The organism is Nonomuraea sp. B1E8, from assembly GCF_039871515.1.
GTDB lineage: Bacteria > Actinomycetota > Actinomycetes > Streptosporangiales > Streptosporangiaceae > Nonomuraea.
In genome coordinates this window covers 169,371-227,041 of the sequence record NZ_JBDPLS010000012.1, presented here as the reverse complement: position 1 = coordinate 227,041, position 57,671 = coordinate 169,371, and the positions used below count along the sequence as shown (strand labels likewise).

The window sequence follows — 57,671 nt, the reverse complement described above, 5'->3', positions numbered from 1 at the left end:
CCCCAAGCGCCGGTTCCGGGTGCTCATGCTGTTCTTCCTGGCCGGGACGTTCATCCCCGGCCAGGTGCTGGTCATCCCCGTCGTGTACGTGCTCAAGACCCTCGGCCTCATGGGCACGATCCGCGGGTTCGTGCTGTTCGAGACCACGCTCACGCTGCCCTTCTCGATCTTCCTGTACGCCGGCTACATCGCCACCATCCCCGCCGTGCTCGACCAGGCGGCGGCCGTCGACGGGGCGGGGCGGCTGCGCACGTTCTGGCAGATCGTCTTCCCGCTGATGCGGCCCGCGGTCGCCACGATGGTCATCCTCAACACCTTCTCGGTGTGGAACGACTTCGTGAACCCGCAGATCATCCTGGGCCCCGGCAGCGGCCTCTACACGGTGACCACGGGCGTCTACGCCGCCGTCAGCCAGTACTCCACCGACTACACCGTCGTCTTCCCGACGCTGCTGCTGGCCATCGCCCCGCTCCTCGTCTTCTTCGTCTTCATGCAACGGCACATCATCAGCGGCCTCACCGCCGGGGCCACGAAAGGTTGAAGATGCGCACAGTGCCCTCGCCGTCCGAGCCCCCAGAACCCGAGTCCTCCGAGCTCTCCGTGCCCTCCGTCACCGCGACCGTCCCGCTCGGCACGCCGCCCGCCTGGGCGGTGCTGGAGCGCCGCCTGTTCGACACGCTCGACGAGGCCTGGCGGGCCTTCGCCGCCCGCTACTGCGGGCCCGACGGGCGGCTCATCTACCACGGGCCGGCCGCCGACCGGGACGGCGCCGACGACTTCTACGAGGCGTTCTTCAACTGGCCGACGCTCTACCAGCTGGGCGGCGCGGACGACCTGCTGGACGCCGCCAAGCACCACTGGGAGGGCGTCACCACGCAGCTCACGGAGCTCGGCTACCTGGTGGACGAGTTCGAGCGCGGCTATGACTGGTTCCACCAGGGCGAGTCGCTGCTGCTGTTCTACGGCATCTGCGCCGCGGACCCGAACGACGAACGTTTCCGCGAGCGCGCCCGCCGCTTCGCCGACCTCTACCTCCCGGGCTCGGCCAACTACGACGCCGAGCGCGACATCATCCGCGCCCCGCACAACGGCGCCGGCGGCCCCCGCTACGGCCTGCAGTGGGAGTGGGCCTCCTACCACACCGACCTGGTCAGCATGCGGCCGTTCGGCCTGCCGCTGCGCGACCTGCCGGGCATCACGCGGTGGGAGGACCTGGCCGACCCGTACAACGCCGCCCGCATGGGCGCGGCGATGAGCGAGCGCATCGGCCGCGGCGACGTGGCCGTCAACCTGGCCGCGACGAGCCTGGCCGTCAACGCCTGGCTGTACGACGGCGACGAGCGTTACCGCGACTGGGCGCTGCGCTACATCGGCGCCTGGCAGCGCAGGGCGGAGGCCAACGGCGGGATCCTGCCCGACAACGTCGGCCCGTCCGGCGTCGTCGGCGAGCTGCACGGCGGTCGCTGGTACGGCGGCAACTACGGCTGGCAGTGGCCGCACGGCATCTACAGCGTGGGCGCCGCCGCCGCGATCGCCGCGGTCAACGCCCATCTGCTGACCGGCGACGACGCCGCGCTCGCCATCGGCCGCGACCCTCTGGAGGCCGTGTACGGCCACGCCGTCCAGGCGAGCGTCACCGAGACGGACATGAGCATCAGCGACCGCTGGCTGGCCGAGCTCGGCGACGAGGCGGGCAAGCCCACCATGCTGGTGCCCAACCGGCACGACGACCAGGGCTGGTTCGACTTCCAGCCGCCCCAGCTGGGCCTGCCGGTCTGGCTATGGCACGCGAGCCAGTCCGGCGGCGACGCCGACCGGCTCGACCGGCTGCGGGCCGGCTCCGGCTACGACTGGACGGCCGTGCGCCCGTTCCGCAACAAGGAGGAGGCCGGGCACGAGGCGCCCTGGCTGGAGTTCCTGCGCGGCGCCAACCCCGGCTTCCCCGAGGCCATGTTGTCGGCGGCGCTCGGCCAGGTGCAGCGGCGCATGGCGCTCATCGACGCCGACACCGCGGACCTGTCCACCATCCACGTGCACCACTGGCAGCGGCTCAACCCGGTCGTCACGGAGGCGTTGCTGCAGCTGGCCACCGGGACCCCGCAGGTGCTCTACAACGGCGGGCTGCTGCCCGCCCGGCTCGCCTACTTCGACGCCGACCGCCGCCGTCCCGGCCTGCCTCCGGACGTGGCCGCGCTGGTCGACTCCGTACGCCCCGGCTCCACCGGCGTCGAGCTGGTCAACCTCGGCGTCGCCCGCACCCGCAGGGTCGTGGTCCAGGCGGGCGCGTTCGGCGAGCACCGGATCGACCGCGCGGTGATCACCCGGTCCGGCGGCGACGGCTACCCGGGCGACCCGCGCGCCTACACGCCTCCCCCGATCACCGAGACCGGGCAGGAGGTGGCGGTGGGCGGTCCGCGCCTGCTCGTGGAGCTGCCGCCCGGCCGCCGCATCCGGCTCGACCTGCACACGACCGCGCGCGCCCGCACGCCGTCGCACCAGCACTACTGAGGAGTTTCATGGACGACGCCATCTGGGATCTGCCTGTTCGCGGGGAACTGCCCGCCGAACCCGATCCCGCCCTCGTGGAGGGGCTGTCCCGGATCAGCGCCGCCACCGCCTGCGCCAAGCTGCACGCGCAGGGCATCCGGCGCACCTTCGTCGAGGGACCGCGTCCCATCGCCCAAGGACAGAAGATCGCCGGCCGGGTGCGCACGCTGCAGTTCATGCCGCAGCGCGAGGACATCGCCTCCGGGCTCGGCCAGGAGTACGTCGAGCGGCACACCGCCCTGTGGGCCGTGCTCGAGGAGATCCGGCCCGGTGACGTGCTGGTCGTGCAGGCGTACGGCAGCGCCTACACCGGGTGCTTCGGCGACATGCTGGTCCGCTACTTCAAGCGCAAGGGCGGCGCGGGCATCGTCGTCGACGGCCGGATCAGGGACCTGCCCAGGGTGGGCGGCCTCGGCCTGCCGATCTGGTCGACGGGCGCCACCCCCCACTACGCCTCGCAGGCGGAGCTGTTCCCGTGGGCGTACGACGTGCCGGTGGCCGTCGGCGGGACGCTGGCGCTGCCCGGCGACCTGTGCGTGGCCGACGACGACGGCGCGGTGATCGTGCCGCGCCGTCGCGCCCAGCAGGTGCTGGAGGCGGCGGCCGACCACGAGCAGTGGGAGCTCTACAGCCGCGCCCGCATCGAGGAGGGCGGGGCGCTTTCCGACTACTACCCACTCACCCCCGAAACCCGCGCCGAGTACGAGCGGTGGCGGAACATCAAGGAGAGCCAGTGATCCTCAGGTCTGTCGGCGCGATCGTCTTACTCATCGGCGGGTTGACCGCACCCACTCCCGGCCCGACCCCCGGCCCTTCGGCGGCGGGCAAGCCCACCTGTGACTACTACGTCTCCCCCTCGGGCAGCGACCGGGGCGACGGCAGCGACAAGAACCCGTGGAAGTCGATCGAGCAGGCCCGCGACGCCCTGCGGGCCGACAAGAAGCCCCAGAAGTGCGACATCGTGGTCAACGTCAAGGCCGGCGACTACGTCGTCGAGAAGACCATCGAGTTCACCGAGGCCGACTCGGGCGAGAACGGCCACACGATCACCTACCGCAGCGCGGACGGGCCGGGTAAGGCCCGCCTGCTCGGCGCCAAGCCGCTCACGGGCTGGCAGAAGTACAAGGACAACATCTACAAGACCAAGATCGACCGGAACTTCTACACGCTGTTCGAGGACGGCAAGCGCGCCACCACCGCCCGCCACCCGAACAGGACGAGCGACGACCTGTGGTCCCCCTACCTGTTCTCCATCCTCGGCGAGCCGGAGAAGGAGGCGGTGCGCCAGTGGCTGTACTTCAAGCCGGAGGACGTGCCGCAGGAGTGGGACGCGGACTTCGACCAGAACGCCCAGGTCGTGGTCTGGTCAGGCGGCTCGTGGAGCTGGTTCACCGACACCGTGCCGCTGGGCGGCGCCGACTTCCGCAAGAACTTCTTCACGCTCGACCACTGGGCCCGCTACTCGTTCGTCAACAGCCGCAGCGGCTCGCGCTACTTCCTGCAGAACACGCTGCGCTTCCTCGACCAGCCGGGTGAGTACTACTTCGACTTCGCCAAGGGCGAGGTCTACTACTGGCCGCGCGGCTCGATCGACAAGGTCATGGCGCCGACGGTGAAGACGATCCTGCAGATCGCGGGCAGCACCCCCGAGCAGCGGGTGCACGACCTCGCCTTCGACGGGCTGGCGCTGCAGTACAGCGACTTCGTGGACTGGTATCGCGCGGGCTGGATCAGCGAGGGTGACTCGGGTTACGTGCACAAGTATCCGGTCTACGACCGGCAGATCGAGATGCCGCGCAACCGGTTCGGCATGATCACGGTGACGAACTCGCGGGACATCGACCTGACCAGGCTGCGCCTGTCGGACAGCGGCTTCATGGGCGTCTACATGTTGTTCGCCAACGAGCGGGTCAGGGTGTCGGACAGCCTGCTGGAGAACATCGGCGCCGACGGGATCAAGGTCGAGGGCGGCTATCCCGGCGAGGGCGACATCTCAGGCCATCACACGATCACCAACAACTACATCCACCACGTCGGCGAGCTCGTCCCCGGCGACGCGGCCGGCATCGAGCTGCTGAGCACGGGCAACAACGAGATCAGCCACATCAACGTCCGGCACAGCGCCCGCTACGGCATCAGCCTGGAGGTCCGCCCCGAGATCAAGGACGAGGACAACTACGCCCGCAACAACCGCTTCTCCTACATCCGCATCGACGAGGCGGGGCTGGACAGCGGTGACATGGGCGCCTTCTACACCTACGGCGTCAGCAACACCGAGCCGCACGAGATCGACAACCACGTCTCGCAGATGGTGATCGGCGACGTCATCAACGACCCGGCCGGCGCGATGCCGGACAGCGGCACCCGGGGCGTGCACATGGACGCCGGCGGCTGCGGCTTCTCCTTCGCCGACATCGAGGTCGGCGAGGTCAGCGACGACAAGTACCAGAGCTACCAGTGCAACGAGGTCACCAACGCCAACTGGGCGGACGGCTTCGACGCCTCGAAGATGGAGTACGACAAGATCGGCGTGACCAGCGCCTTCCCGTACCCCGTCCCGAGTTAGACGGCGCCCGCGGGCGGGCGACCGATCCCCCGCCCGCGGGCGCTTCCACCCCGCCCTCCGGCCCGCTGGAGCACCCCCCATGAACGATCTGACGCGCCGCGGCTTCCTCTTCCTGAGCACCGCCACGGCCACGCTCGCCCTCTCCGGAACGCCCGCCGCCGGTGCTCCGGGGAGGATCTGGTCCTCTCGCCCGGCCCGGTCCGCGCGGCCCATGGTGCGCTGGTGGTGGCCCGACGCCCACGTCGATCCCGCCGAGATCAGGAGGGAGGTCGACCAGCTCGCCGCCGCCGGGTTCGGCGGCGCGGAGATCGCGGCGGTGCACCACAGCATCAGCGACAAGTCCGTGCTCGACCCCGTCCGCCGCGGCTGGGGCACCCCCGCCTGGAACGCCGCCGTCGAGGCCGCGCTCGACCAGGCGGCCAGACGCGGCATCCGCATCGACCTGACCATCGGCCCGTCCTGGCCGGCCGCGGTGCCGTCCATCACCCCGGACAGCCCGGCCGCGGTCAAGGAGCTCGCCCACGGCTCGGTCACGGTCGCCGCGGGCGCCACGTACGCGGGCGCCGCGCCGCCACCGGCCGTGCCGCCCGGCGAGGGCGTCACCGAGCGGAAACTGCTGCTCGTCCAGGCGGCCAGGATCGAGCCCGCCCACTCCACCGGCGACGAGACCGGCCTCGACCCCGCCTCCGTGCGGGAGGTGCCGGTGACCGGCGAGAACGTCACCTGGACCGCGCCCGCCGACGGCGAGTGGGTGCTGATCTCCTACTGGGAGCGCGGCTCCGGCCAGCGCCCCGAGTCCAGCCCGCACACCGCGCCCGAGGCGTACGTGGTCGACCACTTCAGCGCGGCGGGCACCCAGGCGGTCATCGACTTCTGGGAGTCGGAGCTGCTCACGCCCGCCACGCGCCGGCTGCTGAAGAGGGCGGGCGGCGCGCTGTTCGAGGACTCCATCGAGATCGAGACGGACGCGCTGCCGTGGACGCCGGGGCTGCTGGAGGAGTTCGGGCGGCGGCGGGGCCACCCGCTCGCGCCCCTGCTGCCGGTGGTGCTGCTGGCGGAGGAGGACCCGGTCTTCGCGTACGAGGCCGCCATGACCCGGCACGCCCGTAAGGACTACTGGGACACGATCTCCGAGCTGTTCAACGAGCACCACTTCGCCGGGCTGCGCGACTGGGCCCACTCGCTCGGGCTGAAGCTGCGCGCGCAGCCGTACGGGCTGCGGACCGACGCCATCGCGGCGGCGGCCGTGCTGGACATTCCCGAGGGCGAGTCGCTCGGGTTCAAGAACCTCGACGACTACCGCTGCCTGGCCGGCGGCCGGGACCTGGCGGGGCACGAGCTGCTGTCCAGCGAGGCGGGCGCGTACGCGGGCGGCGCCTACACCACGACGTGGACGACGCTGCTCACCACCATGGGGGGCGCGTACGCGGCGGGGCTCAACCAGACGGTGCTGCACGGGTTCTCCTACGCGAGCGCGCCGGGGGCGGCCTGGCCGGGGTTCGCCGCGTTCACGCCGTACGGCGGGACGGCCGGCTATGCCGAGTCGTGGGGGCCGCGCCAGCCGACCTGGCACCACGTATCCGATATTTCTGGCTATTTCGCCCGCATCCACGAGGTCCTGCGGGAGGGCGTCCCGCGCGCCGACGTCGCCGTGCTGCGGCAGACCGGCTACACCAAGACCGGCATCGGCGCCTCCTGGTTCACCCGCGACGGCATCCCCACCGGCTGGACCCACCAGTTCGTCAGCGGCCCCCTCCTCGACCTGCCCGCCGCCCGCGTCTCCGGCGGCCGGCTCGCGCCGTCGGGGCCCGCCTACAAGGCGCTGTTCGTCGAGGGCGACAAGTTCTACGCGGGCGAGCCCACGATGACCGTGCCGGTGGCCGGGCGGCTGCTGGAGTACGCGCGGGCCGGGCTGCCCATCGTGCTGCTCGGCGCGTGGGAGTCGGCCTCGGTGCCGGGCCTGCCCGGGGACGGCGAGAACGAGCGGCTCCGCGACCTCGTCGCCGCGCTGCTGGCCGAGCCCACGGTGCGGATGGTCGCCGGCCAGGCGGACGTCCCCGGCGCGCTCGCCTCCCTCGGCGTGCGGCCCGACGTGCGGTACGCCACCCCCAGCACGCTGCTCACCCTCCGGCGGGCAGCCGGGGAGATCGACTACTACTACCTGTGCAACGGCAAGCACGTCGAGAACCCCAAACCGCCGGTCGCCCCGATCGACCACGACGTCACGCTGGCCCGCGCGGACCGCCACGGAGTCCCGTACCTGCTGGACCCGTGGACCGGGCGGGCCGAGCGGATCGCGCTGTACACGGAGGAGCCCGACGGGATCCGCCTGCGCGTCGCCCTCCGGCCCGGGCAGGCCCGGATCGTCGCGATCGCGCGGGCCGGGCTGTTCGGCGACCGTACGGGCCGGCTCCCCCACGCCACCGCCACCGACGCGGACCGCGCCCTCTACTCCGGCGGCGACCTCGCCATCCGGGCCGCCACGGCAGGCACCTACACCACCGCCCTCTCCACCGGCCGCACCGTCACCACGGCCGTCGGCGAGGTCCCCCCGCCCGTGGAGCTGTCGTCGTGGCGGCTCAGGGTCGAGGACTGGCAGCCCGGCGCCACGCCGACGCAGACGTCGAAAGTCGTCCACGAGCTGGACCTGGACGCGCTCGTTCCCTGGGCTGAGCTCCCCGGACTGGCCGACGTGTCGGGCATCGGGACCTACACCACCACGGTCGACCTGGACGGCCCGGCGTACCTGGAGCTGGGCGAGGTGACCGACACGTGCCGGGTGCGCGTCAACGGCCGCCGTCTCGACGCCGTCGACCAGCTCCACCCGATCGTGGACCTCGGCCCGCACGTCCGGCGCGGCCCCAACACCATCGAGGTCGAGGTCGCCACCCCGCTCGGCAACCGGCTCAGGGTCGCGGACCCGGACGTCTACGGCGGGCTGCGCCGGCAACCGTACGGGCTGAAGGGACCGGTCCGGCTGGTGCCGTACGGGGAGGCGCGGGTGCGCCCCTGAACCTGCCCCTCCGGAATGTTGAACTGGACTTTTTAGAATCATACTTCTACATTGTTCGGATGGACATCGCCAAGCCTTCAGAGATCTTCGACCGCGAGGCGGAGTGGGCCGAACTGGTCGAGTTCATCCGCGATGACTCTCCATACCCGACGCTCGGCGTGGTGTCGGGGAGACGGCGTCAGGGCAAGACGCTGCTCCTCGGCTCCATCGCCGATGCGGCAGGAGGCATCTACATCGAAGGCACGGAGGCGGTCGCCGCCGAGCACTTCCACCTGATCGGCGAGCAACTGGCTGCCCGCCTCGGCAGCCCCGTCCCGCTCCACTTCACGTCCTGGCGTGCGGTCATCGAAGCGATCCTCGACCTGGAGACCACGTCACCGCTTCCGGTGGTGATCGACGAGTTCCCCTACCTGGTGAAGGTCTCCCCCGAGCTGCCGTCCGTCCTCCAAGCGGCCCTGGACCTGCGGCGGCGCAAGGGAGGATCGCCGATCCGGCTGATCCTGTGCGGCTCCGCCCTCACGTTCATGGGCGGGCTGCTCGCCGGCAACGCGCCGCTGCGCGGCAGGGCGGGCCTGGAGCTGGTCGTCCCCACTCTGGACTACCGGCTGGCCGCTGATTTCTGGCAGATCAGCGACCCCCGGCTCGCTCTCCTCACTCACGCCGTGGTGGGCGGCACACCCGCGTACCGTCGCGAATACGTCCGCGACGACACGCCGCGGACGCTGGACGACTTCGACGAATGGGTCAAGCGCGCGGTGCTGAACCCCGCCCGGCCGCTCTTCCGCGAGGCACGTTATCTCCTCGCCGAAGAGCCGGACCTGCGCGACGCCGCCCTCTACCACTCGGTCCTGGCGGCGGTGGCGGAGGGGAACGCCTCGCGCGGGGGCATCGCCAACTACATCGGCCGCAAGTCCACGGAGATCAGCCACCCGCTCGCCGTGCTGGAGGACGCCGGCCTGCTGGCCAAGTCTCCGGACATGTTGCGTGCGGCCCGCCCGCTCTACCGGATCACCGAGCCGCTGATCACCTTCTACCACGCGGTGATGCGCCCGGCCTGGCGGGAGCTCGAACGCCGACGAGCCGACCAGGTGTGGAGGCGCAGCCGCGATCGATTCCTGAGCGGGGTGGTGGGGCCGCACTTCGAAGAGGTCTGCCGCACCTGGGCTGCGGACTTCGCGGGCGCGGAAGCCTTCGGCGGCGTCCCGGCGGAGATCGGTCACGGCGTCGTCAACGACCCGGAACGCCGGACCAGCCACGAGGTGGACGTGGTGGTCCTGGGCGAGCCGGACGGCGGGCCTCGCAAGGTGCTCTCCCTGGGCGAGGTCAAATGGGGGGATACCATGTGCGAAGGACACGTCGAACGGCTCCGCCGCGTACGCGACCTGCTCGCGGGCCGGGGATATGACACGCGATCGACCCGGCTGGCCTGCTACAGCGCCGCCGGGTTCACCGCGGATCTGCTCGCGGCGGAAGGCGGCGACCTCATGCTCGTCACGCCGGAGCGACTCTATTCCTGAGGCTACTCCTCAACGTCGACGCTACCGAGCGCCCCCTCCGAGCAACTCGTTCCACAGCCGTCTCGCCTCCGCAATGTGCACCCATGGGCTCTCGCTGACCCGATCACCACTGGCCGTCCTGTCCGTCCTGCGGATGTGGCCCAAGCCGCCCGCCACGCACAGTTCGTACGACGTCATCAGACACGCGCACGTGTGGTCCCGGACTCGGATGGAACCACATCTGGCCACTGGATCGGACCAGTCGATGACGACGTGCCCCTCCGCTGCGGGCTTCGGGTGCGAACTGTGAAATTCGTCCATGCTCATACCGCCTTCCAGACCGGCCGCGATGTCGGCCTCCGGACAGGAATTGCCACTTGGAGCGGTGCATACAGGGTTGAGCGCCCGCCTGCACCGGCACCAGCGGCGCGGAGAAGAAGTCGTAAGACCATGCGGTGTCCAGCCTCGCTCACTGTACTGCCATATTAAAAATGCAGCAAGGTTCAGTCGTCGGCCTTGATCGCCGGCCTTACTGGCGTACGAGTATGGTGATGAAGTAGGACGAGTCGATCGGAGGGCGTAGAACGTGCGTCCATCAGGTTGGGCCAACACCTCGGCCCCTTATATCCGGCCTCGCCACGACGGCCCCGACGCCTGGGCCGACGAAGCCGCCCAGCGGGGACATGTGGGCACGAACGAACTGCGCGAAGTCAGCGAGATCCCAACGCCCCCAGACATTGCCCGCGACCTGAGCATCGAGGGTGAACAACACGTGGTGGTCCGGCGCCGCACGGTCTTGCTGGACGGGGCTCCGGTCGAACTCGCCGACTCCTACTATCCGGTCTCGATCGCTCGCGGTACACCTCTTGCGCAACCGAGGAAGATCCGTGGCGGTGCGGTGCGACTGCTCGCTGAACTCGGCTACAGGATGCGCAAAGTCGAGGAAACGGTGAGCGCCCGGCCGGCCACGGCGACCGAGCGGAACCTGCTGCACCTCGATGAGACCGACTGGGTTCTGGTGCTTCGCCGCGTCATCCGGGACGACGCCGGAACCCCGTTCGAGAGCACCGTGATGGCTATGATCGCCAGCGGCCGCGAACTACGGTACGAACACGAGGAAGGCTGAACGTGGTGAAACGGGTTGACAGCCGACCTCGGCATCAGCAGGTGGCCGCAGACCTGCGCGCCCACATCATGTCCGGCCTTCTTCCCGCGGGCGCGCAACTGCCCTCAACGCAGCAACTTGCGGAGCAGTACGGATGCGCACCTGCCACTATCCAGGGGGCGATCAAGCTACTGAAAGACGAGCGCTTTCTGGAGGGGCAGCCCGGCAAGGGCGTCTTCGTACGGCAGCGGCAGCCCTTCGCTGTCACGGCCACCGCGTATAAAACTCCCGCGCCGGGCGGCTACAGCTACGACCTGCTGCATGTGCGTGAGGTCGAGCCACCAGCCGACGTCGCGCACGCGCTCGATCTCACCGAAGGTGAGCGGTGTGTAGAGCGCCACCGTGTCCTGCTGCACGCCGGCGATCCGATCGAACTCTCGTGGTCGTACTATCCCCTCGCCATCGCTCAAGGGACACCCCTCGCCCGACAAGCAAGGATCAAAGGCGGCGCCCCCAAGGCGCTCGCCGACCTGGGTTTCCCTGAGCGGACCTTTGAGGATCGAATCTCCGTCCGACAACCGCGTACCGAAGAGGTCGTGTTGCTCGACCTACCGTCAGACGTGCCGGTGATCAAGCAGTTTCGTGTGATCCGCAGTGACGATGAGCGCCCAGTAGAAGCGTCAATTCTGATCAAGGGGGGCCATCTGTTCGAGGTGCTCTATCGGCAGCAGGCCAGGCCCGAGTCCGGCGAACGATAGCGAGAAGACGGCAGCGGTCATCCCTCACCTGAGGATCTGCCCCCGCATGCGCAACCAGTCATGGTGAACTGCGTGCAGCACACAACCGTGGACAATCGCCGAAGAAGGCGATCTTCATCGCGAAGCCTCCCCTGGTCTCCCGGAACAGGTTGGATCAGGCACGTTACCGAAGAACCGGCCCTTCGTGACGGGGTGGGCCGGCGCCGGCGTCCGCGTCGGTCGAGGAGACCGACGCGAACCCGGTCAGCTTCGGCCGCTCGATGGTCTCCTCCACCGTGAGCCGCGGGGCGGGCAACGGCCGGGGATGGTCAGGGCGTGACGCCGTAGAGAACGCGTTTTCCTCTGTTGTCGCCCTCGCCAGGATATTCGGTGACCGACCACAGCAGTACGGGTTGGCCGTTGGTTGCCGATCGCTGCCAGTAGAGGTCCTGTACGCCCTTCCCGGCGAAATGCGGTGTGGGCGTCTGCCCGGGAACGGCCTGGTACCGCCGGCCCAGGCTGGTCGGGTTGTTGCTTCTGGTGAACTGGTAGACGTTTCTCCAGGAGACCCCGCCCTGCATGGAATTGTGCACCTGGGTGTAGGCCTCGACCGCCTGCGCCCTGTTGCCGGAGAACTGCAGGCAGCCGCGGACGCAGGCAGCGGAGTCGGGCCGCATGTTCCAGCGTGCCACCCTGCCCACGGTGCAGCGGGCGGAGGTGGCCGGGCACCATTCACCGGTGAGAATCGTCGGCGGGTTCGTGCTGCGGTCCAGGCCGACGTAGGTGTAGCACGGCGGGACTGCCTCGGCGCGGCACTTCTCCTCCTGGCTGGCCTGCGACCGCCACACGCCGATCAGCGGCAGGATGAACCGGTAGCCGCCCGTGTAGTAGATGCCGTTGCTCTCGCGGCCGATCCGGTTGTCGTTGGTGGTGTTGGCGTTCGGCCGGCCCCGCATGTCGAGCAGATTGTGCATGTCGAAGACGTAGATGCCGGTGTCGTCGTCCGTGGCGAGCAGATATTGTTTGTACCAGACCAGGCCGCCGGCGTGGATGTGCATATTGCCGTAGGTGACGTTGTTTCCGGTTCTCCGCGGCTCGACCAGGAGTGCGTGGTCATATCTGTACGGCGCGTCCTCGCCCAGGAGCGTGATGCGGGCGGCGTTGTTCTTTTCCGCACTGGTCGTGTAATGCCACGACAGGGCGAAGGCGCGAGTTCCGTCGACGGTGCCCTGAGGATGGGAATCCCAGGTGCCGCTGATGCCCTGCGTCACCCAGCGCGGCTCGTTCAGATTGTTGCGGACTGTGGCGTCCTCGCGTTCCAGGCAGAACCAGTTCTGGGTGACCACTCTGGCCGAATTCCTGCTCAAGGCGCCGGCGTTCTGATTCGCCTGAGGGCAGTTGCGGGTGGCGCGCTTGGTGGCGGCGGCCAGGAATTCGGCCGGATTGGTGTACTCGGCGGCGCCGAATCCGAGGGCGCCGCGCAGATCGCGGACGAGGTCCGTGTACGGCGTACCGCTGGCGTCACTGTTGTCCCAGGTGAGCACGTAGTCATTGGCGTTGGGCAGCTTCCGCATCGGCTCCGGATAGGGCTGCGCGGCGGCCTGACCGGTGAGGGAGGTGACGGCGAGGAACGCGGCGAGCGTTCCCAGCATCAGGGAACGGAACGAACGTGCCATCGGTTATTCACCTCCCCGGCGAACCCGGTTTCCGGCGGGCCCGCCGGCAGTGGGGCAGAGGACGGCAGCCGCGCGCGCAGCGGCCGGCGGAATGGCGGATCGGTGATGCAACATTGTTGTCCCGGTCTACAGAATGGATTGGAATCGGCCACGAACACGTCAGCGACGCACGACCGGCTTCCCGTGCGCACTGCTGACCCCGGCGCGTCCGTTTTGACGCCAAATTCCGGATAAGTGAGCAAACGCCGGTCACCTGCGGACGACATGCCCGAGCATTGCGTCGATCCTCTGAATACCGTGACCGACCAGTGCATACCCCGCGCCCCGCGGATCGCATCGCACCGCCCATCAGCAGAAGGCAAAGAATATACCGTTCGCTTCCCGCCACTCCTCTTCTTTTCCGGAGGGGAACCGCCGATACCCACGAAGGTGAGCAAGCGATGACCCGCCCGATGTTGTCGTTCCGTTGACCGTTCCCGGTCCTGGGTGCGGGGCCGTGGGATCCTGTCCACCCCGAAGGGTGCAGGATGGGACAGGTGGAAGACGACGGTGCCGCAGGAACGCGCCGCGGCTCGCGAAGTCGCATCCTGATCGCAGCGGCGGCCGGGATGGCGGTCCTTGCCGTGCTGGCCGTCGCAGCTCTCGACCGCGGCACCGACGCCCGCCGCGATGACCGTGCGATGACCAGCGCCCAACCTTCCGGGGCCCACGCCGCCACACCGCAGGCATCTCCCCGGGCGTCCGAAGCGAGTCCCATGCCGACGTGGGAGGGGCCGACCGTCCCGCCGATCGACGAGAGCCTGGCGCGGGGCTCGGCGTCGGCGCCGGTCACCATCGTGGAGTTCGGCGACTTCAAGTGCACCGAGTGCGGCAAGTTCGCGCGCCGCATCGAACCCGAGCTGCGTCGCCGCTACATCGACACCGGGATCGTACGTTTGTACTGGCGCGACTTCCCCGCCCAGGGCAAAGGGTCCGAGCGAGCGGCCATCGCGGCCCGCGCCGCCGACCGGCAGAACGCGTTCTGGCGCTTCCACCATGCCCTGTACGCCGATCAGCCCGCCGGCTTCAGCGATGATCGGCTGCGTGCCGTTGCCGCCCGGATCGGCCTGGATGTGGCCCGCTTCGAGGCCGACCGGCGTGACCCGGAGCTGCGGCGGGCGGTGGAGCAGGACTTCGCCTTCGCCGCCGGGCTCGGCCTGCCCGGCACCCCCGCCTTCTTGATCAATGGAGAGCTCTTCTTCGGCGCGCAACCGCTGCCGAAGTTCGTCGAGGCGATCGAAAAAGCCCGCCATGAGTGAGGTCGGGTACGCCGCCGCTTTCCTGGGCGGGCTGTTCGCCCTGGTCAGCCCGTGCGGCGCGGTGCTTCTTCCGGCGTTCTTCGCCTACGCCTTCCCCGGCCGCGGCGCGCTGATCGGCCGCACGCTGCTGTTCTACCTGGGCCTGTGCGCCGTCCTGATACCGCTCGGCATGGGATCGGCTCTGGCCAGCAGTCTGCTCTACGGTCACCAGGACCTGGTGATCACCGTGGCCGGGGTGGTGTTGATCGTTCTCGGGGTGCTGCAGGTGCTCGGCCAGGGCTGGACGATCGGGCCGCTGGAACGTCTGCGTGGCCGGGTCCGTGGCGACTCGCCGGCGGCGGTGCTGGCCCTCGGCGCCACCTCCGGGCTGGCCGGATTCTGCGCGGGCCCCGTCCTCGGCGCGGTGCTCACCGTTGCCGCCTCGTCCGGCGACGCGCTGCGCGGGGGCGTCCTGCTGGCCGTGTACGCCGCCGGGATGGCGGCGCCGCTGCTGCTCATGGCCGCCCTGTGGCGGCGCTACGACCTGTCCCACCGCTCCTGGTTGCGCGGCCGCGGAATCCGTCTGGGCAGGCTGCGACTGCACAGCACCACGCTGTTGTCCGGACTGACCTTCGTCGCCCTCGGCGTCCTCTTCCTCGCCTTCGACGGCACCCGCGGCCTGACCCTGCCCATCGCGGAGGGCTGGCAGGAGCGCCTGCAAGAGTTCGCGAGCGCAGCCCAGGGCCATCTGCCCGACCTGCCGCTGCTGTCGGCTGCCGCGTTCGCTCTCCTCGTGGTGACCGCCTGGCGGCTGGCCAAGGCCAGAAAGTGATCACCCGGTAGCCGTTCCCGACCAGGCCGGGAAGGCGTCGAACTCCTGCTGGTCACGCCCTAGCGCCTCGGCTCCCGAGGGTCTTCCGCACGACTCGGCGCCACGCCGATCGCCGCGACCTCCGACGCCCTGGATCCGGGCACACGGACAGTGCTTCCGGCCTTGACCGGGCCTGCCAAGGCGTATACATATCTATTCACAGCCAATTAAACATTCGCTCTTGAGAGGTGCAGGTGAAAGCAACCATCACGGTGCTCGCGACCGCGGCGGCGCTCGTCTTATGCCCGGTGACCGCACAGGCCGAGGCGGGTGACGAGCCGCGCTTCTCGGTGCCCGGGCGGGGCGGCGAGACCTGCGTCGACGCGCCCCTGACCATCACGTTCCCCGAGCCGCCGGCCCTGGGCACGACCGGCGCGATCGAGGTGCGCCGCGCAGACGGCACGCTCGCCGACCGCATCGAGGCCGCCACCGCCAGGACCGACAGGAAGAACGTCGGCAGCGCGATCTCCGACACCGGACTGCCGCACGACTTCTCGTACGAATCGATCATGATCGAGGGGCGCCGGGCCGACGTCTACCTGCACCACCGGTTGGAGTACGGGCAGGAGTACTACGTCACCGTCGACCAGGGCGTGTTCGCGGGCTTCGACGGCATGCGGGACCCCCGGGCCTGGCGGTTCACGACGACCGGGCGCGAGCCCAAGCCGGGCCGGTTGACGGTGTCGGCCAAGGGCACCGGCGACTTCTGCACCGTGCAGGGCGCCATCGACGCGGTGCCGACCGGCAACACGACCCCGGTGACGATCGACGTGCGGCCCGGCGTCTACACCGAGATCGTCTACGTCCGCGAGGACCGCCCGCACATCACCGTCAAGGGCGCGGGCGCGAAGCGCACCGTCATCCGTTATCCCAACAACGACCTGCGCAACGGCGACAAGGCGCTGAGGGACGGCGGCCCCGAGGACGTGTGCCCGCGCCGCGTGCTGGAGACCTCCGACCTGCACAACTGCTGGCGGGCCTCGTTCGGGGTGGACGCGTCCGACTTCCGGATGAGCGACGTCACCGTGCACAACACGACGCCGGACGGCGGCTCGCAGGCGGAGGCGTTCCGGGGCAACAACGAGCGCATCGCGCTCGAACGCGTGCACCTGCGCAGCTTCCAGGACACGCTGCGCCTGCAGGGCAAGGGCTTCGTGACCGACAGCCACATCAGCGGCGACACCGACTTCGTCTGGGGCACCGGCACGGTGTTCATCCAGGACACGGTGCTGGAGTCGACGGACCGCGGCTACATCTCGCAGAGCCGCAACGACGAGACCCGTCCGGGCACGGTGTTCGTCAGGACCAAGCTGACACGGGCGCCCGGCGTGCCGGACGGCTCGGTCGCGCTGAGCCGCAGCGCGGTGTGGCGGTTCACGCACAGCCAGGTCGTGTACATCGACACCGAGATGGACAGCCACATCGATCCGGCCGGCTGGCAGATCGACCCGAACGACTGCGCGCAGGCCCAGCAGACGTCCTTCTGGGAGTACGGCAGCACCGACCTGTCCGGCCGCGCGATCGACACCTCGCAGCGGCTGGCCTGCTCGCGCCAGCTCACGGACGCCGAGGCGAAGCAGTGGAGCGCCCCGGCGTTCGTCCTGGGCGGCTGGGATCCGGAGCGGGGTCACCGCGGAGAGCACGGGAGCCGATCTGATGCACACGAGTGACGAGACGGGCCCCGACGCGGCCGGCCCTGTGAGTAGCGTGGCGAGCCGGCGCGGCGTGCTGGGCGGGATCCTGGGCGGGCTCGGCGCGGCCGTCGTCGCGGGCACGGCGGCGCCGGCCTCGGCGGCCACGACACAGTCCGCGACCCAGAGCGCGGCCCAGGCCACGACGGGGACGGCCGCGGCGGCCAAGCAGCCGCCGCGCCCGGTGGCGCCGGTGAACCAGGAGATCGCGGCCAGGTTCGGCCCCGAGTACAGGACGCTGCCCGAGGCCGTGGCGGGCGTCGACATCGAGCCGCTGATCGGCATCCACTCGGCCGCCGACATCGCGGCCAGGCGCACGGCCATGGCGGACTACATCTGGAAGGGCGCGGGCCTGCCCACGTCACTGCCGGAGGTGGAGGAGGGCGTCGACGCGCCCGACTTCGCCTCGCTGACCGGCGTGCGCAGGATCGACCTGCTGACGGTCCCGCTGCGCTACCGCGTCTCGGCCAAGGTGTACGACCTCCTGCCGAGCAAGGGCTGGAACCGGCGGCTGGCCCTCTACCACAACGGGCACGGCGAGCCGTTCGACACCATGCTCCGCACCGTCCAGGCGCTGCTGGACCGGGGCTACCGGGTGATGGCGTACGCGATGCCGTTCCACCACTGGAACGCCCAGCAGATCGCCGACCCGGACGACCCGGACACGCTGCTGCCCGGCCCTTCGCACCGGGAGCTCCCGCCGTGGGAGCGGCCCGGGTTCTCGACGCTGACGTTCTTCCTCGAACCGCTCACGGTGACCCTGAACTACGCGATGGCGACGTACCGGCCGGCCTCCGTGGAGATGGTCGGCCTGTCGGGCGGCGGCTGGACGACCACGGTCTACTCCGCGCTCGACCCGCGGGTGACGCGCAGTTATCCGGTGGCCGGGTCGCTGCCGTTCTTCCTGCGCCCGGCCTCGCCCAAGCCGAGCCCGACGATCGGCGACTTCGAGCAGACCAAGGCGGCGCTGCCGGGCTTCTACGCCGCCGAGTCCGACGACTTCCTCGACATGTACGTGCTGGCCTCGATCGGGCGGGGGCGCGGGCAACTGCAGATCCTCAACCGGTTCGACGACTGCTGCTTCAACGGGGTCGGGCACCGCGCCTACCACGCCCCGGTGCGCGACCGGGTGGCGCTGCTCGCGGGCGGGCGACCCGAGGAGGGGCGGTGGGACATCCTCGAGGACGCCACGCACGAGGACCACACCATCTCGCCGCACGCGCTGTCCGTGATCCTCTGGGATCTTGACACCTCAAATATCACAACCTAATATCGGAATATAGATACATTACTGAATAAATATTCAGGCGGAGGATTGCGTGGCGGTCAGGACTTTTTCCCACCGGCGCCGGGTGATCGTGAACACCGATGCCAAAAATGAGGCGGACGACCAATTCGCGATCGTGCACGCCCTGCTCTCCCCGAGCCTCGACATTCGAGGTCTGGTGCCCGCGCATTTCGGCAACAGACGCACCCGGTCGAGCCTTGAGGAAAGCCGGGAGGAGATCGAGCTGCTGCTGCGGCTGATGAAGCTCGACGGCCAGGTGCCGGTGGCCGACGGCGTGCCGTACGCGCTGCCCGACGTCGGCACCCCGGTCAGGACGCCGGGCGTCGAGCTGATCATCTCCGAGGCCATGCGCGACGTGGCCGAGCCGCTCTTCGTGGCGTTCCTCGGCCCGCTCACCGACATGGCCTCGGCCCTGCTCCTGGAGCCGCGCATCGCCGAGCGGGACGTGACCGTGATCTGGATCGGCGGCGGCGGTTACGACGGCAGAGGGGGCGACCCGGGACGCCCCGAGTTCAACCTGTCCAACGACATCGTGGCGGCCAACATCGTGTTCTCGTCGGAGCTGCGGGTCTGGCAGATCCCCGCGCCGACGTACCGGATGATGGCGGTCGGCTACGCCGAGCTGGACGAGAAGGTCGCGCCGTACGGCGAGATCGGCGACTACCTCGTGCGCCAGCTCGTCGAGTGGAACGAGAGCCAGCACGGCGGGTCGATCGAGTTCCGCGTGCTGGGCGACTCCCCCGCGATCGGGCTGATGCTGCACCCGGCCTGCGGGACCTGGGTGGAGCGGCCCGCGCCGAACTTCCGCCACGACGGCTCGTACGACTTCTCCGTCGCGAACCGGCCGATCCGCACCTACGACTCGATCGACGCACGGTTCATCCACGAGGACTTCTTCGCCAAACTGCGGGCCTTCGCGCAGAGGAGGGTGTGACATGAGCGCGCTGACGTTCGGCGCCGGAATATGGGCGTTCGGGCAGATCGTCGACCGGTACGCGACCGACGGCTACGGACCGTCGAGGACGATGACCGAGATGCTCGACCTGGCGGCGTCCGTGGACGGGCTGGAGTGCCTCGACATCAACGTGCCGTTCGCCGAGGGCGTCTCCAAGACGTCCGAGCTGGCGGCGGCGCTGGCCGAGCGCGGCCTGCGGGCCAGGGCGATCACGCCGCACCTGTACACGCGGGAGTTCGTCAAGGGGGCGTTCACCAACCCCGATCCCGCCGTGCGGGAGCGCGCCGTGGAGCGCGTGCACGAGGCGGTCGCCGTCGCGCGGGAGCTCGGCGCCGGCTACGTGAAGTTCTGGCCCGGCCAGGACGGCTTCGACATGCCGGGACAGGCCGACTACGCGCGGTTGTGGGACCTGACCGTCTCCGCGATCCATGAGCTGGCCTCGGCGCACCCGGACGTGCAGTTCGCGATCGAGTACAAGGCCAAGGAGCCGCGGGTGCGCATCACCCTCTCCGACGCGGCCCGCACCCTGCTGGCCATCGAGGAGGCCGGCCGGCCGAACGTCGGCATCGTCATGGACTTCGGCCACTCCCTGCTGGCCGGCGAGACGCCCGCCGAGGCGGTGCAGCTCGTGCACCGGCGCGGGCGGCTCGTGTCGGTGGAGCTGAACGACAACTGGCGCGGCTGGGACGACGACCTGCCGGTGGCGTCGGTGCACCTGTTCGAGACCATCGAATACCTGCTGGCGGTGCGGCGCATCGGCTGGAGCGCGCCGGTCCTGCTCGACCAGTTCCCCTTCAGGGAGGACCCGGTGCGCGCGCTGTCGCAGAGCATCGCCACCATCCGCATGCTGGAGCAGGTGTGCGACCGCGTCGACCTCGACGAGCTGCGTGACGCGCAGGAGCGGCAGGACGCGCTCAGGGCCCAGGCGCTGCTCTGGGCGGCGCTCGGAACCGCACGCGAGACGCCGTGACCCTCACGCGGACCGCCGGCGGCCTCCTGCTGCCCGACCACGACGCCATCGGTGAATGGCGCCGGCTGCGCGACCGGCTGGCGCACGCCGACCGGGCCGCCTCCGCCGCCGCGCTGGCCGCGCTGGCGGGCGGGATCCGGCGCACGGTGATCAGCACGATCCACGCGGCGGGCCTCGGGCACACCGGAGGCGACCTGTCCGTGACCGACATTCTCGCCACGCTGTACGGCGCCGTGCTGCGCATCGACCCGGCCAGGCCGGACTGGCCCGAGCGCGACCGCCTCATCCTGAGCAAGGGACACTGCTCGGTCGCCCTCTACACCACGCTCACGACCTGCGGCTTCTTCCCCGCGGACCGGCTGGCCACGTTCGCGGCCCCGATGTCGCCGCTCAACGGCCACCCCAGCCGCAAGGCGGTGCCGGGCGTCGAGACCAGCTCCGGCCCGCTCGGGCACGGGCTGCCCGTCGGCGTGGGCGTGGCGGTCGGACTGCGCCTGCGCGGGTCACCGGCCAGGACCGTGGTCGTTCTCGGCGACGGCGAGCTGCAGGAGGGCAGCAACTGGGAGGCCGCCATGACGGCGGCGCACCGGGGGTTGTCGTCGCTGACGGCCGTCATCGACCGCAACGGGCTGCAGCAGGGCGCGCCCACCGGCGACACCAACGACCTGGAGCCGCTGGCGGACAAGTGGCGGGCGTTCGGGTGGGAGGTCGCCGAGGTCGACGGGCACGACCATCTGGCGCTGCTGGACGCCGTGACGGCGCCGCGCGCCGGACGAAGGCCGCGCTGCGTGATCGCGAGGACCGTGAAAGGGCGAGGGGTGTCGTTCATGGAGGACCGGGTGGAGTGGCATCACAAGGTGCCGGACGCCGAGCAGACCCGCATGGCGCTCGAGGAACTGCGTTGATCGTCGAAGAGACGCACGACTGCAGGGACGCCTTCGCCGCGGAGCTGGTGCGGCTGGCCCGCGCCGACAGCCGGATCGTGGCCGTGTGCAACGACTCGGTGGGGTCGAGCAAGCTGGGTGCCTTCGCCCAGGAGTTCCCCGACCGGCTGATCAACGTCGGCATCGCCGAGCAGGACATGGTGGGCATCGGCGCGGGGCTGGCCAACGCGGGGCTGGTGCCGTTCGTGTGCGGGGCGGCGACGTTCCTGACCGCGCGGGCGCTGGAGCAGATCAAGGCCGACATCGCCTACAGCCTGGCCAACGTCAAGCTGTGCGGGATGAGCCCCGGGCTCGCCTACGGCGCGCTCGGGCCCACCCACCACTCGACGGAGGACCTGTCATGGTTGCGGGCCATCGCCGACCTGCCCGTCGTCGTGCCCGCCGATCCCGCGCAGACCAGCGCGGCGATCCGGTGGGCGGCGGAGACGACAGGGCCGGTGTTCCTGCGGATCGGCCGCTTCCCCGTGCCGGACGTCTCGCCGCCCGGCGGCCCCGCCTTCGCCTACGGGCGGGCGGCGCGGCTGCGGGACGGCCGGGACGCGACGCTCGTGGCGACCGGCACGATGGTCAGCCGCGCGCTCCAGGCCGCCGCGCTGCTCGCCGAGCGCGGGGTGGACGCCCGGGTGGTGAACGTGTCGACGATCTCCCCGCTCGACCGCGAGGAGATCATCGCCGCCGCCCGGCAGACCAGGGCTGTCGTCACGGCCGAGGAGGCGGTGCCCACCGGCGGGCTCGGGGCGGCGGTGGCGGAGGTCGTGCTGGAGACCAGGCCGGTGCCGATGCGGCTGCTCGGCCCCCGTACGTTCGCGCCGACCGGGGAGACGGCGTTCCTGCTGGAACACTTCGGGCTCACCGCCGAGGGCATCGCCCGCTCGGCGCTGGAGGTGCTGGGCCTTGACGACGGCTGACCCGCTGGTCCTGGGCGTCGACCAGGGAACCAGCGCCACCAAGGCGATCCTCGTGGACGCCGCGGGCGAGACGGTGGCGCGGGCCTCCGTGCCGCTCGCGCAGCGGCATCCGGCGCCGGGCATGGTCGAGCAGGACGGCGAGGAGCTGTGGCGCAGCGTCCGCGACGCGGTGTCGGCCTGCCTGGCCGGCGCGCCGCCGGGACGGGTGGTCGCCGTGGGGCTGAGCGTGCAGCGCGAGTCGCTGATCCTCTGGGACCGCGCGTCGGGCGCGCCGCTGAGCCCGCTGGTGAGCTGGCAGGACCGCCGGGGCACCGACCTGTGCGCCCGGCTGGCCGCCTCCGGCGCCGCGCCCATGGTCCGCGGGATCAGCGGCCTCCCCCTGGACCCGATGTTCTCGGCGGCCAAGGCGGCCTGGCTGCTCGACCACCACGGCCGGGTGGGCGGGCTCTGTCTGGGCACGGTCGACTCGTGGTTGTTGCACCGGCTGGGCGCCGGGCACGTGATCGAGGTTGGCAGCGCCTCCCGTACCCAGCTCATGGACGTCCGGGAACGCCGGTGGAGCCCGGACCTGCTGGAGTTGTTCGGGATCCCCGAGGAGACGCTGCCCGCGATCGTGCCGTCCGCGGCGCCCCCCTCAGCGCCCCCCTCAGCGCCTCCCTCAGCGCCCCCCGTAGGGCCGCACGCCGACGCCGCCGCGCTGCACCTCTCCCTGGCCGGCGTGCCGGTCAGCGCGGTGCTCGGCGACTCGCACGCCGCCCTGTTCGCGCACGCGGCGGGCCGTCCGGGACGGGTCAAGGTCACGTACGGCACGGGCTCCTCGGTGATGGGCCTGGCCGGCCAGGGAACCGATGGGGACGAGGGGTTGTGCCTGACCATCGGCTGGCAGGACGAGGCGCCCGCGTACGCGCTGGAGGGCAACATCCTGTCCGCGGGGGCGACGATCACCTGGCTGGCCGGGGTGCTCGGCACGGAGCCGGAGGAGCTGGCGCGGCTGGCGACCCGGGGGCGCAGGGGCGCGGTGCACCTCGTGCCGGCGTTCGGCGGCCTCGGCGCGCCGTGGTGGGATGACCAGGCGGTGGCGGTCATGACGGGGTTCGGCCTCGGCACCGGCAGGGAGGACCTCGCCAGGGCGGCGGTCGACTCGGTCGCGCTGCAGGTGGGCGATGTCGTGGCGGCCCTGGAGCGGGCGGCGGGCCCGGTCGACGAGCTGCTGGCCGACGGGGGTCCCACCGCGAACGCCGACCTCATGCAGTGGCAGGCCGACGTGACCGGGCGCGCGGTGCGGGTGGCGCGACGGCCTGAGCTGTCCGCGCTGGGGGCCGCTCACCTGGCCGGGGTGTCATCCGGTGTATGGTCCCGCCGGGAGCTGTCCGGGCTGCCCCGCCACGGCCGGTGCTACACGCCCGGCCTTCCGGTGTGCGAGCGCCGCCGCGCCCTAGCAGAATGGCACTCAGCAGTGGCCCGGGCTCGCCACCGGACCAGCAGGAGCGGCGGAGCCGAAGCGGAGGCCAGCGATCGTGGGAGCTGACAGTCAGTTCGAGAAGAGCCGTGCCGGCGGCGAGCCCGTGAGGTACACCGGGCGCCGGCTCAGCCAGGAGTCCGAGCGCATGCGGCTGCTGGTGCGGGTCGCGCGCCTCTACCACGAGCACGGCGTACGCCAGCCGCAGATCGCCGCCCAGCTGCGCATCTCGCAGCCGCGGGTGTCCCGGCTGCTCAAGGAGGCCGCGGAGATCGGCATCGTGCGCACGGTCGTGGTGGTGCCCAGCGGCGTGCACGCGCTGCTGGAGGAGGACCTCGAGCGCAAATACGGCGTGGAGCAGATCATCGTCGTGGACGCCGCGGGCGACAACCACGACGTGGTGGCCGCGCTGGGCTCGGCCGGGGCGACCCACCTCGACGCCACCCTCATCGGAGGCGAGCACCTCGGCATCTCGTCGTGGAGCGCGAGCCTGCTGGCCACGGTCGAGGCGATGCAGCGCCGTCCGGTGCGGGTGGCCGAGGAAGTCGTGCAGCTCATCGGCGGCGTGGGCAAGGGGTCGGCGCAGGTGCAGGCCACCCGGCTGGCCGCCCACCTGGCCGATCTGACGGGCGCCGAGCCGGTGTTCCTGCCCGCTCCGGGCCTGGTGGGCACGCCGGAGGCCCGCCAGGCGCTGTCGGAGGACCACGTGGTGCGGCAGGTCGTCGACGCGTGGTCGCGGCTGACGACCGTGCTGGTCGGCATCGGCAGCCTCGACCCGTCGCCGTTGCTGCGTGACAGCGGCAACGCCATCGACGAGGAGGAGCTGGAGACGCTGCGCGGTCTGGGCGCGGTGGGCGACGTGTGCCTGCGGTTCTTCGACGCCGATGGCAACCTGATCGACTCGCCGCTGGAGCGGCGCATCCTGGGCATTCCGGCCGCCGACCTGCTGCGGGTGCCCCGGCGCATCGCGATCGCCGGGGGCCGGCGCAAGGCTGCCGCCATCCGCGCGGCGCTCAAGGGCGGCTGGGTGAACACCCTGATCACGGACGTGGGCGTGGCCGAGCAGCTGCTCAAGGACTGACCCCCGCTCCCCCGGGCGGCGATCCCGCCCTGGGGCTCTCTCTCGTGCGCGAAGGCCGCCGGGCATCTGGCCCGGCGGCCTTCGCCGTCTCTGCTCCCAGGATGCCGTGACGGGTCTGTTAACTGACTGTTTCATCCGCGTACGTAACCACTCTTGACAGCCACAACCGTGTCGTTCACGATGTGATGAATCCACTCCATTCATGCCTGAATAAAAATTCTCACAAGCACCAGCGTGGTTCCGGAGTCGTGCCGAAAGACGGCACAGCCCTGTCTATTCGGGGCGGAAAGAGAGCGTTCCGCATGACCGAGGCCCTTGGCTTCGATCGCCATCATTCATCATTCAGCCGCCGGAATTTCGTGCGATCCGCGGCGTTGGCCCCGCCCGCTGTGGCGTGGGCGAGCACATCGAGCGTGGCGGCGAAGCCCAGCCCCAGCCCGAGCCCGACCCCCACGGTCGAGGCGAAGGTGCGGGCCAAGGGCGTGCCCGCCTTCCCCGGCGCCGAAGGGGCCGGGATGTACACCACGGGCGGCCGGGGCGGCGCCGTGTACGAGGTGACCACCCTTGACGACGACGGCCCCGGCTCGTTACGCGAGGCGGTGGCGAAGTCCGACGGGACGATCGTCTTCCGGGTCGCCGGCAACATCCGGATCAAGGGCGGCCTCGACATCACCGGCTCCAACCTCACCATCGCCGGCCAGACCGCCCCCGGCCACGGCGTCACCGTCATCGGCAACGAGACGCAGATCAAGGGTGACAACATCATCCTGCGCCACCTGCGCTTCCGCGGCGGCGACGAGCTCGGCACCCCCATCGACACCTTCGGCGCCCGCGGCGTGCGGGACCTCATCATCGACCACTGCTCGTTCAGCTGGGGCGTGGACGAGTGCTTCTCCGTCTACGGCAACACCAACGTGACCGTCCAGTGGTGCATCATCTCCGAGGGCCTGGTGAACTCGGTGCACCCCAAGGGCCGCCACGGCATGGGCGGCCTGTGGGGCGGCGACACCATCACCTACCACCACAACCTGCTCGTCCACGAGAACGGCCGCAACCCGCGCTTCAGCTTCACCGAAGGCATGAGCCTGGTCGTGGACCACCGCAACAACGTGATCTACAACCCCGGCATCACGTCCTGCTACGGCGGCGAGTGGTCCAACGGCATCAACATCGTCGGCAACTACTACAAGCCAGGACCGAACACGCGGCCCCCGATCGCCAGGACGATCGTGGCGCCGGGACGCTTCGGCGAGTGGCACGTCAGCGGCAACACGGTCGAGGGCCACGACGACATCACGGCCGACAACACCCTCGGCATCACCTACCCGACCGGCGGCATCACGCTGCTGCCCAGGCCGGTGGAGTTCGAGCACGGCATCACGGAGCAGACCTCGGCGCAGGCGTACGCCACGGTCCTGGAGCAGGCCGGAGCGACCCTGCCGCGGCGGGACGCCATCGACGCCCGGCTGGTCACCGAGGCGCGCACCGGCACGGGGCGGCACATCAACTCGCAGAAGGACGTGGGCGGCCCGCTGCCGCCGCCGTCCGAGGTGCCCGCCCCCGCCGACAGCGACCACGACGGCATGCCGGACGACTGGGAGACCGCGCAGGGGCTGGACCCGGAGAACGCCGACGACGCCAAGACGGTGGACGGCAGCGGGTACACGAACCTGGAGCGCTACCTCAACTCCATCCAGCGGGTCGGAGCCCGCAACCCCGAGGTGGCGATCCTGTCCCCCACGGCCGACCAGCTGTTCGCGGCCGACCAGGACAAGCAGTCCATCGTGGTCAAGGCCGACGCCAAGGCCCTCGACGGCGCGTCCGTCGCCACGGTCGAGTTCTTCCACGGCGACAAGAAGATCGGCGAGGCCACCGCGGCGCCGTACCAGGTGACCTGGGCGGACGCGACCGACGGCAGCTACTGCCTGACGGCCCGCGCGACCGACAGCACGGGGTCGGCGACCACCTCGTCGCTGGTGCCGATCCACGTCACCCGCACCAGGACCCACAAGCCGTGGAAGGCGCAGGACATCGGCGAGGTGCCCATCCCCGGGAGCACGGCGCTGAAGGACGGCGTGCTCACGCTGAAGGGATCGGGGAAGATCGCCGGCTGGAAGGACTCCTTCCACTTCGCCCACCAGGCGGTCGGGTTCACCAAGCAGGGCGAGGTCATCGAGATCACCGCGCGGCTGGACAGCATGAGCACGGGCCACATCGACGCCGTGGCGGGCGTCATGGTGCGCCAGGACCTCGCGCCGAACTCGCCGTTCATGATGGCCGGCATCGGTTACTCCGCGAGCGGCGACGACGGCGCCGGCCTGCGCGCCAAGGCCATCAGGGTCGCCCAGAACGGCAAGGAGCCCAGCGTCGGCCTCTGGCCGTACGACGAGGATCCGCTGAGCGTGAAGCCGTACTGGCTGCGCCTGGTCTGCCGGAGCCTGCCGACCGGCGACCACGAGTTCGAGGCCTTCCTCTCCGACAACTCGCTGCACTGGGACCGCATCGGCTACGAGCGCATCGCGATGCGCAGCGCCCGGTTCTACATCGGCCTCGCGGTCGACGGGAACCAGGAGGCGATCGCCGTCCGCAACTACACCACGGCGCAGTTCAGCCTCGTGAAGATCAATGGCTGACCAGACAGGAGCACACTCATGACACCACAACCGTTGACGAGGAGGGGTCTGCTCGCCGGCGGCGGCTTCCTGCTGCTGGCCTCGGCCAGTGGATGCGGCTTCTTCGACACCAGCCCCGACACGGGCGGCAAGGTCGCGAAGGCGGCCGACCTGTCGGCCAAGGAGGCTCCCGCGCTGGCCGAGCTGGTCAGGAACGGCAAGCTGCCGCCGCTCGCCGAGCGCCTGCCGAAGAACCCCCTGGTGGTCAAGCCGCTGAAGGAGCCCGGCTCGTACGGCGGCACGTGGAACTCGGCCATGGTGGGCGAGGACGACTGGGACTGGCTGATGTACACCCTCGCCTACGAGCCCGCCGTCCGGCTCAAGCCCGGCACCAACGGCCAGAAGGGCCCGGACGACATCATCCCCAACGTGGCCGAGTTCGAGGTCAAGAACGACGGCCGGGAATACGTCTTCCGGCTGCGCGACGGCCTGAAGTGGTCCGACGGGCAGCCCTGCACCGCCGACGACCTGCTGTTCGCCTTCGAGGACGTGGCCGTCTACAAGGACCTGCACACGACCGGCGTCTACGACCTCTACCTGGAGAACGGCACCACGGACGAGCTGGTCAAGGTGGAGAAGGTGGACGAGCGGACGGTCCGCTACGTCTACAAGGAGCCGAAGGCGGGCCTGCTCTTCCAGATCGCGGTCTCCACGTTCGAGCGTGGCGGGGCGGCCGGGTTCCTGCTGCCCAAGCACTACCTCAAGCAGTTCCACAAGAAGTACAACCCGGACGCCGACAAGCTCGCCAAGGAACAGCAGTTCGAGGACTGGACGCAGCTGTTCATGCAGAAGAACGACTGGGCGCACAACTCCGACATCCCGACGCTGCACCCGTGGAAGATCAGCACCGCGATCGGCGACGGCACGGCGGTGGTGGCCGAGCGGAACCCGTACTACTGGAAGGTCGACGACCAGGGGCGCCAGCTTCCCTACATCGACCGGTTCAGGTCGGACCTCCTCGGCGACGTCGAGGTGGAGCTGCTGAAGATCATGAACGGCGAGATCCACATGCAGCTGCGCAACTTCAACACGCCGGAGAACAAGCCGGTGGTCGCGCAGAACGCCGGGAAGGGCAAGTACCGGCTGTTCAACGTGCCGAGCCGGCTGAGCAACACGATGATCATCCAGTTCAACCAGACGATCGGCGACGACGACCTGCGCGAGTTGTTCCAGAAGAAGGACTTCCGGATCGGGCTGTCGTACGCGATCAACCGCAAGGAGATCATCGACGGCGTGTACGCGGGCCAGGGCGAGCCGTGGCAGGCCGCTCCGTCCAAGAACAACGCCCTCTACGACGCGGAGTTCGCCAAGCAGTACACGGAGTACGACGTCGCCAAGGCGGGCGAGTACCTGGACAAGGCCGGGCTGACCGAGAAGGACTCCGCCGGCAGGCGGCTGGGCCCCGACGGCAAGCCGCTGATCGTCACCGTCATGACCAGCGCGGAGTTCCCGCACCACGTCCAGGCGCTGGAGTTCGTCAAGAAGCACTGGGAGGCGGTCGGGGTCAGCCTGCGCGTCGATCCGGTCTCGGACACGCTGTTCACCGAGCGCACGATGGGCAACAACCCGCAGGCCTCCACGTTCACGTGCAGCGACTTCGACGTGATCACCGGCACCGGCGGCGACCACTACTACGTGCCGAGCAACTCCGGCAGCGCCCGCTACGCCATCCGCTGGGCCCTGTGGTACGGCAGCAAGGGCAAGAACGGCGACGAGCCGCCGGCAGTGGTGCGCGAGCAGCTCGACGCGTTCACCGCGATGCGCACGGAGCCGGACTTCACCAAGGCGCTGGAGCACGCCAAGGAGGTCGTGCGGATCGCCAAGGACCAGTTCTACGCGATCGGCGTCAGCTCGCACCCCGACGAGTACGGCATCGTCTCCAACGAGGTCAAGAACGTGCCCGACTCCATGTCCGTCTGTCCCGTGAACCCCGGGCCGACCCAGCCCGAGCAGTACTCCTTCTGAGGCGCCGGAATGCTGGGCTATTTCGGCCGCCGCCTGCTGTACGTGGTGGTGACGTTGTGGGCGATCTCGATCGCCACCTTCGTCATCATCAACCTGCCGCCGGGCGACTATGTCTCGACGCTGATCGCGAACGCGCAGGCGGGCGGCGAGGGCCTCACTCCGGCGGAGATCGAGAACCTCAGGCTGCGCTACGGCCTGGACGATCCGATCTTCTTGCAGTACTGGCGCTGGATCTCCGCGATCGTGTTGCACGGCGACTTCGGTCAATCGTTTGCCTGGAACCAGCCGGTCGCCACGCTCATCGGCGAGCGGGTCGCGCTCTCGGCGATCCTGTCGATCAGCTCGCTGCTCATGGTCTGGGCGATCGCGTTCCCCATCGGGATCTACAGCGCGGTCAAGCAGTACTCCTGGGGTGACTACGGGTTCTCCTTCCTCGGCTTCATCGGGATGGCGGTCCCCGAGTTCATGCTGGCGCTGGTCCTCATGTACATCGGGTTCCGCTACTTCGGGGCGAGCGTGGGCGGCCTGTTCTCGCCGGAGTTCCAGGACGCGGCCTGGAACCTGGGCAAGGTCCTGGACCTGATGGGACACCTTTGGGTGCCGATCCTGGTCATCGGGGTGTCCGGCACGGCCGGCATGATCCGGGTGACCAGGGCGAACCTGCTCGACGAGCTCTACCGGCCCTACGTGCACACGGCCAGGGCCAAAGGGCTGCCGGAGTGGAAGCTGCTGCTGAAGTACCCGGTGCGGATGTCGCTCAGCCCGTTCTTCAGCACGGTGGGCTGGCTGCTCCCGGGGCTCATCGGCGGGGAGACCATCGTGTCGGTCGTCATGAGCCTGCCAACAGGGGGCCCGCTGCTGCTCAGCGGGGTCATGAGCCAGGACATGTACCTGGTCGGCAGCTTCATCATGATCCTCAGCACGCTGACCGTGGTCGGCACCGTGGTGAGCGACCTGGCGCTGGCCTGGTGGGACCCGCGAATCCGCAAACGGTACAAGAGAGAGTAGCGCCACATGTTCCTCAGGCGACCGACGAAGGAAGTAGGGACGCTGCCGCAGTGGCGGCTGATGTGGCGGCAGTTCCGCCGGCACCGGCTCGCGATGGCCGGCGCGGCGATCCTGATCCCGGTGTACTTCGTGGCGATCTTCGCGGAGTTCTTCGCGCCGATGTCCAGCTCGACGGCGAACACGTCGATGACGTACGCGCCGCCGCAGATGGTGCGGTACTCGGGTGAGCACGGCCTGCACGTCTACGGGTACACGACCGAACGCGACGCGACGACGTTCGCGCAGACCTACACCGAGGACCCCGCCAAGGTGGTCAGGGTGGGGCTGTTCGTGCACGGCGACGAGTACAGGCTGCTCGGACTGATCCCGTCCGACATCCACCTGATCGGCCCGGTCACCAAGGGCGAGCCGGTCTTCCTGCTGGGCTCCGACGGGAACGGCAGGGACCTGCTGTCCAGACTCATCCACGGCGCCCGGGTGTCGTTGTCGATCGGGCTGGTCGGGGTCGCCGCCAGCTTCTTACTCGGCATGCTCATAGGCGGCATTTCCGGATATTTCGGGGGCGGCGTCGACAACGTCGTGCAGCGGGTCATCGAGTTCCTCATGGCGATCCCGACGTTGCCCCTGTGGATGGCGCTGTCGGCCGCGCTCCCCACGGACTGGGGGCCGCTGACCCGATATTTCGCCATCACGGTGCTGCTGTCGCTGATCGGGTGGACCGGGCTGGCCAGGGACGTGCGCGGGCGGTTCCTGTCGCTGCGCGAGGAGGACTTCGTCACCGCCGCCCGGCTGGACGGCGTCGGCCGGCTGTCGATCATCTTCCGGCACATGATCCCGTCGTTCGCCAGCCACATCATCGCCTCGCTGTCGCTGGCCATCCCGGCCATGATCCTCGGCGAGACCAGCCTGAGCTTCCTCGGCCTGGGCCTGCAGGCGCCGGCCGTGAGCTGGGGCGTGCTGCTGGAGGGCGCGCAGAACGTGCGCGTCGTCGCGAACGCGCCGTGGCTGCTGGCGCCGGGCGTCGCGGTGGTGATCGTCGTGGTCGCCATGAACTTCTTCGGAGACGGCTTGAGAGACGCGGCCGACCCGTACGGCTCGGCGAGCGGAGCCCGGAGAAGGAAGCCCTTCTGGCGCCGCGCCGGGCGACGTGCGAGCGCGACCATCAACACGGCGACGGGAAGGTGAGCAGGCGTGCCCGCGGACGACGTGCTGCTTGAGATCGAGGACCTGCGCACCCACTTCCTGCTCGACGACGGCGTGGTGTGCGCGGTCGACGGCGTGGACCTGCGCGTTCACAAGGGCGAGACGCTGGCCATCGTCGGCGAGTCCGGCTGCGGCAAGAGCGTCATGGCCCGCTCGATCCTGCGCCTGGTGGACCCGCCGGGACAGATCGAGGGCGGGCGGATCACGCTGCACCGCGACGACGGACCCGTCGAGCTGGTCGGGGCGGACAGGCGGCTGCTGCGGCAGGTCCGCTGGCAGGACATCGCGATGGTGTTCCAGGAGCCGATGGCCTCGCTGAGCCTGGTGCACACCATCGGCAGCCAGATCGTCGAGGCGGTCCGGCTGCACGACGACGTCGGCAAGGCCGAGGCGCGCGAGCGGGCCATCGACATGCTCGACCGCGTCGGCATCCCCAAGCCGCAGAGCCGGGTCGACGCCTACCCGTTCGAGCTGAGCGGCGGCATGCGGCAGCGGGCGATGATCGCGATGGCGCTGTCGTGCCGCCCGAGCCTGCTCATCGCCGACGAGCCGACGACCGCGCTGGACGTGACCACCCAGGCGCAGATCCTGGAACTGCTCCGGGACCTGCAGGCGGAGTTCGGCATGGCGATCATGCTGATCACGCACGACCTCGGCGTGGCCGCGCAGGTGGCCGACCGGATGGCGGTCATGTACCTGGGCCGGGTGGTCGAGTACGGCGCCGCCGAGCAGGTGCTCTCCGCTCCCAGACATCCGTACGCGCAGGCGCTGCTGCGCTCGATGCCCCGGCTCGGGCGCGCCTCGCGGACCCGGCTGGCGGCGATCAAGGGCATGGTGCCGCCGCCGTTCGCGCGGCCGGGCGGCTGCACGTTCCACCCGCGCTGCGACAGCGCCATGGCAGGCCGGTGCGACACCGTGACCCCGAACCGCATCCCGGTGGGCGACCGCGAGGTCTCCTGCCTCCTCTACGACGACGAGCAGGAGGCGCGTCCATGAGCACGGAACCCCTGCTCAAGATCGAAGGGCTGACCAAGCACTTCCCCATCCGCAGCGGCCTGCTCGGCCGGCAGGTCGGCGCGGTCAAGGCCGTGGACGCGGTGGACCTGACCATCGAGGAGGGCACCACGATCGGGCTGGTCGGGGAGTCCGGCTGCGGCAAGACCACGCTGGGCCGGTGCATCGTGCGGGCGCACGACCCCACCGGCGGGCGCATGCTCTACCGGCGGCCGGACGGCTCGGTGGTCGACGTGGCAGGGCTGAAGGAGAAGGAGCTCAAGCCGTACAGGGGGCAGGTGCGGATGATCTTCCAGGACCCGCACTCGTCGCTCAACCCCCGCAAGACGCTGCGCGAGATCATCGGCGAGCCGATGCGGGCGCACCGGTACGGCACCAAGGAGGAGATCCACGCCCGCGTCGGCGAGCTCCTCGACCGCGTCGGCCTGCGCCCGGAGTACGCCAACCGGTACCCGCACGCCTTCAGCGGCGGCGAGCGCCAGCGGGTCGGGATCGCGCGGGCGCTGGCCCTGTCGCCCCGGCTGGTCGTCGCCGACGAGGCGGTGAGCGCGCTCGACGTGTCGGTCCGCGCGCAGATCCTCAACCTGCTGACCGACCTGCAGGAGGAGGCGGGCATCGGCTTCCTGTTCGTCAGCCACGACCTCGGCATCATCGAGCACGTCGCCGACGTCGTCGCGGTGATGTACCTCGGCAAGGTCGTCGAGCAGGGCCCGACCGGCGAGCTCTACGGGCGCCCCCTGCACCCCTACACCGAGGCGCTGCTGTCGGCGGTGCCCGACCCCGACCCGGCGGCCAGGAAGCGCCGCGAGCGCATCAAGCTGCTCGGCGACATCGCCGACCCGGCGCACGTGCCGCCCGGCTGCCCCTTCAACCCGCGCTGCGTGTACGCCAAGGACGTGTGCCGCACGGACCAGCCGCCGCTGCGCGAGGTCGGAGGGCGCCGCGTCGCCTGCCATTTCGCAGAGGAACTCGAGTTGCGCGGCGTCCCCGACCCGGACGTGCGCGAGGATCCGGTGGTGACCGCATGACCGACCCCCGTTTCGACGGCGTCATCCGCCCGTCCGGCGCGCTGCCGGGCGTTCGGGAGGCGCTGCTGCCCGCGCCGCACGGCCCGGACAACCACGCCGCCAACCTGCTGCGCACCCGGGACGGCGAGCTGCTGTGCACCTGGTTCAGCGGCCCCGAGGAGGGCGCTCCCGGCACCAACGTGGTCGTCTCCCGGCTGGCCGGCGAGCGCTGGGAGACCCCCCGGCCGGTCGCCACGGACCCGCTGCGCAGCGAGCAGAACCCGGTGTTGTTCGACGGCGGCGACGGGCTGGTCCGGCTGCTGCACACCTCCAGCGAACCGTACGACCAGACGACCGCGCACGTCGTGGTCAGGACGTCGGCCGACGCGGGCCGCACCTGGAGCGAGCCGGACGTGCTCTTCGCCGAGCCGGGCATCTTCGTCCGGCACCCGCCGGTCGTCCTGGCCGGCGGGACGTGGCTGCTGCCCGCCTACCACTGCGGCAAGGCCGGCGACCGCAGCGTGGTCCAGGTCAGCGACGACGGCGGGCGCACGTGGGCCGAGCACGCGGTCCCCGGCAGCGGCGACCTCGTGCAGATGACCATCGCCGAGCGGCCCGACGGCCGGCTGCTGGCGATGTACCGCGACCGGCGGGCGGGGCGGATCTACGCCTCCACCTCGGCCGACGGCCGGGCATGGTCGGTGCCGGAACGGACCGGCCTGCCGAACAACGACTCCTCCGTCCAGCTCACGAAGCTCGGGGACGGACGGCTGGCGCTCGTCTACAACGACGCGAGCCTGGAGCGCGAGCAGTACAGGTGGGTGGTCAAGAACGGCAAGCAGCGCAAGAAGGCGCTGCGCACCCCCTTGGTGCTCGCGGTGTCGGACGACGGCGGCGAGAGCTGGCCGTACCGGCGGGTCCTGCAGGACTCCGACCGCGAGTACTGGCAGAACGAGCTCGGCTACTCCTATCCGAGCGTCATCGACGGCGGTGACGGGCGCGTGGACGTCGCCTTCTCCTATCTCCGGAAAACCATCAAACATCTAGAGATTGGCCTGTGATGAAACTTCGGCAGAGCATGTTATACGGGGCTCTGGCGGTGGCAGTGGCGGTCCCTTCTTCCCTCTCGAGCAGCGCCGGTGACAGAGACGGCGACGTGCGGGTGGAGCCGACCGGCTCCTACGCCTGCCGCCAGGATGTCGCCGCACCCGACCCGGACGTCCCCAAGGTGCACGCGGCCGGGCTGGCGCAGGCGCCGAACGGCGACATGCTGACCGTCTACTACGGCGGCACCACGGAAGGGGCGCCGAACCAGGCGCTCTACATGTCGCGGCTGGCGGTGGGCGAGCAGGCCTGGTCCGCGCCCGCGGTGGTGTTCGACGAGGCGGACAAGGCCGACGGCAACCCCGTGTTGTGGTCGGACGGCAAGCGGCTCTACCTGTTCTTCGTGACGATCGAGGGCCACGGCTGGGAACAGGCCCCGATCCGGCTGATCACCTCGGACGACAGCGGGAAGACCTGGAGCGATCCCACCACCATCCGCAAGGAGTGGGGATGGATGGTGGGCACCAACCCGATCCGCATGTCCAACGGCGAGGTGCTGCTGCCCATCTACGACGAGGGCGGCTCCAGCTCCGGCTTCTACGTCTTCAGCGAGGACATGTCGTCGTGGAAGGCGTACCCGGAGGAGCACGGCCGCTGGATCCGCACGCCCGAGGGGTCGATCCAGCCGACCGTCGTGGAGGTCGAGCCGGGACGGTTGCGCGCCTACATGCGCACGGGTGACGGCGCCATCTACACGAGCGACTCGACCGACTTCGCGCGCACGTGGAGCACGCCCGTGGCCGAGCCCATCGGCAACCCGAACTCGCGCGTCGCCGCGCTCAAGCTCGACAACGGCAAGCTCGTGCTGGCCTACAACCCGTGGGTCGAGCACCGCTCCCCCATGAGGCTGTCGTTGTCGCCCGACAAGGGCCGCACGTGGGAGAACTCCGTCGACGTGGAGGCGCAGTCGGGGCCGCAGTTCACCTATCCCGTGCTGACCCAGAGCAGCGACGGCTTCATCCACATGGTCTATTCCTACAACCGCAACAACATCCGGCACGTGGTCTTCAACGAGCCGTACCTCCGCGACGCGGTGGGCCTGCTGTCCAACTGGCCCGAGCACACGATCACCGAGTTCAAGAACGGCGTCCGGCGCAACGTGGTGCGCCAGTGCAGCTACTCGCCCGCGAAATAGTTCAGGGAGACCACCATGAAGAAGTCCCGCGGCTTCGCGCTGCTCGCGTTCGCCCTCGCCGTGACCACCGCCGTCCCCGCCGCCGCGAACGCCTCACCCCAGCCGTCGGCCGCCTGCAAGGACGTGCCCAACAGGTACGACCTGCCGTTCAGCGTCTGCGACGACGAGCTGTTCATCTTCGCCGCCAACTACAAGCCGTTCGAGTCGACCGTCGAGAACGAGCAGGGAGCCGCCACCAGGGTCTTCGACGAGATCGTCGGCAACAAGCTGCGCGAGACGTTCCCCGACGTCAAAATCAAGTACGCGACGTGGGACTACCCCGTGCGGTACGAGGACCTGAAGGCCGCCGGGGTCACCCCGGACATCGTCATCGAGGACCCGAAGAACCGCATCGACCGCGACCTCGAACCGATGGGCTGGGTCGGCGACCTCACCCCCGACCTCCAGAAGGCCGGCATCGACCTGAACACGCTGAACAAGTCCGCGGTGGAGCTGACCAGGTCGCGCTCCGACGGCGGGATCTACGGCGTGCCGCTGTTCATCGACGAGCACGTGCTGCTCTACAACAAGAAGATCTTCGACAAGTTCAAGGTGAAGTACCCCGAGCCCGGCATGACGTACGACGAGGCGTACAAGAAGGCCAAGCAGCTGACCGCCGACGAAGGCCTGCATCACTACAAGGGCTACATGCAGCACCCTGACCAGTACCTGGACTTCAACCAGGCCGGTCTCTACCCGTTCCTGCCGACGACGAGCGAGGAGCCCGCGCCCGAAGACGTCAAGGTCGACATCAGCAGTGAAGCCTGGAAGACGTACGTCGACAACCTGTACCGCTTCCTGGAGATCCCGCGCAACGACTTCACCACCGTCACCGACTTCCTCAAGGGCGACATGAGCCAGCCGGGCCACCTGGCGATGGCGGTCGACACGCTGTCGCGGCTGAACATGTACGCCGGCAGCGAGCTGTTCATCGAGGACGGCGACGAAGCCGCCTTCGCGGAGCACGCCAAGAGCGTCGACATCGGCGTCAGCGCGATCCCGGTGCTCAAGAGCGGCGACAGGACGACCTACCAGCCGAACACGCGGGCCGCGTTCATCCCGCCGTCCTCGCCCAAGAAGGAACAGGCGCTGCAGATCGTGAAGTGGCTGGTCTCCGAGGAGGGCCAGACCGAACTCTCCAGCCACGGCGTCAAGGCGGTCCTGCAGACCGACAAGGTCGTGCAGAGCTTCGGCAAGGCCATCCCCGAACTGGCCGAGATCGACACCTCGGCCGTCTACTGGGGTGAGAACGCCGCGATCTCGAACTACCAGAACACCGAGTACTGGGACCTGCCGCTGTGGTCGGTCTACCGCCAGCACATCCTGCGCGACGGCGGGACGCCCGAGCAGGCGCTGAGCCTGTCCCAGCAGCAGGACATCCCCAACTACATCAAGGCGCAGTCGGAAGCGGGCAAGGACTGGTGACGTTCTCCACCACCGTGGAACGCTGGGGCGTCCACGAGATCGAACTGGCCGGACCGACCGGCGGCAACCCCTTCGCGGACGTTCGCCTGTCGGCCCGGTACCAGTACCGCAACCGCGTCGTCGAGGCCGAGGGCTTCTACGACGGGGACGGCGTCTACCGCGTCCGGTTCATGCCGGACGCGGTGGGTCCGTGGCGGTTCACGACTGCCAGCAACGTGGAAGCGCTGGACGGGTGCTCGGGCGGCTTCGAGGTGGGGCCGCCCGGCCCGGGCAACCGCGGCCCCGTGCGGGCCGCCGGCACCGGCTTCGAGTACGCGGACGGCACGCCGTACCTGCCGTTCGGCACGACCGCGTACCACTGGACGCACGACATGGACGAGGAGCGGGAACGCCAGACGCTGCGGACCCTCAGAGCGTCGCCGTTCAACAAGCTGCGCATGTGCGTGCTGCCGACGGGGCCGATGGCGCCGCCGGAGGTGCCGTTCGCCGGGAAGGACCCGGACGGGCTGGACCTGACCCGGTTCAACCCGGTGTTCTTCCGCCACCTGGAGGCCGGGGTCCGCGAGCTGCGCGACCTCGGCGTGGAGGCGGACGTGATCCTCTTCCACCCGTACGACGGCGGGGTGCGCGGCTTCCAGGACATGGGCCGCGAGGTCGACCACGCCTTCGTGCGCTACGTCATCGCCCGCCTGGCCGCCTACCGCAACGTGTGGTGGTCGGCCGCCAACGAGTACGACTTCAACCGGTCCAAGACCGTGGCCGACTGGGACGACATCCTCCGCACGATCGTGCGCCACGACCCGTACGAGCACCTGCGCTCCATCCACAACGGGACGCGCATGTTCGAGGTCGCGTCGCTGTACGACAACTCCAAGCCGTGGATCACGCACCAGAGCATCCAGCACTGGGACGCCACCCTGACGGACGCCTGGCTGGCGGCCTGCCCCAAGCCCGTCGTGATCGACGAGATCTCCTACGAGGGGAACATCGGCAAACGCTGGGGCAACGTCACCGCCCAGGAGCTGATGGACCGGTTCTGGGAGGGCATGACGCGCGGCGGCTACGTGGGCCACGGCGAGTCGCTGTCCGGCTTCCAGGAACGCGCGTGGATCGGCAACGGCGGCGGCCTGTACGGCGAGAGCCCGGCCAGGATCGCCTTCCTGCGCACGATCATGGAGGAGCGCCGTGACGGCACCCTCCTGCGCTACCTGGGGCGGCGGCAACCGGCCCGGGTCACGGTGGACCTGCCGGTGGGCGAAGCCTACGAGGTCGAGCTGATCGACACCTGGAACATGACCATCACCCCGATCGACGGGGTGCACCGCGAACAGGTGCGGGTCGGCCTGCCGCGCAGGCCGTACCTGGCGCTGCGGATGACGAGAGTGGGAGACCGATGAGCATCGGGCCGATGGCGACCACCGCGCTCGGCTGGCACCTGCACGACGAGAAGCGGCGGACGCGGACCCTCGCCTCGCTGGAGTCGTCGCCGTTCGACCGGGTGCGGATGGCGGCGTTCGCCACCCGCTGCTCGCTCGACGCGCTGGAGGAGCGGGTGGCGGAGCTGGCCGGGATCGGCGTGACCGCCGAGCTGGTGCTCATGCATCCCGGCGAGGGCGTGTCCGACGTCGAGACCGCCTGCCGCTACGTGCGGGACGTGGTGCCCCGCCTGGCCGCGCACCCGAACGTGTGGTGGTCGCTGGCCGCCGACCCGTCGCCGTTCCCCGCGTTCACCGAGCACGACTGGGTGCGGCTGGCCGACCTGGTGGCCGAGGAGGACCCCGGCCACCACCCGCGCTCGATCACCGTCCCCGCGGACTCGCCGCTGTTGTGGCGGCGCACGTTCACGCACGGCAGTGTCCGCGCGCCCAGCCCGCGCGACGCGTGGGTGCCGACGCGCGACCACCACAAGCCGGTGCTGATGGACGCGTGCGGGTACGAGGGCGACGGCGAGGACCCGTCGCTGAGCCTGCCGCCCGAGAAGGTCGTCACCATGGCCTGGGACGGGTCGGTGCGGCGGCGTTACCTGACGCACGGCGAGTCGTACGCGGACGACGACGGGCTGACCTGGTCGCAGGACGGCGGCACGCTCGCCGGCGCCGCCGTGCCCAGGCTCGCGCTGCTGCGCCAGGTCATCGCCGGGACCCCGGACGAGGCGCGCTACCGGGATCGGGACGCGCCGATGCTGGAGGTGCCCGGGGAGTTCTACCTGGAGTACTGCGGGGAGCACCGCTTCCCCGACAGGACGTACGAGGTGCCGGAGGGGCGGTACGAGGTCGAAGTGATCGACACGTGGGAGATGACCGTCACGCCGCTCGGAGTGCTGGACGGCGGGACGATCGCGGTGCCGCTGCCCGGGACGGTCGGCCAGGCCGTCAGGATCCGGCGGCGCCCATGACGGCGGGCGTCCTCATGGCCGTCGAGGAGCCGGGCGGGAAGGTCGTCGAGGTGGTGGCCGGCGCGGGCGGGCCCGAGCTGGTGCTGCGCCGCCGCGACGAGGACGGGCCGCACCTGCGGGCCCCGCTGAGCGGCATGCTCACCGCCTCCACGGGCCGCCCGTGGCGCATCGAGCCCGCCTTCGGCGGCTCCGTCCGCGTACGTTCGGCGGGCGGGACCGTCGTGGTCACGGCCGGGCTCGGGCCGCTGAGCGCCCGGCTTGAGCTGGCCTTCGCCCCCGGCGGCCTGCTCACCCTCACCACCACCTGGCGCAACGACGCCGAGCAGGAGGTCGCCGACGTGGCGGCCGGCCTCCTGCTGCCCCTCCCCACCGCGGACGCGCACGTCACCATGCCCGGCGTGCTCTACAACGGCAACCCCTCGTCCGACCCGCGCAAGAGGGTCCCCCGCGAGGGGTTCGTGGGCGAGGAGCACCGCCTGCCCATCCCCGCCGTCAACGCCGCCTGGGACGGCCGCTACGTCAGCCTGTTCGCCCATCCCACGGCGACCAGGCTGAGCGACGGCACGGTCGCGTACGGCTCGCTCGGCGTCGTCCGGTCACCAGGCCTCACCGTCGCGGCCATGACCGGCGTGATCGCCTTCGACGGCAAGCCGGACGTCTGCTACGTCAGCAAGGCGGAGGTGGCGGACCGGCCCGTCGGCTACCGCGACCTGGCACCCGGCGAGACCATCACCACCCGCCACACCCTCGACTGGGGCCCGGTCGAGCCGCGCGGCCTCGGCTTCACGAAACTCGTCCACACGGTGCTCGTCGACAAGGGGCTCTACCAGGACCGGGGCGCCAGGCCGCTGTCCCGCGACGAGATCGTGCGGCTCAAGACGAACGCCATGGACGCGCGCTGGGCGGGCGACGGCTACCTCGCCTACGACAGACCCCGCCCGGGCAAGCCCCGGTCGTACCTGTACGGCTGGACGGGCCAGTGCATGAAACTGGCCCGCTGCGACGCCGAACTCGGCCTCGGCCGCGACGAGCCGGAGCGGGTCGAGCGCGCCCGCCGCGCCGCCGCCTTCTACGTCGAGGGCAGCCCGGCCTCCGTACGCGGGTTGCGTCACGGCCGCTACCTGCTCGACGAGGACAGGTGGGAGTCGTTCCGCAAGGACGGCGCCGCCTTCGTCTCCAGCCGCGCCCACGGCGAGACGGTCGCCGACCTGGCCGAGCTCGCGCTGCGGTTCCGCGCGGCGGGCCTGACGGCGCCGCCGGCCTGGGAGGAGGCGGTGGAGGACGCCGCCGCGTTCTTCTGGCGGACCCGGCTGCCCGAGGGCATCGTGCCGCTCGGCTGGACCCCCGGCGGCGTCCCGTTCTCCCCCATGGTCACCGCGGCCGGGGCGTCGTGCGTGCAGGCCCTGCTGGGCGCGTACCGGCTGAGCGGAGAGAAGGTGTGGCTGCGGCGCGCGGAGGAACTGCTGGGCCGCTACCACCGGCTGCACGCGGCCACGTTCGAGCGGCCCTTCGCCCACGCCACCCTCGACGCCGGCGGGGAGGACAAGGAGGCCGGGATGTACTACTTCCAGGCCGCCTTCGAGCTCTACCGCCTCACCGGGCGGGAGACGTACGCCCAGTGGGCGGAGACGGCGGCCGACTGGCTGCTGACGTTCGTCTACGTGTGGTCGCCCGAGTTCGACGCGGGCAGCACGTTCGAGCGGCGCGGCTTCAGGGCGTGCGGCTGGCCCTCGGTCAGCGTGCAGAACCACCACCTCGACGTCTTCTTCCCGACGTCCGAGCTGATGGAGTTCGGCCTGATGACCGGCAGGACCCACTACGCGGAACGGGCCGAGACGATCCTGCACGCCATGGGCCAGGGCATCTGCACGGAGCCCGGCGACTGGGGCTTCGACGTGCCCGGCGAGCAGGGCGAGGGGTTCTTCCAGACCAACTGGCAGCGCAAGGGCGAGGCGAACACGTGGAACCCGTCCTGGGTGATCGCCCTGCCCCTCCACCACGCGCTGCACACGAGGAAGGTGTGAATGAACGAGGAAGAGGCCTGGCGGTACGCGGACGAGCTGCGCGAGCGGGTGCGGCCGCCGGAGTTCCCCGACCGGTGGTTCGACGTCACCGACTTCAGGGACGGGGACACGTGGACCGGGGCGTTCCGCGCCGCGATCGAGACCTGCCACGAGAGCGGCGGCGGGCACGTGCGGGTGCCGCCAGGCACCTACCTCACCGGCGCGATCCACCTGCTCAGCAACGTGGACCTGCACGTGGAGGAGGGCGCGACGGTCCTGTTCAGCACCGACCCCGCCGACTACCTCCCGGCGGTCTTCACCCGCTTCTCCGCCATCGAGTGCTACAACTACTCCCCCTTCGTCTACGCCCACGGCCAGGAGAACATCGCCATCACCGGCGCCGGGACGCTCGACGGCGGAGCCGGGCCCGAGCACTGGTGGTGGTGGGTGGGCACGCCCGCCTTCGGCTGGAAGCCGGGCATGCCGAACGAGGCCGGCGACTGGGCCGCGTTGCAGCGGATGGCCGCGGATGGGGTGCCGGTCGAGGAGCGCGTGTTCGGCGCGGGGCACCATCTGCGGCCGAACATGATCCAGCCGTACCTGTGCCGCAACGTGCTCGTCGAGGGTGTGCGCATCGTGCGCTCCCCCATGTGGGAGATCCATCCCGTACGGTGCGAGAACGTCCTGGTCAGGAACGTGTCGATCTATTCGCGCGGCCCCAACAACGACGGCTGCGACCCGGAGAGCTGCCGCTCCGTGGTGATCTCGGGCTGCGTCTTCGACGTCGGCGACGACTGCATCGCCATCAAGGCCGGCCGCGGCCCCGACGGCCGGCGGGTGGGGGTGCCGTGCGAGGACGTGCTGATCGAGGACTGCGACATGCGCTACCGGTACGGCTCGGTCGCCATCGGCACCGACACGACCGGCGGCATCCGCAACGTCTTCGTGCGCCGCTGCCGCTGGGGCGGCCCCGGGCTCTACTTCGGCCTCTACGTCAAGACGAACTCCGTGCGGGGCGGCTACGTCGAGAACGTCTTCGTCAAGGACGTCGAGATCAGCGAGCTGACCAAGGAGGCCGTCTCCATCGACCTCTACCACGGCGACGGCCACAACGGCGACGACCCGCCCCCCATCCGCAACATCAACGTGGCGGGGCTGCGCAGCGACCGCACGCGCAGAGCGTACCTGCTGCGGGGCTATCCCGAGCAGCCCCTGAGGGACGTCACGATCAGGGACAGCACGTTCGCCCACGTCCAGCGCGCGGACGTGGCCGGCGACGTCGTCGGCCTGACCCTCTCGGACGTCAAGGTGGGCCCTGCGGGACCTGGGTGATCGTTCCCCGATGACAGCAGCATGACCCAGGGCTGCAACGCCAGGCAGCGAAGGCCGCGCTCGTGTACCCCTTCAGCTTTCAGGTTTGGCGAGGGCGGCCAGGACCCGATCGAGACGCGACTCCACACCGGACAGGCGACGTTCCACCGTACCCTCAAGAGCGCCCACGCGGTCTGTAAGACCGTCCAGGCGGTCCGTAAGACCGTCCACCCGGCCCGTAAGACCGTCCAGTCGGCCCGTAAGCCGACGTTCCAGGGCTTCCAGGTCCTGCCGCGTCGCGAGGGTGGCGCGACCGGCCATGATCTCCCCGAACACCGGCTCGGTGTACTCCAGGATTTCTTGAGGGATCACCGTGGAAGCTGATCAATCGCAGCCTTGATGTCCGCGATCTCGCCACCCGCAGTGAACGCCCACGATTCCAGATGCTGGACGCGCCCGGCGATGTGCGCGCGGCGCTGGGAAGCGGTCATGCCGTCATGGTAGTCCGCCCATCGAACGTGGAACCGCAAGGCCGCCCGCCACGCAGAACGCCCTTTGCAGGCGTGGAACGGCGTGCGCCGTCGGCCTCGGGCCTGAGCCCGTAGCCGACGGCGCCTTCACTTGTGTGACGCTAACGGTCGTAGACCACCATCGAGATCGACCCGCTGCCGGTTTCGATGGGCGAGGTGTAGACGCTGAAGCCCGGGAAGCCCGTGTGGCCCACGAAGGTGAACCCGAACATCTGCAGCGCCTGCGGGTAGGAGTGGGTGTCGCTGCCGTCCACCGCGGCCGACAAGCTCCAACGCCCCGGATTGCCCTCATCGGTGTACGCGTACGTGAGGGCGAAGTTGATCAGTGAGTTGACCCCGTTGACGGCTTGCCCGTCGCCGATGCAGAACTGCAGTTCCACGCTTGTGTCGTCGTCGAAGGCGCTGGACTTGGTCAGCACCACCGCGTCGGTCTGCCCGGTGTACAGAGGATTGGGAATGTTGGTGATGTCTCCGTGGCTCGGGCGGTAGTTGTAGAGGGTCAGCGGCTTGGTCGAGTTGTTCGTGATGGTGATTTCCAGGGACCCCGTCGACTTTTGCGACAGCACCATGTTGGCGATGTTCACGCCGAGCAGAGCGGCCTGGAGGATGGTGGACGAGACCGAGGAGGCCGCGCTGACCACGGCGGCGCCCGCACCGACCGCGGCGGCGCCCCCTGGAGCCGCTGCCTGCCCGTTCGGCGCGGGACTGGCCGGCCCTGTGAGGTATTGAGAGAAGGCGGCGACATCTTTGTTCGCCTGCGCGGCCGCTTCCTTCATATCGTCGATGAACGTCACCGTGCCGTTCGTGGTTGCGATCGGGTCAGCCGTAGCCATTCCGCCGGCGGTCAAAGTCATGTTGCCTCCTGATGCTGTGCCGGCGCCAAATGCCGCCGACGACGAACGGCGGGATAGCCATTCGAGGATGACCATGATCCATCACGAATGCCGGCATTCCGAAGTGCAACCCGAGCTGTTGGAGGTAATCAATGACACATTTGATGCACAAGAAGGGACAACCGCCCCCGAAGGCGAGCGCCAGGTACCATCCCGTCACGCGGACATGCATGCGGTCAACGGCCGATCGTCACCGGGCGCGGCAGGGGATCCGCCGTCGTGCACCGTGCGAACGATCTCCCGGTGTGGAGTCGTCCCCAACGCGATGCTGCCAAGATGGTCGTTATGACAGGGATATGACTGGTCCAGAGGAGACTCACGCGGACTGGGACGGGGAACGTTCATGGGAGCTTCCCATGGGGAGGCGTACCGAATCTCATGCAGTTGATCGAGACCACCGACTTAGGCGTTCGATCGGTCGTGATCACGCTTCGAAAACCAGGCTCGCGCGTGGTCTTCGTGCTGTTTCCCATGCTGCACGTCGGCGAGCGGACCTTCTACTGGGACGTGGCCGCACGGCTGAATGAATGCGATCTGGTCGTCGCGGAAGGGTCGGCCGCCATGCCTTCTCCCCTGGAGCGGCTGTTCGCGCGCCTGCGGGTGGGAGACCTGGTTGACCAGTTGGAGGTGCTCCATCCGAGGTCGTTCCATGTACCGGTTGTCTGGCCGGACATCGGCGAAACGTGGCAACCCGAGCTGAGGGAGCACTGCTACTGGTCCCGGTGGCGGACAGAGCCGCTGTGGTCACGGGTGATCGTTGCTTCGGCGAACTCCGTCGCCGCGGTCGGATTCCTGCTTCGAGGGCGGTACCGGTTTCCCTCGAAGCCGATCAACATCAGTACCGAGCACTACACCGCGCGGGATCCTCTGGCAGCCGACGACCGCGGAACCAGACGACGGCGGCAGCGGGACGAGCGCCTCGTACGGGCACTCGCCGACATCGCAAGGGCGCCCCGCGGCCAGATCGCGCGGCAGCGCCGCAGGACGACCATGGTCGGCGTCGTGTACGGGGCCGCCCACATGCCTGCGGTGATCGACTTCCTCTGCGAGTCGCTGGGCTACGTGGCGGCGGAAGCAGAGTGGTTGACCATCCGCAGTTACGCGAACCGTTCTTAGCCGGCTGAGGCGAGGCGGGCCTGGCCAGCCAGTCGCCGGTCCGCATCGGCGGCACCATCGACGACGCGAAGGCCGGCGATGACGGCCGGCGCTCGGCCTCGTTCTCGCGGTCAGTTCCCGTACCGACCCACTGGTAGGTATGCCAATGCATCATGAGGCGTCCCAGCGGCATCCGGGTTCTTCGAGTCACGCAGCGCGTAGGCGTCCTCCGCTCCCGGGATCGGGGCGTTCAGGACACACGACTCAGTATCCTCCTCCTGCTGGTTCCCGCCACGCACCCGATGGAACGACACCTCACCGAGGTGACTGCCGTACAGATCCAACACGCGCTCCTTTCGTCTCAGTCCAGCTCGGACATCCTTGCCCGAGCGACTCCCATCACCGGCAAGAGTAACAGCCTGTTCAGTCCTGTGTATACATATTGCGCTCAATGCATCCCTTAGCAGATCTATGGTTGAACGTCAATAGACTCGTAGCGTTATGCATGTGACGGACCATGGACACATCGAGTGGGATGCGACGCTCTACAAATACGAGCAGATCGCGCAAATCCTCGGCGAGCGGATCAGGTCGGGTGCCTACCCGCCGCAAACCCTGCTGTCCGAAGTGGCCCTGGAACAAGAATTCGGCGTCGCCAGGCGCACTGTGCGGCTCGCCATGGAAATCATTCGGGAAGAAGGCCTGATCGTCACCAGGCGCGGCAAGGGGTCCGTCGTCGTGCACAAGGACCACCGCCCGCCGCGCTGACCCGTACGAAAACCACCGGTCACGGCCGCACGAGAGCGGGCGCACCCGGCTCGATGGCTCTGATCACCTCGTCGAGCAGGCTGCCCATGAGCGGGACCCGGCGTTCGGTATGGTCGTCGATCGCCAGGAGGGCCACGCTCACGTCCAGGCCGGGCACCCGGGCGTGCAGGGCGCGCAGACCGGTCCAGCCTCCCCCGTGCCGGTAGACGCGGTGACCGGCATGTGACCGGACGCCAATCCCCCAGGCGTAGCCGATCGGTGTTCCGTCGTCGAGACGTCCCGGGGTCTGCATGAGCTCCGAGATGCCGAGCGCATCGGCGTTGAGCGCCTGACCCCAGCGCAGCAGATCGCTGAGCGTCGTCCACACCCCTCCGTCGCCAAGGGACAGCGGGGCGGGATGGGGACGGACGAGCGGTGCGGCGCCCGGCGGCGTTGGGCCAGGACCCGACCAGTAGCGGGTGTCCGCCATCCCCAGCGGTGCGAAGAGGCTGCGCTGGGCGAAGTCGGGCAGCGCCGTGTCCGCCACTCGTTCCACCACCGCGGCGAGGCAGACGTATCCGGCGTTGGAATAGACGTGTACGGTGCCCGGCCGGTGGTCCAGGGCCGGGAACCGGGTGAGTGCTCCGATGACGCCCGGGGTGGTCCGGTCGGCGCCGGCGGCCATGAGGGCATCGATTCTTGCGTCGGCGGGCAGGGCCGCTGTGTGATAGACGAGGTGCCGCAGCTGGACGGTGGCAGCCCACGCCGGCAGGCGGGGCAACCAGCGGGACAGGGGCGATTCCATGTCGAGTACGCCCTGCTGGACGAGCAGCGCCGCACAGGCCGCGGTCATCTGCTTCGACAGTGACGCTGCGTAGGCACGCGTCGTGGCGGTCACCGGCTCGTTGGTGGCGGTCACCCCTTGAGCATTGAGGACGGGCGGCTCGTCGTGTCGCCGCACGCCGACGACGATGGGTTCGTCGCTGCGGTAGCCGGCTGCGGAGACAAGGGCCCTCATTCGTTCGCGCAGCCGAGGCCTCATGAAAGGCGCTCCGCTTCCAAGCCGATGAAGATCGAGGTATCGGCCAACGCGCGCCTGCGTGCTACCACGGTAGATCGTCCGTGGTCTCGGTGAGGGTTTCCCGCAATTCCTCTGCCAGGCCTGTCATGTCCAGGCGTCGTCGTCGGTCAGCAGGAAGTCGGGCCGCTGGTCGCGCCACTCGGGCACGTCCATCGAGTTGAGCACGGAGATCAGCTTCTTCTCCTCGTAGATGAAGTGCGTCTGCATCACCGCCGACAACGCCCCCACCTCCTCGCGCACCCTGACGGCCGTGGCCGGGTCCGGCTGCTCGGGCAGCGATTCGAGAAGCTTGCGCAGGTTTCCCATGAGCCAGTCGATCTGGTTGTGGTCGGTGCGCAGGTCGGAGAGCACCTTGCGCAACTCGGGGAACTCTTCGGCGATCGCCGGAAACGCGCCCTTGTCCTCGCCGGCGTGGTGGCGGGTCAGCGCCGTGCAGAACGACAGGCAGTGGGCGCGTAGGTCGCGGGGCGGCAGCCCTTTGCCGTCGAAGTAGTCGTCGATGCCGTCCTGGAGGTCGTCCAGCATCTCGCGCAGCCAGATGTGCACCTCGAGCAGCTGCGTGCCCAGAGCGGTGAGACGGTCGCCCCTCTCAGAACGCGCGTGCATGCCTCTCCTCCGGCAGGTCGGCTCCACCTGGTCTCCACTGAAATATTAGGCGCGGCGGAACCCGCGTTGATCCACCGGCGGCCATCGATACCCAGCAGCCGAGATTCCCGCAGGATGCGAGCCTCATTTACCTATACTGACGCGGGGATTCAGCGACGATCGGGTGGAGGCTGTCGTGGTCGTGTGGGCTGACTGGCAGGGTCTGGTCAGCGGACGCACCGATGATTACCAAGGCCCAAGCCTCATCGCCGTTACCGCCCCGGGGGGACAAACCTGAGCAAGTCCCTTCCGTGGTCTTGCCGACGACGGGCACGACTACTTCATCAAAACTTTGGAAGGCTGCAAACGGGACTGGGCGCGGGGCTCACTGGCGGTCGAGTACATCGTGGGCCAGGCCGGCAAGCTCATCGGTGCCCCGGTCTGCGAGAGCACGTTGATCCGCATACCGGTTGAATTCGACGGCTACGAGATCGCCCCCGGGGTTCCCTTGTCACCGGGTATAGCCCACGCGAGCAAGGCGATCCAGCATGCCGAAGAACAGCGTGACCACCTGGCCTACCGCAACCAGGACCACAATCGCTCCCGCCACGTTGGGGTATACGCTCTCTATGACTGGTGCTACGGCGACGACCCGCAATGGCTGTACGACCGTGATCAGGATCGATCCATCTACTCCCACGATCACGGGCTCTACCTGCCGCCCCACTTCGGGTCCATCGACACAGACATATTGAGACAGTGCGCCGACGAACCGAACCCCTTGCCTGATGCCACCGACGGGCTTGATCCGGAGACCGTCACCGACGTGGCCGAGGCGCTTGAGAAAATTGACCGTGATGCTCTCGTCAAGTTCCTGCGCGTCGTGCCAGCATCATGGCCAGTGAGTGACGATGCTCTGGCCATTGTCGGCTGGTTCCTCGAGCACCGGGCGCCCGCCGTGGCAGGCCGCCTCCGATCACTAGTCCAGAAGGGAGTGTGAACCCAGTGGCCAAGTACCTCTACTCCATCGTTCGCTGTCTCCCTGATCCGCGAACCGGGGAGTTCGTCAACGTCGGCGCCATAGCCGGAGACCCCACGACTGGTGACTGGGCCGTGCGGAGAGTGAGTAACACCGAGCGCATCAAGAGGTTCGCTCCGAGTGCTGCCATCGACGTCGCTGACCGTTTCATCGTCAGGGTGACCAGTGAGATAGCCGAGGCTCGCGAAGCCATGGAAAGCAGCGACGATCTGCCGATCAGCGAGCAATGGTTGTACGGCCTCCATCATGATCATCGCAATATCGTGCAGCTCAGCCCGCCGGCTCCGATTGTTGCGGGTCGGGTGGAAGCGGCACTGGACGTCATCTTCCAGCATATGATCATCGACCCGGCCACCCAGCAGCGGCCGGTCACGATCAGGAAGAGTGAGGTGATCGAGAATCTGCGCAAGGCTTACGCAGCCGCGGAGATCCCCGTTCATCTCCTCAGACCCAGATCTGATGTGTTCATCGGTGACAGGCTGCATTCCAACGTGGACATCGCCATCGCGAATGGAAGAGTCGTGCAGCTGGCACAGGGATGGTCGTTCCGAGTCACCTCTCTTGACCGGGTGGTCACGCAGGTCAAGGCCTGGGGTTTCGCGCTGGAGCGGTTGCGTCGCGGCGATGAGGCCAGGCTGGTCGACGCTCAGGGTCAGCTCAGTTCGGTCTCCAAGAACGTCGATCTGCAAATAGTCGTGGCCACGCCTGAGACCTCGGAGCAAGAAGCGGCCTACGAAGAGGCAGAGCAGGTGTTTCGCATGCTCAACGCCGACGTCCAACCGGTGGAAGAGGTTGCGGCGGTCAGCAGGCGGGCGGCCGGGCTGGTCCGTACGGTGTGCTGAGGACGCGGGCGAGCGTGTGCAGGGTTTCAGGCTCCGTGCCGGGGGCGGGCGAGACGCGGAGCACGGGCTCGTGCAGGTCCAGCGGCGCTCGGGCGACGGGCGCGGCCCCCACGAGCAGTCCCGCCTGGGCGGCACGGGCCCTCGCGGACTCCACCGAGTCGCCCGCCGGAGGCCGGAGGGTGACGATGGCGGAGGGCTCGTCGAGCGGCTCGGCCACCTGCCAGCCGCCGGCGCCGTGCAGGAGGTGCCGGGCCGTGCGGCCCAGCTCCGCCACGTGCGCGTGCAGGTCCGCGGGACCGAGCTCCTGGTACTCCCGTACGGCGACGCCGAGCCCCACCCGGGACGCGATCGCTCCCTCCGAGCCCTCGTAGCGGATCGCCCCCGGCAGCGGCTCGGGACCACCGTCCGCCCACGCATGGCCGCCGAGCGCGGGGGCGGCGGCGTGCATCTCCGTCGTGAGTCCCGGGACGATGAGGAAGCCGGCCCCGCGCGGGCCGGCGAGCCACTTGCGGGACGTGCCCACGTAGGCGGCCGCGCCCACCCCGCTCACGTCCGTGTGGCCGAAGGACTGGCAGGCGTCCAGCACCAGCGGGACCCCGGCGGCGCGGCACAACGCGCCGGCCTCCCGCGCGGGCTGGACGACGCCCCGGTGGGAGGCGATGTGGACCAGGGTGACCAGGTCCAGCCCCGCGGCCAGCGCGGATCCCAGGCCGTCGAGGTCGAGGCGGGAGTCGGCGTCCACGGGCAGCTCGACGAGCGTCCATGAGCGGGCGGCGGCCAGGCGGCGCAGCAACATCAGCGTGCTGCCGTACTCCGTGCGGGCGAAGCCGACGCGGCTGCCCGGCGGGAGCCGCCAGCCGCCGAGCAACGCCGCCATGGCCGCCGTGCCGCTCTCCACGAATGCCACATCCCCGGGAGACGCGCCGTCCCCGCCTCCCCGGCCGTCCGCGCCGATCAGGGTGGTCAGGGACGACTTCGCCCCCGTGAGGTCGGGCTCGGCCGCGTAGCCGCCGCGCTCGCGTTCGAGCCGCAGGTGCCCGACGACCGCGTCGAACACCCGGTCGCCGGGCACGTTGCAGCCGGCCGCGTCGAGATGGCTCGGCGGCACGACGGATCGTGCCGCCCGCCACGCCTGGCCGATCACCGCCTGGCCGATCACCGCCTGGCCGATCATGCCTCGGCCAGCACCAGGCCGAAGTCGCCGTCGGGGTCGGTGAACCAGCGGCTGACGGTGAAGCCGGCCGCGGTCAGCTCGGCGCGCAGCCCGTCGGGGCGGAACTTGGCGCTGATCTCCGTACGCGTCTCCTCCCCCTCGGCGAAGTCCACGTCCAGGTCGAGCGCCGCGACGTGCACCCGCATGGCCCGGGACGCCCGCAGCCGCATCTCGATCCAGTCGTTGTCCTCGTCGTAGCGGGCGACGTGTTCGAACGCGTCCGGCTCGAAGTCGGCGTCCAGCTCCCGGTTGATCACGTGCAGCACGTTGCGGTTGAAGGCGGCCGTCACCCCGGCCGCGTCGTCGTAGGCGGCGACCAGCCGCTTCCTGTCCTTCACCAGGTCGGCCCCGAGCAGGAACGTGTCGCCGGGGCGGAGCGTGCCGCGCAGTTCCTTCATGAAGACCCGGCGGGCGTCGGGTTCGAGGTTGCCGACCGTGCCGCCGAGGAAGGCCACCATGCGCCGGCCGGTGCGGGGCAGCAGCCGCAGGTGGCGTTCGAAGTCGGCGCACACCGCGCGTACGGCGAGCCCGGGGTGGCGTTCGGCCAGCCGCTGCGCCGCCGCGGCCAGTGTGACCGCGTCGACGTCGACCGGCGTGTAGCCGCGCAGCGTCCCGGCCTCGGTGAGGGCGTCGAGCAGCAGCACGGTCTTCTCGCTGGTGCCCGATCCCAGCTCGACCAGCGTGTCGGCGCCGCTGGCGGCGGCGAGCTCGGCGGCTCGTTCCCGCAGGATGGCCAGCTCGCGCCGGGTCGGGTAGTACTCGGGCAGCCGGGTGATCTGCGAGAACAGGTCGCTGCCGGCCTCGTCGTAGAACCATTTGGGCGGCAGGGACTTCGGCGTCGACGTCAGACCGGCCCTGACGTCGTTTTCGAGGGAGGAGCGCAGGTAGTCGAGGTCGAGGTGGTTGATCAGGCGCACGGTCGAATGGCTGACAGGCACGGTGCCTCCTCAAGGAAAGGGTCACATGGGCTGGACGCGCACGCCTTCGGACGAGGCGAGCAGCAGGCTGCGGTCCGGCACGGCCTGCCAGCCGGGCAGGTCGTCGAGCGGTTCGCTCGCCACGACCACGCCGTCCTGGTGACGGTGGACGAAGAGCGTGTCGCCCCAGACGGTCGCGGCGATGGACGCGCCGTCGCAGGCGAGCAGGTTGAGGCGGGCGCCGGGGTCCTTCTCCCCGGCGTGGGCGACGACCTCGGCGAGGGCCTCCCCGAGGTCGGGGTCGGCGCGCAGCCGCTGGAAGACGGCGGCGGCGAGCCAGGCGGAGTCGCAGGCGCTCTCGGCGCCGTCCGCGAGCGCCCTGACCGCGTCCCGTTCGACGCGGCCGTTGTGGCTGAGCATCCACCGGCCGTCGGCGAACGGCGCGGTGGCGCTCTCCTCGACCGGCATGCCGACGGTGGCGCACCGTACCGCTCCCAGCAGGCAGCCCGAGCGGGCGACCTGGGCGAGCGCGGGCAGGTTGGCGTCGGCCCACATGGGGATGGCGCGCCGGTAGCGGACGGGCTCGGCGCGGGCGGGGTCGTACCAGCCCATGCCGAAGCCGTCGGCGTTGACCGTGCCGTGGCGCTGCCGCCGGGGCGCGTACGACTGGGCGAGCAGGCCGTGCTCGGGCTCCTGGATCAGCGTGGCCAGGGCGCGGGGGGCGCCGAGCCAGGCCGCGTGCCGGCACACTAGGCCCGCTCCGCGTCACGGGCGCAGCGGAAGCCGGTGAAGATCTGCCGGCGGATCGGGTAGTCCCAGTTCCTGAACGTGGTGCGGATCGCCGCCGGGTCGGCCGCCCACGAGCCGCCGCGCAGCACGCGGTACTCCCGGCCGAAGAAGACCTCGCTGTACTCCCGGTACGGGAAGCTGCGGAACCCCGGGTAGCCGTCGAACCACGTGCCGGTCCACTCCCACACGTCGCCGATCATCTGCTCGGTCCCGTACGGGCCGGCGCCGGCCGGGTAGGCGCCGAGCGGGGCGGGCCGGGCGGCGCGGTGGCCGAGGTTGGCCAGGTCGGGGGTGGGTTCGTGGTCGCCCCACGGGTATTTCCGCGCCCGGCCCGCCTCGGGGTCCCAGCCGCAGGCCTTCTCCCATTCGGCCTCGGTGGGCAGCCGCTTGCCGGCCCAGCGGGCGTAGGCGTCGGCCTCGTACCAGGACACGTGCTGCACCGGCTCGTCCATGGGCACGGGCTCGGTGCGGCCGAAGCGGGTGCGGTGCCAGGCGCCGCCGTCCCTGGTCCAGAACAGCGGGGCGAAGACGCCCTGCCGCTGCCGCCACTCCCAGCCTTCCCCGGTCCACCAGCGGGGGTCGTGGTAGCCGCCGTCCTCGATGAACGCGGCGTAGGCGCCGTTGCCGACGGGCAGCCGGTCGATCCAGTAGCCGGGCAGGTCGACGCGGTGGGCGGGGCGCTCGTTGTCGTAGGCCCACGGCTGGGTGTCGGTGCCCATGAGGAAGGGGCCGGCGGGCACGTACACCTCGTCCTGTCCGGCGGTGCGGGCCGGCGGCAGGTGCCCGTCGCGCACCAGGCCGGGCTCCTTGGACAGTTGCAGCGTGGCCAGCATGGTCTCGTCGTGCTGGTGCTCGTGCTGGATGACCAGGCCGAAGACGAAGCCGTCGCGGCGCAGCGGCGCGGGGTCGTCGAGGTCGATGGCGTCCAGGACGTCGAGGACGCGGCCGCGCACGCCCTCGATGTAGCGGCGGGCCTCCGCCGGTCCGAGGATGGGCAGGCTGGGGCGGTCCTTGCGCGGGGTCTTGAAGGCGTCGTAGATGTCGTCGATCTCGGGCCTGAGCGGGGTGATGCCGCCGGCCTCGCGCAGCACCCACAGTTCCTCGTAGTTGCCGACGTGCGCGAGGTCCCACACCAGGGGCGACATCAGCGGTGAATGCTGGCGTACGAGCAGGTCGTCGTCGGCCTCCGTGTAGGTCAGGGACCGGCTGCGCACCGCGAGCAGATCGCTTGCGATGCGTTCCTTGAAGTCGCTCATCCTCGTCCCTCTTCGGTCAGCCAGGCCGGCAGGCGCCGTCCCGGTTCTCTCACCAGATCCATCAGGTCGGCCGCCGGGGAGCGGCCGGTCGTCACGTACCGGTCGGCGAACGCCGCCACCTCGCCGATCAGGGCGGGGGTGGCGCCCAGGCGGGGCAGCGCCTCGATGGCGGCCCGGAAGCAGGCGTCCGCGGCGCGGGCGAGCCGGGGGTCGGTCAGGCCGCGGCGCGCGGCCGCCGCCCACGTCGCGCGCTCCGCCCCGGACCCGCGCCGCCACCGGGGTCCCAGGCAGGACTCGACGGCGGCGAGCGCGGCGTCGGCGGCGCGGTCGTCGCTGATCAGGGCATGGGTGACGGCCACGCACACGGGCCAGTCCGCCGGACGCTGCGCGTCCAGGAAGCGGATCTCCAGCCAGCCCCTGGGCCGCACGGGCGGGAACACCGTGGTGGCGTGGTAGGCCAGGTCCTCGGCGGTGGGCGGGCGCTCGCGCGAGCCCAGCCAGTCGCGGAAGGTCGAGCCGTCGCGGACCGTGCGGCAGCGTTCCTCGCCCTCCCGCACCAGCATGACGCGGGCGTCGAGCAGGTAGCGGGCCCAATCGGCCACCGGGTCGGCCGACGCGGGTACGGGCGCCGTCCTGGTGGGGTCGAGGTGCTCCCACACGGCCTGGCGGCCTGACATCCATCCGCACGGCCGGCCCCGGCTCAGCGGCGAGTTGGCGAAGGCGGCGGTCAGCACCGGGCCGAGCAGGTGCGCCCGCTCCCACCGCGTGCGGGGTCGCTCCCCCAGGTCCAGGTTGACCTGGATGGACGCCGTGCAGCACATCATCAGCGCGCCGTACGGCCGGCCGAGGAACTCCGCCATCGCGTCGTAGCGTGGCTGCTGTAACTGCCGCACCGCCGGGCGTACCGGGTCGAGGCCCACGCCCGCCAGCACCATGCCGTCGCGCGCCAGGGCCTGGCGGACGGCGGCCACGTCGGCGGTGAGGCCGTCGATCGCGCCGGTCAGCGAGCCGGCCGGGCCGGACAGCTCCAGCTGGCCGCCCGGTTCGAAGGTGACCCGGCTCCCGCCGGGCAGTGGCGGCAGCGCCCGCTCGACCCTGTCCATCGGGACGTGGCGGGTGGCCGACGTGCGGTCGAAGACGAGGAACTCCAGCTCCACGCCCACCCGGTCGTCACCGGTGGAGCGGAAGCACCGGTGCGCGTAGTCTCCGACCTCCGAGGCGTCTCTCAGCGGCGAGCCCTCGGCCGTGAGCCCGATCATCGTCCTGCCCTCGCGTGGCACATGGCTCTATAGAGCCGCCGGCCGCGCGAGCGTTACGGGGGAATTGTCAGGATTGTCGCCGCTGCTTGAAGGCGGACATCAGCCGCTCGCGCGTGCGGCCCGACAACTTCTCCGGGGGCTGGTCGCCGACCGCCCGGATGGTGACGCGGAACTGGTGGACGTAGCGCCGGCAGTCGTCGCAGCAGGCCGCGTGGGTCTCGAATCCGGCGCGGGCGGGCGGGTCGAGGGCGTCGTCGAGGTAAGCGGTGATGGATTCCACCAGTTCGCCGCACGTGAACCGCTTCACGACGTTGACCGCCTTACCCTCTGCCTATTGAACCGTTTCACCTATTCTGGCTGCTTCACCGACTCGAAGTAACTCTCCAACAGCTCGCGGACCGCCGCACGGGCTCGATGCAGCAGCACCCGCTGGTTGACGGCGGAGATCTCCAGGATCTCGCACACCTCCTCGGAGGTGCATCCCTCCACGTCGCGCAGCGTGATCACGATGCGCTGCCGTGGGGGCAACGTCGCCAGCGCCTCGCCGATCAGGCCCCGCACCTCCGCGGCGAGCGCCTGCCCTTCGGGCGTCGGCCAGGCCGCGGGTGCCTCCTTCCAGTTGCCCGGCAGGGCCGCGTCGATCCCGTTGAACCGGGCGGGATCGACGGCCGGGCCGGCGTCCCGCTCGAAGGCGCTCCACGGCAGTGTACGGCTCTCGCGCACGCTGCGCTTCTTCGCCGTGTTCACGAGGATGCGGTAGACCCAGGTCTTCACGGACGAGCGGCCCTCGAAACCGTCGATGGCGCCGATCACCGCAAGCCACGTGTCCTGGACGACCTCTTCCGCGGAGTCGTCGGTGGAGACGTAGGAGCGGGCCACCCGCAACATGCCGCGCGCCCAGGTGTCGAGCAGCGTCGCGAACATCTCCTCGTCGCCCGCCCGCAGAGCGGAGACGACGACGTCATCCGGGGGCAGCCCGCTGCCCGCGAGGGACCCCACGATCGCTTCCTCCCCGTAGCGTTGGGGACATCATCACATCCCGCCGTCCACCGCTTCCATCGGGGTCGCCTCCGCTTTCGGGATCGACGTCGGACGCGAACGGCCGCTACGACATACCCGTTTTCCACCTGTGATCACAGATCATGACGTTTCCTTTGCCTGAGCCGGCCGTGCGGGGAAAGCGCGTCCGGCCGGACGCGCTCGCGGCACGCGGGTCAGGCCCGGTGCATGGGCGTCCAGACCGTCATCGGCCCGGCGCCGCGGTTGGCCCACGCGTAGTACGGGACGAACGTCAGATCGGCCGGGCCCTCGTGCTCCGGGTCCTGGGGGGCGACGGCGGTGCGGTAGGGGAAACCGCCGTCGTCCTCCCGGTGCACGTGGACCCGGCCGCGCGCGGTGACCGGCACCACGTCGGCGGGCAGGCCGGCGACCGCGCACGCGTCGCGCAGGTCCGCCGCGGCCAGGCACAGGTCGTCGACGATCACGCCCGGGTGGTCGGCCTGCTCCAGGCAGTAGACCAGCGGCCCGCGCTCGACCGCGACCTGGCCGCGGGCGACGTCGAGCCGGGGCACGGCGGCCGTCAGCCGGGGCCGGATCCCGAGGTCCAGCACGACCCGGTCGCCCGGCCGCCACGTCCTGCGCACGCGGTGGTAGCCGCCAGGCTCGGCCGGCCGCCCGTCCATCCCGGCCGCGTCGGCCCAGGCGGGGATGCGGGCCGACAGGGTCCATGGCTGATCGGGGGTCTCCCTGACCACGATCTCGACGCGGCCGGTCCACGGGTAGCCGGTCTCCACCTCCAGCAGCACGCCGCCGGCGCGAACGGTGCCGGGCGCGTACAGGTGGAGCTGGACGCCGTCGCCGTCGCCGGTGGCCAGGTAGTGGTCGAGGGAGGAGAACAGGCGCATCACGTTCGGCGGGCAGCAGGCGGTGCCGTACCATCCCTGCCGGCCCCGGGCGGGGGCGCGCAGGTCGTCGGGGTCCGCGCCCGCGCGCACGCGCAGCGCGTTGACGTAGAAGAAGTGCTCGCCGTCGAGCGAGACGCCGGGCAGCACGGCGTTGTAAAGGGTGCGCTCGATGAGGTCGCCGAACGCGGCGTCGCCGGTCGCCAGCAACATCCGCCACGACCACTGGATGCTGCCGATCGCCGCGCAGGTCTCGCAGTACGCGGTGTCGGGCGCCAGCTCGTGGTGGCCGCCGAACGCCTCGCCGTACCAGTTGGAGCCGAGACCGCCGGTCAGGTAGGTCTTGGTGGCCACCATGTCGCGCCACTGCCGGTGGAGGGCGGCGAGCAGGTCGAGGTCGGAGGTCTCGACGGCGACGTCGGTCGCCCCCGCGGCGAGGTACATCGCGCGCACCGCGTGCCCCTCGACCGTGGTGGCCTCGGCGACCGGCACGCGGTCCTGCCGGTAGCCGGGGCCGTGGTGGCCCTTGAGCTGGATGAGCGAGCGGCCCCTCGCGGCCACCTGGCGGGCGGCGAGATCGAGGTACGCGGGCGCGCCGGTCTCGCGGTGCAGCTCGGCCAGGCCCATCTCGACCTCGGGGTGCCCGTCGAGCGCGTCGG

49 protein-coding genes (2 of these 49 cut by a window edge) are annotated in these 57,671 nt (G+C 70.1%); 35 read left to right on the top strand and 14 right to left on the bottom strand.

Going from position 1 to position 57,671, the window contains the following annotated elements; genetic code table 11:
* The 8 genes from ABGA98_RS34010 to ABGA98_RS33975 form a co-directional block, all read left to right on the top strand.
* Positions 1–541 carry the 3' portion of a carbohydrate ABC transporter permease gene (locus ABGA98_RS34010; protein ID WP_347622522.1) on the top strand. Its footprint begins 266 nt before the window's first position, so only the last 541 of its 807 coding nucleotides appear in the window; its start codon lies off the left edge, out of view; its stop codon occupies positions 539–541.
* A 2-nt stretch (positions 542–543) separates the two neighbouring features.
* Complete coding sequence (locus ABGA98_RS34005) at positions 544–2,508, top strand: hypothetical protein (protein ID WP_347622521.1); 1,965 nt, start codon at positions 544–546, stop codon at positions 2,506–2,508.
* An 8-nt stretch (positions 2,509–2,516) separates the two neighbouring features.
* Positions 2,517–3,284: a hypothetical protein gene (locus ABGA98_RS34000; RefSeq protein WP_347622520.1), complete on the top strand. Its 768-nt coding sequence runs from the start codon at positions 2,517–2,519 to the stop codon at positions 3,282–3,284.
* Positions 3,281–5,113, top strand: a complete 1,833-nt coding sequence (locus ABGA98_RS33995; protein WP_347622519.1) for a right-handed parallel beta-helix repeat-containing protein — start codon at positions 3,281–3,283, stop codon at positions 5,111–5,113. Before ABGA98_RS34000 ends, ABGA98_RS33995 begins: the two co-directional genes overlap by 4 nt.
* 79 nt (positions 5,114–5,192) lie before the next feature.
* Complete coding sequence (locus ABGA98_RS33990) at positions 5,193–8,126, top strand: glycosyl hydrolase (protein WP_347622518.1); 2,934 nt, start codon at positions 5,193–5,195, stop codon at positions 8,124–8,126.
* Positions 8,127–8,185: 59 nt separating this feature from the next.
* Complete coding sequence (locus ABGA98_RS33985; protein ID WP_347622517.1) at positions 8,186–9,643, top strand: ATP-binding protein; 1,458 nt, start codon at positions 8,186–8,188, stop codon at positions 9,641–9,643.
* 664 nt (positions 9,644–10,307) lie between these two features.
* Positions 10,308–10,748, top strand: a complete 441-nt coding sequence (locus ABGA98_RS33980) for a UTRA domain-containing protein (protein WP_347622516.1) — start codon at positions 10,308–10,310, stop codon at positions 10,746–10,748.
* A gap of 41 nt (positions 10,749–10,789) precedes the next feature.
* Positions 10,790–11,485 carry a GntR family transcriptional regulator gene (locus ABGA98_RS33975; protein WP_347622515.1) on the top strand — a complete coding sequence of 232 codons (696 nt, stop codon included), beginning with the start codon at positions 10,790–10,792 and terminating at the stop codon, positions 11,483–11,485.
* Positions 11,486–11,793: 308 nt separating this feature from the next.
* On the opposite strand, the gene ABGA98_RS33970 is transcribed toward ABGA98_RS33975, so the two are convergent.
* A complete protein-coding gene (locus tag ABGA98_RS33970) occupies positions 11,794–13,140 on the bottom strand; it encodes a hypothetical protein (protein WP_347622514.1) in 1,347 nt (448 codons plus the stop codon).
* A 536-nt stretch (positions 13,141–13,676) separates the two neighbouring features.
* Here ABGA98_RS33970 and ABGA98_RS33965 point away from each other — a divergent pair.
* The 23 genes from ABGA98_RS33965 (at position 13,677) to ABGA98_RS33855 (ending at position 42,886) form a co-directional block, all read left to right on the top strand.
* Entirely contained in the window at positions 13,677–14,438 is a 762-nt protein-coding gene (locus ABGA98_RS33965) for a thioredoxin domain-containing protein (protein WP_347622513.1), read from the top strand.
* A complete protein-coding gene (locus ABGA98_RS33960; protein ID WP_347622512.1) occupies positions 14,431–15,249 on the top strand; it encodes a cytochrome c biogenesis CcdA family protein in 819 nt (272 codons plus the stop codon). The genes ABGA98_RS33965 and ABGA98_RS33960 overlap by 8 nt, the downstream gene beginning before the upstream one ends.
* Positions 15,250–15,482: 233 nt before the next feature.
* Positions 15,483–16,958, top strand: coding sequence for a pectinesterase family protein (locus ABGA98_RS33955; RefSeq protein ID WP_347622511.1), 1,476 nt, complete (start codon positions 15,483–15,485; stop codon positions 16,956–16,958).
* Positions 16,945–18,249 (top strand): hypothetical protein, encoded by a 1,305-nt coding sequence (locus ABGA98_RS33950; RefSeq protein ID WP_347622510.1) that lies wholly within the window; start codon positions 16,945–16,947, stop codon positions 18,247–18,249. The genes ABGA98_RS33955 and ABGA98_RS33950 overlap by 14 nt, the downstream gene beginning before the upstream one ends.
* Positions 18,250–18,298: 49 nt before the next feature.
* On the top strand, positions 18,299–19,201 hold the full coding sequence (locus ABGA98_RS33945; protein WP_347622509.1) for a nucleoside hydrolase: 903 nt from the start codon (positions 18,299–18,301) through the stop codon (positions 19,199–19,201).
* Position 19,202: 1 nt separating this feature from the next.
* On the top strand, positions 19,203–20,192 hold the full coding sequence (locus ABGA98_RS33940) for a TIM barrel protein (protein ID WP_347622508.1): 990 nt from the start codon (positions 19,203–19,205) through the stop codon (positions 20,190–20,192).
* Positions 20,189–21,097: a transketolase gene (locus tag ABGA98_RS33935; RefSeq protein ID WP_347622507.1), complete on the top strand. Its 909-nt coding sequence runs from the start codon at positions 20,189–20,191 to the stop codon at positions 21,095–21,097. Before ABGA98_RS33940 ends, ABGA98_RS33935 begins: the two co-directional genes overlap by 4 nt.
* Complete coding sequence (locus ABGA98_RS33930; RefSeq protein WP_347622506.1) at positions 21,094–22,044, top strand: transketolase C-terminal domain-containing protein; 951 nt, start codon at positions 21,094–21,096, stop codon at positions 22,042–22,044. Before ABGA98_RS33935 ends, ABGA98_RS33930 begins: the two co-directional genes overlap by 4 nt.
* Positions 22,031–23,572: an FGGY family carbohydrate kinase gene (locus ABGA98_RS33925; protein ID WP_347622505.1), complete on the top strand. Its 1,542-nt coding sequence runs from the start codon at positions 22,031–22,033 to the stop codon at positions 23,570–23,572. Before ABGA98_RS33930 ends, ABGA98_RS33925 begins: the two co-directional genes overlap by 14 nt.
* Complete coding sequence (locus ABGA98_RS33920) at positions 23,562–24,584, top strand: sugar-binding domain-containing protein (RefSeq protein WP_347622504.1); 1,023 nt, start codon at positions 23,562–23,564, stop codon at positions 24,582–24,584. Before ABGA98_RS33925 ends, ABGA98_RS33920 begins: the two co-directional genes overlap by 11 nt.
* A 413-nt stretch (positions 24,585–24,997) precedes the next feature.
* Positions 24,998–27,217: an Ig-like domain-containing protein gene (locus tag ABGA98_RS33915; RefSeq protein WP_347622503.1), complete on the top strand. Its 2,220-nt coding sequence runs from the start codon at positions 24,998–25,000 to the stop codon at positions 27,215–27,217.
* An 18-nt stretch (positions 27,218–27,235) separates the two neighbouring features.
* Positions 27,236–29,221 (top strand): ABC transporter substrate-binding protein, encoded by a 1,986-nt coding sequence (locus ABGA98_RS33910; protein WP_347622502.1) that lies wholly within the window; start codon positions 27,236–27,238, stop codon positions 29,219–29,221.
* 9 nt (positions 29,222–29,230) lie between these two features.
* Complete coding sequence (locus tag ABGA98_RS33905; protein ID WP_347622501.1) at positions 29,231–30,229, top strand: ABC transporter permease; 999 nt, start codon at positions 29,231–29,233, stop codon at positions 30,227–30,229.
* A 6-nt stretch (positions 30,230–30,235) separates the two neighbouring features.
* Positions 30,236–31,414: an ABC transporter permease gene (locus ABGA98_RS33900; protein WP_347622500.1), complete on the top strand. Its 1,179-nt coding sequence runs from the start codon at positions 30,236–30,238 to the stop codon at positions 31,412–31,414.
* A 6-nt stretch (positions 31,415–31,420) separates the two neighbouring features.
* A complete protein-coding gene (locus ABGA98_RS33895) occupies positions 31,421–32,428 on the top strand; it encodes an ABC transporter ATP-binding protein (RefSeq protein ID WP_347622499.1) in 1,008 nt (335 codons plus the stop codon).
* The gene (locus ABGA98_RS33890; protein ID WP_347622498.1) at positions 32,425–33,474 is read left to right on the top strand and encodes an oligopeptide/dipeptide ABC transporter ATP-binding protein; all 1,050 of its coding nucleotides are present in this window, start codon (positions 32,425–32,427) and stop codon (positions 33,472–33,474) included. Before ABGA98_RS33895 ends, ABGA98_RS33890 begins: the two co-directional genes overlap by 4 nt.
* Positions 33,471–34,514 (top strand): sialidase family protein, encoded by a 1,044-nt coding sequence (locus ABGA98_RS33885; protein WP_347622497.1) that lies wholly within the window; start codon positions 33,471–33,473, stop codon positions 34,512–34,514. Before ABGA98_RS33890 ends, ABGA98_RS33885 begins: the two co-directional genes overlap by 4 nt.
* Before the next feature lie 95 nt (positions 34,515–34,609).
* Complete coding sequence (locus ABGA98_RS33880; RefSeq protein ID WP_347622496.1) at positions 34,610–35,692, top strand: sialidase family protein; 1,083 nt, start codon at positions 34,610–34,612, stop codon at positions 35,690–35,692.
* 15 nt (positions 35,693–35,707) lie between these two features.
* Positions 35,708–37,156: an extracellular solute-binding protein gene (locus ABGA98_RS33875; RefSeq protein ID WP_347622495.1), complete on the top strand. Its 1,449-nt coding sequence runs from the start codon at positions 35,708–35,710 to the stop codon at positions 37,154–37,156.
* Positions 37,153–38,553: a DUF5060 domain-containing protein gene (locus ABGA98_RS33870; RefSeq protein WP_347622494.1), complete on the top strand. Its 1,401-nt coding sequence runs from the start codon at positions 37,153–37,155 to the stop codon at positions 38,551–38,553. Before ABGA98_RS33875 ends, ABGA98_RS33870 begins: the two co-directional genes overlap by 4 nt.
* A complete protein-coding gene (locus tag ABGA98_RS33865) occupies positions 38,550–39,551 on the top strand; it encodes a DUF5605 domain-containing protein (protein WP_347622493.1) in 1,002 nt (333 codons plus the stop codon). Before ABGA98_RS33870 ends, ABGA98_RS33865 begins: the two co-directional genes overlap by 4 nt.
* Positions 39,548–41,575 (top strand): hypothetical protein, encoded by a 2,028-nt coding sequence (locus ABGA98_RS33860; protein WP_347622492.1) that lies wholly within the window; start codon positions 39,548–39,550, stop codon positions 41,573–41,575. The genes ABGA98_RS33865 and ABGA98_RS33860 overlap by 4 nt, the downstream gene beginning before the upstream one ends.
* Positions 41,576–42,886, top strand: coding sequence for a glycoside hydrolase family 28 protein (locus tag ABGA98_RS33855; protein ID WP_347622491.1), 1,311 nt, complete (start codon positions 41,576–41,578; stop codon positions 42,884–42,886). It abuts the gene before it with no gap.
* A 72-nt stretch (positions 42,887–42,958) separates the two neighbouring features.
* On the opposite strand, the gene ABGA98_RS33850 is transcribed toward ABGA98_RS33855, so the two are convergent.
* The 3 genes from ABGA98_RS33850 to ABGA98_RS33840 all read right to left on the bottom strand — a co-directional run bounded on the left by ABGA98_RS33850 (position 42,959) and on the right by ABGA98_RS33840 (position 44,249).
* Positions 42,959–43,237 (bottom strand): hypothetical protein, encoded by a 279-nt coding sequence (locus tag ABGA98_RS33850; RefSeq protein WP_347622490.1) that lies wholly within the window; start codon positions 43,235–43,237, stop codon positions 42,959–42,961.
* Positions 43,234–43,356: a hypothetical protein gene (locus tag ABGA98_RS33845; protein ID WP_347622489.1), complete on the bottom strand. Its 123-nt coding sequence runs from the start codon at positions 43,354–43,356 to the stop codon at positions 43,234–43,236. Before ABGA98_RS33845 ends, ABGA98_RS33850 begins: the two co-directional genes overlap by 4 nt.
* Positions 43,357–43,496: 140 nt before the next feature.
* Positions 43,497–44,249, bottom strand: coding sequence for a hypothetical protein (locus tag ABGA98_RS33840; RefSeq protein ID WP_347622488.1), 753 nt, complete (start codon positions 44,247–44,249; stop codon positions 43,497–43,499).
* A gap of 417 nt (positions 44,250–44,666) precedes the next feature.
* Between ABGA98_RS33840 and ABGA98_RS33835 the strand changes: the two genes are divergently transcribed.
* Positions 44,667–45,404: a hypothetical protein gene (locus tag ABGA98_RS33835; protein WP_347622487.1), complete on the top strand. Its 738-nt coding sequence runs from the start codon at positions 44,667–44,669 to the stop codon at positions 45,402–45,404.
* A 486-nt stretch (positions 45,405–45,890) separates the two neighbouring features.
* Positions 45,891–46,151, top strand: coding sequence for a GntR family transcriptional regulator (locus tag ABGA98_RS33830; RefSeq protein ID WP_347622486.1), 261 nt, complete (start codon positions 45,891–45,893; stop codon positions 46,149–46,151).
* 19 nt (positions 46,152–46,170) lie between these two features.
* On the opposite strand, the gene ABGA98_RS33825 is transcribed toward ABGA98_RS33830, so the two are convergent.
* Both ABGA98_RS33825 and ABGA98_RS33820 read right to left on the bottom strand, forming a co-directional pair.
* Positions 46,171–47,091: a serine hydrolase domain-containing protein gene (locus ABGA98_RS33825; protein WP_347622485.1), complete on the bottom strand. Its 921-nt coding sequence runs from the start codon at positions 47,089–47,091 to the stop codon at positions 46,171–46,173.
* 204 nt (positions 47,092–47,295) lie between these two features.
* Positions 47,296–47,817 (bottom strand): hemerythrin domain-containing protein, encoded by a 522-nt coding sequence (locus ABGA98_RS33820; RefSeq protein ID WP_347622484.1) that lies wholly within the window; start codon positions 47,815–47,817, stop codon positions 47,296–47,298.
* 331 nt (positions 47,818–48,148) lie between these two features.
* On the opposite strand from ABGA98_RS33820, the gene ABGA98_RS33815 reads away from it, so the two are divergent.
* Entirely contained in the window at positions 48,149–48,796 is a 648-nt protein-coding gene (locus ABGA98_RS33815) for a hypothetical protein (RefSeq protein WP_347622483.1), read from the top strand.
* A 5-nt stretch (positions 48,797–48,801) separates the two neighbouring features.
* Positions 48,802–49,677, top strand: a complete 876-nt coding sequence (locus tag ABGA98_RS33810) for a DUF3037 domain-containing protein (RefSeq protein ID WP_347622482.1) — start codon at positions 48,802–48,804, stop codon at positions 49,675–49,677.
* On the opposite strand, the gene egtE is transcribed toward ABGA98_RS33810, so the two are convergent.
* The 8 genes from egtE to ABGA98_RS33770 form a co-directional block, all read right to left on the bottom strand.
* The gene (egtE, locus tag ABGA98_RS33805) at positions 49,637–50,851 is read right to left on the bottom strand and encodes an ergothioneine biosynthesis PLP-dependent enzyme EgtE (RefSeq protein ID WP_347622481.1); all 1,215 of its coding nucleotides are present in this window, start codon (positions 50,849–50,851) and stop codon (positions 49,637–49,639) included. The two genes, ABGA98_RS33810 and egtE, sit on opposite strands and share 41 nt — an antisense overlap.
* On the bottom strand, positions 50,848–51,801 hold the full coding sequence (gene egtD / locus ABGA98_RS33800; protein WP_347622645.1) for an L-histidine N(alpha)-methyltransferase: 954 nt from the start codon (positions 51,799–51,801) through the stop codon (positions 50,848–50,850). Before egtD ends, egtE begins: the two co-directional genes overlap by 4 nt.
* 48 nt (positions 51,802–51,849) lie before the next feature.
* Positions 51,850–52,557: an ergothioneine biosynthesis protein EgtC gene (gene egtC, locus ABGA98_RS33795; RefSeq protein WP_347622480.1), complete on the bottom strand. Its 708-nt coding sequence runs from the start codon at positions 52,555–52,557 to the stop codon at positions 51,850–51,852.
* Positions 52,557–53,852 carry an ergothioneine biosynthesis protein EgtB gene (gene egtB, locus ABGA98_RS33790; RefSeq protein WP_347622479.1) on the bottom strand — a complete coding sequence of 432 codons (1,296 nt, stop codon included), beginning with the start codon at positions 53,850–53,852 and terminating at the stop codon, positions 52,557–52,559. The genes egtC and egtB overlap by 1 nt, the downstream gene beginning before the upstream one ends.
* On the bottom strand, positions 53,849–55,111 hold the full coding sequence (gene egtA / locus ABGA98_RS33785; RefSeq protein WP_347622478.1) for an ergothioneine biosynthesis glutamate--cysteine ligase EgtA: 1,263 nt from the start codon (positions 55,109–55,111) through the stop codon (positions 53,849–53,851). The genes egtB and egtA overlap by 4 nt, the downstream gene beginning before the upstream one ends.
* Positions 55,112–55,178: 67 nt before the next feature.
* The gene (locus tag ABGA98_RS33780; protein ID WP_347622477.1) at positions 55,179–55,418 is read right to left on the bottom strand and encodes a zf-HC2 domain-containing protein; all 240 of its coding nucleotides are present in this window, start codon (positions 55,416–55,418) and stop codon (positions 55,179–55,181) included.
* A gap of 41 nt (positions 55,419–55,459) precedes the next feature.
* Positions 55,460–56,110 carry a sigma-70 family RNA polymerase sigma factor gene (locus ABGA98_RS33775; RefSeq protein ID WP_347622476.1) on the bottom strand — a complete coding sequence of 217 codons (651 nt, stop codon included), beginning with the start codon at positions 56,108–56,110 and terminating at the stop codon, positions 55,460–55,462.
* Positions 56,111–56,325: 215 nt separating this feature from the next.
* Positions 56,326–57,671, bottom strand: partial view of a beta-L-arabinofuranosidase domain-containing protein gene (locus ABGA98_RS33770; RefSeq protein ID WP_347622475.1) — the 3' portion only. 532 nt of this gene lie beyond the right edge of the window; 1,346 of the gene's 1,878 nt are visible here — the last part of the coding sequence; its start codon lies beyond the right edge, outside the window; its stop codon occupies positions 56,326–56,328.

What these genes read in the sequence shown, in the direction of transcription:
- ABGA98_RS33875 (WP_347622495.1), top strand. Translation starts at nt 35,708, where the DNA reads ATGAAGAAGTCCCGCGGCTTCGCGCTGCTCGCGTTCGCCCTCGCCGTG.
- ABGA98_RS33835 (WP_347622487.1), top strand. Translation starts at nt 44,667, where the DNA reads ATGCAGTTGATCGAGACCACCGACTTAGGCGTTCGATCGGTCGTGATC.
- ABGA98_RS33855 (WP_347622491.1), top strand. Translation starts at nt 41,576, where the DNA reads ATGAACGAGGAAGAGGCCTGGCGGTACGCGGACGAGCTGCGCGAGCGG.
- ABGA98_RS33865 (WP_347622493.1), top strand. Translation starts at nt 38,550, where the DNA reads ATGAGCATCGGGCCGATGGCGACCACCGCGCTCGGCTGGCACCTGCAC.
- ABGA98_RS33885 (WP_347622497.1), top strand. Translation starts at nt 33,471, where the DNA reads ATGACCGACCCCCGTTTCGACGGCGTCATCCGCCCGTCCGGCGCGCTG.
- ABGA98_RS33990 (WP_347622518.1), top strand. Translation starts at nt 5,193, where the DNA reads ATGAACGATCTGACGCGCCGCGGCTTCCTCTTCCTGAGCACCGCCACG.
- ABGA98_RS33845 (WP_347622489.1), bottom strand. Translation starts at nt 43,356, where the DNA reads ATGACCGCTTCCCAGCGCCGCGCGCACATCGCCGGGCGCGTCCAGCAT.
- ABGA98_RS33985 (WP_347622517.1), top strand. Translation starts at nt 8,186, where the DNA reads ATGGACATCGCCAAGCCTTCAGAGATCTTCGACCGCGAGGCGGAGTGG.
- ABGA98_RS33940 (WP_347622508.1), top strand. Translation starts at nt 19,203, where the DNA reads ATGAGCGCGCTGACGTTCGGCGCCGGAATATGGGCGTTCGGGCAGATC.
- ABGA98_RS33905 (WP_347622501.1), top strand. Translation starts at nt 29,231, where the DNA reads ATGCTGGGCTATTTCGGCCGCCGCCTGCTGTACGTGGTGGTGACGTTG.
- egtB (WP_347622479.1), bottom strand. Translation starts at nt 53,852, where the DNA reads ATGAGCGACTTCAAGGAACGCATCGCAAGCGATCTGCTCGCGGTGCGC.
- ABGA98_RS33900 (WP_347622500.1), top strand. Translation starts at nt 30,236, where the DNA reads ATGTTCCTCAGGCGACCGACGAAGGAAGTAGGGACGCTGCCGCAGTGG.
- egtE (WP_347622481.1), bottom strand. Translation starts at nt 50,851, where the DNA reads ATGATCGGCCAGGCGGTGATCGGCCAGGCGGTGATCGGCCAGGCGTGG.
- ABGA98_RS33970 (WP_347622514.1), bottom strand. Translation starts at nt 13,140, where the DNA reads ATGGCACGTTCGTTCCGTTCCCTGATGCTGGGAACGCTCGCCGCGTTC.
- ABGA98_RS34000 (WP_347622520.1), top strand. Translation starts at nt 2,517, where the DNA reads ATGGACGACGCCATCTGGGATCTGCCTGTTCGCGGGGAACTGCCCGCC.
- ABGA98_RS33860 (WP_347622492.1), top strand. Translation starts at nt 39,548, where the DNA reads ATGACGGCGGGCGTCCTCATGGCCGTCGAGGAGCCGGGCGGGAAGGTC.
- ABGA98_RS33950 (WP_347622510.1), top strand. Translation starts at nt 16,945, where the DNA reads ATGCACACGAGTGACGAGACGGGCCCCGACGCGGCCGGCCCTGTGAGT.
- ABGA98_RS33820 (WP_347622484.1), bottom strand. Translation starts at nt 47,817, where the DNA reads ATGCACGCGCGTTCTGAGAGGGGCGACCGTCTCACCGCTCTGGGCACG.
- ABGA98_RS33910 (WP_347622502.1), top strand. Translation starts at nt 27,236, where the DNA reads ATGACACCACAACCGTTGACGAGGAGGGGTCTGCTCGCCGGCGGCGGC.
- ABGA98_RS33890 (WP_347622498.1), top strand. Translation starts at nt 32,425, where the DNA reads ATGAGCACGGAACCCCTGCTCAAGATCGAAGGGCTGACCAAGCACTTC.
- ABGA98_RS34005 (WP_347622521.1), top strand. Translation starts at nt 544, where the DNA reads ATGCGCACAGTGCCCTCGCCGTCCGAGCCCCCAGAACCCGAGTCCTCC.
- egtA (WP_347622478.1), bottom strand. Translation starts at nt 55,111, where the DNA reads ATGATCGGGCTCACGGCCGAGGGCTCGCCGCTGAGAGACGCCTCGGAG.
- ABGA98_RS33960 (WP_347622512.1), top strand. Translation starts at nt 14,431, where the DNA reads ATGAGTGAGGTCGGGTACGCCGCCGCTTTCCTGGGCGGGCTGTTCGCC.
- ABGA98_RS33840 (WP_347622488.1), bottom strand. Translation starts at nt 44,249, where the DNA reads ATGACTTTGACCGCCGGCGGAATGGCTACGGCTGACCCGATCGCAACC.